This is a genomic window from Pseudophaeobacter sp. 1A16562, from assembly GCF_041008785.1.
GTDB lineage: Bacteria > Pseudomonadota > Alphaproteobacteria > Rhodobacterales > Rhodobacteraceae > Phycobacter > Phycobacter gallaeciensis_A.
Genome location: NZ_JAXGFT010000006.1, coordinates 115,343 through 171,239 on the forward strand (window position 1 = coordinate 115,343; position 55,897 = coordinate 171,239).

Sequence of the window (55,897 nt, forward strand, 5' to 3'; positions counted from 1 at the left end):
GCCGATTTCTCTGCCAAGTTCGATATCATCGCCGCAACCGAGCTGTTCTCGCAGTTGGATGCGCGCAACCAGCGTCTTCTGGCATTTTCGGCTGGCTGGCACGAGGTTCCGGCCGGGGAGATGGTTTTTTCCCACGGCGACAGCGGTGATGCAGTGTACCTGTGCCTGTCGGGCCGGGCCGATCTGACCTTCCCCGATGCGCCCGCCGGGGCGCCGCCGGTGACGGTGATCGAACCGGGGCGGCTGATCGGGGACCTGGCGGTGATTCTGGATCAGCCGCGGACCATGAACCTGCGCGCTACCGAGGATTGCCGTTTCCTGCGCATCGGTGCTGCGGAATACCGCGCGGTGATCGAAAGCGATATCAACGTCGCGCTGCGCTTGTTAGAGACGGTGGCGGGTAATCTGGCCACTGCCCGGGACAAAATGGTGTCCATTGCTCACCAAACGGGCGGTACGATTAGTGAAGACAGACCTCTGAAGGATGCGGATCCGAATGCTGAATAGACAGAATTATTCTGCCCATGAGGCGCTGGTGCGCAGCGCCCGCAGGAAACCGCAGCTGTGGCGGCTGGGGCTTGGGCTGGTTCTGATCTACCTCATCAGCTTTGCCCTGTCCTCGATAGTGCTGCCGCTGCTGGCGGCGCTGTTCCCCGGCGTCTGGCTGCAGGGGTTGCGCGATGGCAGCACCCCGGGGGCGATGCTGGTGCTTTTGGGCGGGTTCCTGTTCATCACCGTGGGCGTGGCGCTGTGCGCGCGGCTGCTGCAGGATCGGTCCTTCCTGTCGGTCGTCGGTCATCCGAGACCGCTGGTCCGGCAGTTCATCCGGGTTAGCCTGTACCTTCTGGCGCTGGGCATCGCTCTGTCGCTGCTGCCGCCCTATGACATGGGGGAACCGCTGCAGCCCAATCTGGAACCGGGGTTGTGGCTGTCGCTGTTGCCGGTGTCGCTGCTGGTGGTGCTGATCCAGACCAGTGCCGAGGAAATCGTCTTTCGTGGCTATATCCAGCAGGGGCTTGCGGCGCGCTTCAAAAGCCCGGCGGTCTGGATCCTTGGCCCGTCGGCCCTGTTCGCGTTGGGCCATTACCTGCCGGCCGAGGCCGGAGAGAATGCGCTGTTGATCACCCTCTGGGCCGGGGTGTTCAGCTGCATGATGGCGGATCTGACCGCGCGGGCGGGTACGCTGGGGCCTGCCATCGCGGTGCATTTCTTCAACAACGTCACCGCGCTTCTGGTCTTTGCCTCTCCCACCAGTCTTTACGGACTGTCGCTCTACCTGATGCCCTATGAAATGTCCGATGGCGCTGCGCTGCGCCCCTGGCTGGCGGTCGACTTTGCCATGATGCTGGTGACATGGCTCACGGCGCGGCTTGCGATACGCCGCTGATTGCATTTGTGCGCAATGAGTCTTATCTGAGGGGCCAAACAGCCCCTACAGAGGCACGATATGAACTGGATCACCAACTACGTCCGGCCGCGGATCAACTCGATCTTCTCGCGCCGCGAAGTCCCAGAGAACCTGTGGACCAAGTGCGATGAGTGCGGCACCATGCTGTTTCACCGCGAGTTGAAGGACAATCTGAACGTCTGCACCAACTGCGGCCATCACATGCACATCACCCCGCGGGACCGGTTCACGGCCCTGTTCGACGGCGGTGTGTTCAGCGAGGTCGAGGTGCCCGAGCCGCTGGCGGACCCGCTAAAGTTCCGCGACCAGAAGAAATACCCAGACCGCATGAAGGCGGCGCAGAAGAAAACCGGCGAAAAAGAGGCCATGCTGGTCGCTGCTGGTGAAATGGGCCGTACGCCCATCGTGGCGGTGGCCCAGGACTTTTCCTTCATGGGCGGCTCCATGGGCATGTATGTGGGCAATGCGATCATTGCCGCCGCCGAAGAAGCGGTAAAGCTGCACCGGCCGCTGATCCTGTTCTCTGCCGCAGGCGGTGCCCGCATGCAGGAAGGCATCCTGTCGCTGATGCAGATGCCGCGCACCACCGTGGCGGTGCAGATGCTGAAAGAGGCAGGCCTGCCCTATATCGTCGTTCTGACCCATCCCACCACCGGCGGTGTGACGGCCTCCTATGCGATGCTGGGCGATGTGCAGATCTCCGAACCCAATGCGCTGATTTGTTTTGCAGGCCCCCGGGTGATCGAGCAGACCATCCGCGAAAAACTGCCCGAAGGGTTCCAGCGCGCGGAATACCTGCTGGATCACGGCATGCTGGACCGGGTGACCCCGCGCACCGAGCTGCGTGAGGAGCTGATCACCATCGTCCGCATGTTGATGAGCATGCCACCGCAGGTGCACGGCGATCTGCCTGCGCCGGAACCGGTTGCCGAAGAGCTGCCCGCGCCAAAGGTCGAAAACGACGCGGGATCTGCCGCAGCCGCAGAGGCCGATAGCAAATAGCCCTGTCATAGAAAGAAGCGCCCGTGCTGGGTGCTTTGCCGCGCCCGTCTGCCTGATCCGGCGGGCGGGCTTTTTCATCAGATCCGGTTCGGGAGCCACCCATGACCAAAGCGAGTTCCGACGCCATCCTCGATCGCATGATGGCGCTGCACCCCAAGATCATCGACCTGACGCTGGACCGGGTCTGGCGGCTGCTGGCGGCGCTGGATAACCCGCAGGACAGGCTGCCGCCGGTGATCCATATCGCAGGCACCAATGGTAAGGGATCGACCCAGGCGATGATCCGTGCGGGTCTCGAGGGGGCCGGAAAATCGGTGCACGCCTATACCTCGCCGCATCTGGCGCGGTTTCACGAGCGGATCCGTCTGGCCGGAGAACTGATCTCGGAGCCGCATCTGACCGAGGTGCTCGACGAGTGCTATGCCAAGAATGGCGGTGAGAATATCACCTATTTCGAAATCACCACCTGCGCTGCGCTGCTGGCCTTTGCCCGCACGCCTGCGGATTACACGCTACTCGAAGTCGGACTTGGCGGGCGGCTGGATGCCACCAACGTGATTGAAAAACCCGCCCTGTCGGTGATCACGCCGGTGTCGATCGATCACGAACAGTTTCTGGGCAATACCCTGGCCGAGATCGCAGGTGAAAAGGCCGGGATCATCAAGCGCGGGGTGCCCGTCGTCGTCGGTCCGCAGGAGGATGAGGCGATGGAGGTGATCGAGGAGGTCGCCGCCCGCCATGGCGCGCCGCTGATCGCCCATGGACAGCACTGGCACGTCTATGAGGAACGCGGGCGGCTGATCTTTCAGGATGAAACCGGGCTGCTGGACCTGCCGATGCCCGCGCTGATCGGCGCGCATCAGGTGCAGAACGCGGGAATGGCTCTGGCCGCCCTGCGCCATCTGGGCGCGGATGAGGTGGCTTGTGAGGCGGCGATGGCGCGGGCTGAATGGTCTGCCCGGATGCAGCGGCTGAAGACCGGTCCTCTGGTGGAGGCTGCCGCGGGCGCCGAACTCTGGCTGGACGGCGGGCATAACGCTGCGGCGGGTCATGCGCTGGCGGATGTGCTGGCGGGGCTGCCGAAACGGCCAACGCATCTGATCTGCGGCATGCTGAACACCAAGGATGTGACCGGCTACATGGCACCGCTCGCGCCCCATGTGGAGAGCCTAACGGCCATCTCCATCCCCGGCGAAGCGGCGACGCTGAGCGCTGAGGAAACCGAGACGGCGGCGCAATCCGTCGGCATTACCGCAACCCGGGCCGAAGATGCCCTGTCGGCGCTGCAGGCAATCATCGCCAAAGATCCCTCCGCGCGGGTTCTGATCTGCGGATCGCTCTATCTGGCGGGCCATATCCTGCGCGAAAACGGCTGAGGTATTTGGCAAAGGCGGGCAGGGGCGCTCCCGCCCGTCTTCGATCTTGCGATCTCATCCCGTTGGGCGTGGCGCCGCTTGTGCGGCGCGGGGCAGGCTCAGCCGTCCTGTCCCCAATCCTTGTCTTGCATTTCCCGCAGGCGCGAAGCGGTGCGCTCGAACTCGAAGGCACCGTCGCCTTCGACGTATAGATATTCCGGCTCGGCCGCGGCGGTGCAGATCAGCCGCACCTGCGCCTCGTAGAGCGCATCGATGAGGGTGACGAAACGCTTTGCCTCGTTGAAGTTGCTGCGGGACAGGCGCGGGATATCCTCGAGCACCAGCACCTTCACCTCTTCGGCGATGGCCAGATAATCGCCCGGCCCCAGCATCTTGCCGCAAAGGTCATAAAAACTTGCCCGTGCCACGCCATTCCTGAAACCGGGCAGCACCACCTCTCGGCCTTTCACCTCAAGCGTCAGGGGTTGGGCATCACCACCCGACAGATCCTCCCAGATGGCGCGGAGCTGGGCGCGGGAGACGGCATTCACAGGCGAGAAATAGACCGGTGAGCCCTTGAGCCGGTCCTGCCGGTAATCGACCGGGCTGACCATTTCCCAGACCTGCATCTTTTCCTTGATCAGATCGATGAAGGGCAGGAAGAGCTGGCGGTTGAGGCCGTTTTTGTAAAGATCATCCGGCACCCGGTTCGAGGTGGTGACCACGGTGACGCCTGCCTCGAAGAGGGATTCAAACAGCCGCCCCACGATCATCGCATCGGTGATATCGGTGATCTGCATCTCGTCAAAGGCCAGAAGGCGCACGGAGTCGGCGACCTCCTTTGCCACCGGCGCGAGGGCATCCTGCACGCCGCTCTGGCGCGCCTCGTGCATCTTGGCGTGGATCTCCTGCATGAAAGCATGGAAGTGCACCCGCCGCGCCGGGATCTCGTCCAGACTATCGACAAAAAGATCCATCAACATGGATTTACCGCGCCCGACGCCGCCCCAGAGGTAGAGGCCCTTGACCTCTTCCCGAGTAGCCTTGCGGAAGAGGCCCCGTTTCACTGGCGGGGCCATCAGCCCTTCGGCAATACGGTCGAATTCCGGCAGAACAGCTTGCTGCGCCGGATCCGGGCGGATCTGGCCTGCTTCGCTGCGGGTCTGATAAAGCGCGCTAACCTGGGTCATGGCGCCAGCCATAGCGCGCAGGCAGGCGGTTGAAAAGCCATGCGGGCAGATGAAGCAACAAGCGCCTGGCTGGAAGGTAGTCAGGTCACATCAATTTTCCTTATGTGACTGCGCAGATTTCTTGAATTGACCCCGGGGCCGCAATGCCTACCGTCGCAGCTCTGATTTGAAAGGACCCGGCATGAGCAGCGCAGCGGCACAGAAAACACCCTTGTTCACCCCCGTTTTGATCGTGGGCTGCGTGATCATCATGGTCAGCTTTGCGGTGCGCGCCTCGTTCGGGGTGTTCCAGATCCCCATCGCCGAGGAGTTCGGCTGGCTGCGCTCGGAATTCTCGCTGGCGATTGCGATCCAGAACCTCGCCTGGGGGATCGGGCAGCCAATCTTTGGCGCGGTGGCCGAGAAGATCGGCGACAGAAAGGCAATCATCCTTGGCGCGCTGACCTATGCGGCGGGGCTGGTGCTGAGCGCAGGGGCGGTGACGCCGTTTCAGATGCAGGCCTATGAATGGCTGGTGGGCTTTGGCATCGCGGGCACCGGCTTTGGCGTGGTGCTGGCCGTCGTGGGGCGGGCGAGCTCGGATGAAAACCGCTCGATGTCGCTGGCGATTGTCACGGCGGCAGGCTCTGCGGGCCAGATCTTTGGCGCGCCCTGGGCGGAATGGATGCTGTCCTTTTTGACGTGGCAGACCGTGTTCCTGATCTTTGCAGGCGTGGTGCTGGCGCTGATCCTGACGCTGCCGCTGATGCGCGCGCCCCAGATGGCGAGCAAATCTGAGCTTGAAGAGAGCATGGGCACCATCCTGATCAAGGCCTTCAAGGATCCGTCCTATACGCTGATTTTCCTCGGATTCTTTAGCTGTGGCTATCAGCTAGCGTTCGTGACCGCGCATTTCCCGGCTTTCGTGACCGAGATGTGCGGGGCGATCATGCCGGGCGGCGCGCTCTATAGCCTCGGGATCACTTCGACCTCGGCGCTCGGGGCGGTTGCGATCTCGCTGATCGGGGCGGCCAACGTCGGCGGCACCCTGCTGGCGGGATATCTGGGCAACCGCTACTCCAAGAAATACCTGCTGGCGGCGATCTATACCGGGCGGACCATCGCGGCGGCGGCCTTTATCATGGTGCCGATCACGCCGACGTCGGTGATTGTCTTCTCCATCGTCATGGGGTCCCTGTGGTTGGCAACGGTGCCGCTGACGTCGGGCCTTGTCGCGCATATCTACGGGCTGCGCTATATGGGGACGCTTTACGGGATCGTGTTCTTCAGTCACCAACTCGGCAGTTTCCTCGGCGTCTGGCTGGGCGGGCGGATGTATGACGCCTATGGCGATTACACCTTCGTGTGGTGGATCGGTGTCGCCGTCGGTGCCTTCAGCGCCATCGTTCACCTGCCGGTAAGGGAGCGGCCGCTGGGCAGCGTGGCGGCGTGAGGTGAATGGAAACCGTCCTTGGCGAACTGATCGACTGGCTGCAGAAGTGTTTGAAACGCCGACCAGTGGTCATGTGGTCATTGGTTGCGATCATTTTTGGGGTGAGCTGCTGGCTGACCTGGCTTGAATGGGCGAGGTAAACACCAGAACCTCGCCCCGCCATGTCATTTCGGTAGCTCGGATCTATGAGCTGTCCTCAAGAAAACCTGCCACGTCCAGCTCAACGGTTGCGTTTGTCGACAAGTGTCCGAGGCCCATGTCTTCCAACATCAAGACCAGCGCATCACCTCCGCCAGATTGCTGACGGCGCTTTGCGTGAATGCCACCAACAAAGGGTGAAATGGCCTCGTTCTCAACTTTACACGTTAGCACATAGCCCTTGTTTGGCGTCATTCTGTCGATCAGGTCTGGGGGAACGTTCTCAGGCCAGATCAAGAATTGATCTGTGTGCCCATTGTGACCTTCAAGAAAGACACTTTCCCTGACCTTTAACCGCACGTCAGCCCCTGGCGCGCCATTTGTCCAGAATGTGACGGCTCGTCATCAGGTCCATATGGGCGCCGCCGCCGTTCTTGAACAGGGTGATCGCCTCCGGATCATAGGCAGGGAAGCTGTCGAGGGAATAGAAATCCGCTAGCACATCGCCGCGCTGGATGACGCCCTCGGCCAATGGGATCTTGAATTCGCCGATGTGATCCAGCGTGGTGTCGAAACTGTCGCAATAGATGCGCGCGCGGCAGAGCGCCTCGTCATCGGTTTCGCGCATGTCGGGGCGGTAGGCACCGATCAGGTTCAGGTGCTGGCCGGGTTTCAGCCATGCGCCCTTGACCACCGGGGTCGATGACATGGTGGAGGTGACGATGATATCGGCCGAGCGCACGGCGGCTTCAAGATCGGCGACGACCTCGATCTGCGGATAGCTGGCCTTCATCTCTTCGGCCTTGGACTGGGTGCGGTTCCAGACCCGGATCTGGGCGCGGGGGTAGGCGGCACCAAAGGCCTCGACCAGCGATCCGGCGACGGTACCCGCTCCGACGATCAGGATGTCGCGGCTGTCGGGGTTGGCCAGACGCATGGCGCCAAGCAGGCTGTCGCCCGCAGTCTTCCACTTGGTCACCAGGTGGAAATCCACCAGCGCGTCCAGGGTACCGTCCTGATCGGAGTAAAGACAGACCGCGCCATTGACCATCGGCTTGCCCGCCTTGGGATTGCCGGGAAAGATCGTCGCCGTCTTTACGGCCAGCCCCATGCCATCGATCCAGGCGGATCGGCTGAGCAGCGTGTCGGGATCGCGGTACAGAAAGGTATCGCCGATTTCCGCCTTGGGCAGATCATGCCCCTTGGCCAGCGCCTCGGTGAAGCCGACCCAGTCCAGCAGGGCCTCGCCCTCTTTGAAACCGATGGATGGAATGCTCATTTTGCCTCCTCTGGGGTCAACAGCCCCTCTGCCACCAGGCGCGCGGCCCAGGTGTCGGGTGTGGTGAATAGATGGGTATGCCAGCCGCGTTGCGCGGCGGCGTCAATGTTTTCGGGGCGGTCATCGGTGAACAGCAGGCGCTCCGGCGCAATGCCTGTGTCGCGTTCCAGATGCGCGTAGATCTCGGGCTCGGGCTTGATGGTGCGCAGATCGCCCGACACGAAGGCCCGATCGAATTCATCGAAAAACGGATAGGTCTGGCGCGCCACCGCAAAGGTGCCGACACCGAAATTGGTCAGGGCAAACACTGGGATGTCGCGGGCCTGTAGCGCTCGCATCAGTCGCACCGAGTGCGGGATCTCGGGAGAGGCCATCTCGATCCAGCTGTCGTGCCAGTGGCGGATTTCCTCGGACCACTCCGGGTGACGCTCGGCCAGCCCGTAGACCGAAGCGCGGAAATCATCGCCGCGGTCCACGCCCAGATTCATCCCGTGAAGGTCTACCTCGGCGAACAGCCTCTTGCGGCGCTCGGGGCCAAGGCGGGCGTCAAAGAAGGCCTCGGGGTTCCATTCGATCAGCACGCGGCCAATGTCGAAAACGACGGCGTCGATGGGCATCTGCTGCTTCCTGTTCCGTTACATTACCCGGCCGAGCGTGGGCGCGGGCGGGCCACCGGGCGGCTGCGCCGGGTTTCCCGCCAGACTGAAACAAGGCCGGCGCCGATGATCAAGGCCGAACCGGCCCAGACCGGCAGATCGGGCCATTCATCGAACACCAGAACGCCCCAGAGCACGGCCATCGGCATGGCGATATACTCAAACGGCGCGGCCAGTCCTGCTTCGTTCAGCCGGTAGGCCTGGCTGACCAGATAGCCGCCAACGGATCCGGCCAGTCCGACCCCGATGAACAGCCACCAGTCCTGAGGCGCGGGCCAGACCCAGGCGCGCAGGATGTAGTCCACCGCCGCGTTTTCGCCGGTCGCAAACCGCCCGTCACCGGTGAAAAGGCCGACCAGCGCGCTGACCACAAGAAAGCCGAAGGTGGGGTAGAACGACAGGGTCGCCGCCTTGTCGGCGCCGCCCGCCCGGCGGGTAAGCACGTGCAGCGTGGCATAGCCGCAGGCGCCCAGGAATGGCAGGATCGCGGCGGCCTGGAAACTGCCGGGGCCGGGCCGCATGATGATCAGAATGCCAAGGAACCCCACAGCCACCGCGCCCCAGCGCCAGGGACCGACGCGTTCCTTCAGCACAACGACCGACAGGGCCGTCACGATCAAGGGCGTGGCAAAGGCGATGGCGACGGCCTCGGCGATGGGCATGATGGCCAGCCCGGTGAAAAAGCAGATGTTGGCAAACAGCACCGCGCAGCAGCGCATCAGGTGCAGTTTCGGCTGCCGGGTGCGCAGGATGTTAAATCCCCCTTCGAGGGGAATAATCACCGCCGCCAGCACCAACAGCGCCACCACAGAGCGGACCATGACCACCTGGTAAAGCGGGTAATCCCCGGACAGGAATTTGAAGATCACGTCGATGACGGAGAAACTGATGGCCGATCCGGCGGCGGCCAGAAGCCCCAGAACACTGACTTTGATTTCCTGACTCATGGTCCCCCCTGCACGCTTGCCTGATCAGTGACGGAGTTGCCTCTCCGCCGCAAGGCTCTGGGTGAGACTTTGTTGCCGGAAAACTGTTTTCGTTCATGACTGCTTGGCAGCCCGGATCTCGCGCTCCAGTGCATCCAGAAACCGCGAGCGGTCCGCTTTGGTGAATCCCTTGCCGCTGCCCCCCGCGCCAAGCGGGTTGGCGGCGCGCAGGTCGGCCATCAGATCGCGCATCGCCAGCTGCTGGCCAATGTTGGCCTCGGTAAAGCGTTCGCCATTGTGGCGCAGAACCCGGGCGCCGGTTTCGATGCATTTCGCGGCGAGAGGGATATCCCCGGTCACCACCACATCGCCCGGTCCGCAGCGTTCGGCGATCCACATATCGGCCACATCGGCGCCTTCGGAGACGATCACGGTTTCCACCAGCGGATTGGCCGAGGGGCGCAAGCCGCCATTGGAGACCACGAACATCTTCAGCCCGTGACGGGTGGCGACCCGCTCGGCCTCTGCCTTGACCGGGCAGGCGTCGGCATCGATGTAAAGCGCGCTCACTCTTTCGCCTTTTTAGGCTCTGATTTCTCGGGAGCTTTGGTCGGCTGCTTCACCTTGAACTCATCTGGGATGGGCATCCGGTTGAAGGCATCCAGACCCGCGATCTTGTAGGCTTCGGCCAGGGTCGGGTAGTTGAAGGTGTTCTGGACGAAGTATTCCACCGTGCCCTGAAGGTTCAGCACCGCCTGGGCGATGTGAATAAGCTCGGTCGCGCCTTCGCCGACGATCTGCACGCCCAGCACCCGGCGGGTTTTGAGGGAGAACAGCATTTTCAGCATGCCGTGTTCCAGCCCCATGATATGCCCGCGCGAGGTTTCGCGGAACCGCGCGATTCCGACCTCATAGGGCACACCGCGTTCCTGTAGCTCTTCCTCGGACATGCCGCAGGTAGAGATTTCCGGCACTGAGTAGATGCCATAGGGGAACCAGGGGCTTTCGGGGACGGTGGGCGTCTCCAGCGCGTGACAGGCGGCGACGCGGCCCTGCTGCAGGGATGTGGAGGCGAGCGAGGGGTGCCCGATTACATCGCCGGTGGCATATACATGCGGCACCGAGGTCTGGTAGGTCTTGCGCTCGACGCTGATGCGACCTCGGTGGTCGGTCTCCAGCCCCACGGCCTTGAGGTTAAGATTGTCGGTATTGCCCATGCGTCCGGCCGCGAACAGCAGCATTTCACCGCGCACATGGCGGCCATTGGCCATGCTGACCTCGATATGGCTGCCTTCGTCCTCGATCTTCTCGATGGCTGAGCCTAACCGCAGGTCGACACCGTTTTCGCGGATCTGATGGGTGAAGTCCTCGATGATGGTGCGGTCGATGAAATCCAGGAAGGTCTCGCGCGGCTCGATCAGGGTCACACGCACATCCAGCGCCGAGAACATGGTGGCATATTCCACGCCGATGACCCCGGCGCCGACCACGATCAGCGAGCGCGGGATTTCCTCCATTTCCAGGAACTCGTCACCATCGACCACGGTCTTGCCGTTAAAGGGCACGTCATCGGGGCGATAGGTGCGGGTGCCGGTGGCGATCAGGAATTTCTCGCCGGTGACCCGAGTGGTGTCGCCGGCCTCTGTCGCCACTTCAATCTCGTTTGGACCGGTAAAGCGCGCAAGCCCTGCCAGCCAGTCCACGTGGTTGCGGTTGAACTGGTGCTCCAGCACGTCCACCTCGTGGTCCAGCGTCATATGCAGGCGCGCCTTCAGGTCCTCGGCGTCGATCTGATCCTTCACCCGGTAGGCGCGGCCGTAGAAACTGCGCTCGCGCCAGCCGGTGAGGTTCAGCACCGTTTCTCGCAGGGTTTTCGACGGCACCGTGCCGGTGTGTACCGAAACGCCCCCCAGCCGGTCCTTGCGGTCGATGACTAGCACCCGCCGCTTGAGTTTCCCGGCCTGAATGGCGGCAGTCCGGCCCGAGGGGCCAGAGCCGATGATGACAAGATCGTAGTCGTACTGGCTCATGTGGTTCGGTCCTTTTGCGGATCAGTCCCGGTACAACGCCTCGGCGTGAAACGAGACATGCTCTTCCATGAAGGTGGAGATGAAGAAATAGCTGTGGTCATAGCCCGGTTGCAGCCGCAGCGTGGCCTGCTGGCGACGTTCGGCGACAGCCTGTGCCAGGGCTTCGGGGCGCAGCAGCTCATAGAACTGGTCGGCGGTGCCTGTGTCGACAAGAACCGGTCCGTCAAAGCCGGTGTCGCGCATCATCAGGCTGGCGTCATGTTTCGCCCATGCCGCCTCATCCGCGCCCAGATAGGCAGTCAGCTGCTTGCGGCCCCAGTCGCTGGCGGTCGGGTTGCAGATCGGCGCAAAGGCCGAGACCGAGCGGAACCGTCCCGGCAGGTTCATCGCCAGCGTCAGCGCGCCATGGCCGCCCATTGAGTGGCCGGTGATCGCCTGCCGCTCCAGATCGACCGAGAAATTTGCGCCCAGAAAGGCGGGCAGTTCTTCGGCGATATAGTCCCACATCTGGTAGTGCGGCGCCCAGGGATCCTGGGTGGCGTTCACGTAGAACCCCGCGCCCTTGCCCAGGTCGTAGTTTTCATCGTCAGCCACATCGTCGCCGCGCGGCGAGGTGTCGGGGAAAACAATGGCGATGCCCTGCTCGGCGCACCAGGCCTGCGCGCCCGCCTTGGTCATGGCGTTTTCATGGGTGCAGGTCAGCCCCGACAGGAACCACAGGAGCGGCACCGGACCATCCTTTGCCTCTTCCGGCAGGAACAGGCCAAAGGTCATATCGCAGTTGGTGACCGTGCTTTTGTGCCGGTAGACGCCCTGCACGCCGCCAAAGCATTTGTTTTCCGATACGGTTTCCATGGTGAGGCTCCTTGCAAATGAGTGCCTATCAGCTACCCGCCGACGGGGGCCGGGTCCAGTGTTGCGGCGCCCTGTCGCAGCCTTTTTGCGTCAGAAGCTTTGCAAAAGACTGAATGCTGGCCGGTTGATGGAGATTAAAGTCCAGACGCCCAGGCGATAGCCAGCGGTACGGTCAGGATCGACAGCGCGGTGGAAATCAGAATCGCCGCTGAAACCCGGTGCGGCGCGACGTTGTAATGCTGCGCCAGCATGTAGACATTGCCCGCCACCGGCAGCGAGGCCGCCGCGATGGCCACTGAGGCCGGGAAACTGGCGACCGGCACCAGCCACAACACGCCAATGGCAACGCAGAGCGGATGCAGCACCAGCTTGGCAAAGCTGAGCCAGACGGCAACCTGCATGCGCTCGGCTGATTTCGAGGCCAGCGAGGCGCCGATGGCAAAAAGCGCGCCGGGAGTGGCGGCGCCGCCGAGGATCGACAGGAAATCATTGACCGGCGCCGGGATTGGTTGCGCCGAGGCAGACCAGGCCAGCCCGGCAACGATGGCCACGATCATCGGATTTCGCACTAGTCCCATTGCGACCAGTTTCAGGGTGGGCGGCCCCAGACCCGACCCGCGCCCGGCGTTGATCAGGATGACGATGAGCGAGGAGAACACCACCAGATCGACGCTCAGCACCACCATCATCGGCCCGATGGAGGCTTCGCCGAACAGGATCGCCATCATCGGCAGTCCGAGGAAGCCGACGTTGCCGATGGCGGCGCATTGCGCCTCGACCGCTGCGGTAGGCATGTCCAACCCCCTGAGGGCCGCCACCGCTGTGGCGATAAGGTATACCGCGACGGTGCCTGCCAGATATCCGAGGATCAGGTTGGGATCGAAGACCTCGGCAAAGGACAGGTTGGCGGCAAAGCGGAAAATCATCGCCGAAAGTGGGAAGAAGAAGACAAATTTCGTCAGATAGGCCGTGGCCTCTTCGGTGAAGAACCGCGTGCGCCCGGCCCAGTAGCCAAGGCCGATGATCGCAAAGAAGGGCAGGGTTCTGAAGAATATGTCAGCCATCGCTGAACTGGTAACCTGATTTTACCAAAACGAAAAGCCTGATTGCGCTCGTGGGGGAGCTGATTGGGCAGGCGGGAGGAAGAGAAGAGCGCGCGCCTCCCGCCCGTCGCCTCTGCATGAAACATGCAGGGCTCCCGTTGGGCCGCGCCGCGCTGGCGCACGGCAGGGATATGCTTTGGCTATGGTTTTTCCTGCTTCGGCCTGTGCACCGGTGGTGATGGTGCGCAACCCGCCGCGCGTCGGCGCGGCGCTACGCCCAACGGGAGGGGGCAGGCCTTGGGCCTGTTGCCGACGGGCGGGAGCATTCCGCCGCTGTAGCTCTGGACGGTCAGCCGCTGCCGATCAGGGCGCCCGCGCCCAGAACCAGTGCTCCCCCCAGAACCACCTGCAGCGTGGCGCGCCAGAACGGTGTCTCCATGTATTTGTTCTGGATCCAGGCAATCGCCCAGAGTTCCACGAACACGATGACAAAGGCGATGGTCGTCGCGGTCCAGAACTCGGGGATCAGATAGGGCAGGGCGTGGCCAAGCCCGCCGAGCGTTGTCATCACCCCCGAGGCAATGCCCCGTTTCATCGGCGAGCCGCGCCCCGACAGCTCGCCATCGTCCGAGGCCGCTTCGGTAAAGCCCATGGAAATGCCCGCCCCCACAGAGGCAGCAACGCCGACCAGGAAAGTCGTCCAGGTGTCCTGCGTGGCAAAGGCGGTGGCAAAGATCGGCGCCAGGGTGGAGACCGAACCATCCATCAGCCCGGCCAGCCCCGGCTGCACCCATGTCAGCACGAACTGCCGGTGCGCGGTGCGGTCTTCCTCAGATCGCGCATCGCCCGTGAGATGCGCCTCTTCCAGCTCGGCGGCGGTGTCGCGGTGACCTGCTTCGGCGGCCGCCAGATCACCCAGCAATTTGCGGGTGGCGGCATCTTGGGTGCGGGCTGCTGCGGCGAGGTAGAAGCGTTCGGCCTCCGCCTCCATCGCCTTGGCCTCTTCGCGGATCCGCTCAAGGCTGAGGTTCTCCATCAGCCAGATCGGGCGGCGGTTGTAATAGCCCGCCACGTGTTCCCGCCGGATCAGCGGGATCGCCGGGCCAAACCGCTGTTCATGCAAGGCGATCAGCTGGGCGCGGTGCTCATCCTCTTCGGCGGCCATGCCATCGAACATCTTCGCGGTGGCAGGAAAATCCTCCCGCAGCCGCGCGGCATAGCCGCGATAGATCCGGGCGTCGTCTTCTTCGGATGAAATGGCCAGCGCCAGGATCTCCTGGCCGGTCAGGTCCGAAAACCGTTTTCGCTGTGGAAGAAAGCGCATTTGGGCCTCATCTTTTTAGAATGGTTCTAACCATATGGGCATGAGGACAAAGCGCAAGACCCATCGGCAGAGGCGCGCTGCGGCAGAGTGCAGCATTTGTCGTTGTTGTTCGTGCTTTGACGTCGGGCGTTCCGGGTGCTGCTGGAGTGTTGATGACTGGGGAGTTGTTGAACAGCGGATGGGTAGGCTAAAGTGATCCGGTCATCCCGCCAGCGCCACGAGGACCGGTCATGAATGAGCAAGCCAGCATTGTCAGGACCGGACGCAAGTTTGACCAGGTTCTGGAAGGCGCGCGCGAGGTGTTCATGGCCGATGGCTTTGAAGGCGCCAGCGTCGACGATATCGCCCGTGCTGCGGGTGTGTCCAAGGCAACGCTCTATAGCTATTTCCCCGACAAGCGCCTGCTGTTCATGGAAGTTGCCCGCAACGAATGCGCCCGTCAGGCGGATGCGCCGATGGATCTGGCCGGGGCCTGCTGCACACCGCGTGATGTGCTTTGCGCTGCCGGGCGGCACATCCTGTCGGTCAGCCTGTCGGAATTCGGCCTGCGCATGTTCCGGATCTGCGTGGCCGAGGCAGATCGCTTCCCGGATCTTGGGCGCCAGTTCTATGAAAGTGGGCCGATGGTGGTCAGGGCCCGGCTGCGCGATTACCTGAAAGGCGCGGCTGCACGGGGGGAATTGCAGATCGAGGATTTCGACCTTGCCGCGGATCAGTTTGCCGAATTGTGCCGGGCCGATCTGGTGCCGCGTCTGATCTTCAACATCGATACCGAGTTTTCGGCCGAAGAGCGCGAGCGGGTGATCGCAGGGGCGGTGGAGCTGTTCTTGGCCCGTTATGGTAGCTGACCGGGACGAGCCTGTCCTTAGTCTGTGTCGCCTGCTCCGGCGCAGCGCAGTGCCGTTGATGGAGGCCCGCCCTCTGGGCGACCCTCCTGTGTCACGTCTCCCTCAGTGGGTGATAAAATCGTTGGGCGCATTCCGGTAGGTTTCGTGGCAGCTGAGGCAAGCCTGCACCATGCTCGGCACCGTCCGCAGCAGTCCGTTCAGGGTATATGCGTTCAGCTGTTTGGCGGCATCCTTGGCGGTCTCTGCCCGGGTTTCGAAATCATCCCATTGTTGCCAGATCAGCGGGTTGGCGTGTGAATTGGGATCCATGCGCGGTTTCTTGAACCGCTTGCGGATGTCGCCTGTTGTTTTCACCAACGTGCGCCGGGCGGCCTTGGCCTTGGAGGCGTTAAAGCTGGTGCGCCCCGCCATCATGTCAGCCAGCGTGGTAATGGCCGCTTTCTGGGTGGCCATCAGCTCGACCCGCCGCTTGACGTGCTTGTCCGCGATCGGTGCGGCTGCATCCAGTTGCGCACCTGCCAGGGCCAGACCCAGCACCAGAAGGACAGGAATACTGCGCAAGCCGCGCGGCGAGACAGAGGGCATGAGCGGATGCGTCATGAGCGCGGCTCCTGTGTGTGGGGGTGGATTGACCGAATCGAATGATTGGAACAAATGTAGAACATAGGCGGTGCCGACTGCTTGTTTTCGAAAATTTTGGACCATCAAACCGGATCGTGTCATGTCCCATCGCCGCATATTGTCGCTCTGGTTTCCGCGTCTCGGAGCAGAGCGTGTGATGCGCGCGGGGCGTGGCAGTCTTGCCGGGCCTCTGGCCATTGTGGAGGAACTTTCCAACACACAGGTTATTTCTGCGTTAAATGAGGCGGCCGAGGCCGAGGGGCTTTTTGTTGGGCAACCCTTGCGTGATGCCCATGCCATTTGCGCTACGCTCTTGACTCGTAAACGCAATATTCCGGCGGAAACGGCTTTTTTGATGGCTCTTGGGCGCTGGGCGGGCAAGTTCAGCCCTTGGGTTGCGCCGCAGGTCCCGGATGAAATCAATCTCGACATGACCGGCTGTTCACATCTTTTTGATGGCGAGGCGGCCCTGCTGACGCAGATCGATGCGGACTGCGCGGACATGGGGATCACGGTGCGGATGGGGCTGGCCGATACACTGGGCGCGGCCTGGGCGCTGGCGCGCTATGCAGGGCAGGCGGCCGGGCTGCCGGAGGACCGGTCCGGCGATGCCATCGATCAGGAGGCCCGCGCCACCCGCGCCCGCGCGGCCCGCATATCTGTACGCCCGGCGGCGCCGGGGCAAGGGGCGCCTTCGGGCAAGGCGGGGCGCAGGCACTGGACCCGGGGCGGTGCGGCACCGCAGGCGGTCGAGCTGTCGCAGCAGCCCGAACGGATCGCGCCGGTGGGGCAGGCGCACCGGGTGCTGGCGCCCCTACCAGTGGCGGCCCTGCGGCTGGAGGCATCAGCCGTGGCGCAGCTGGGCCGACTTGGCCTGCGGCAGATCGGCGATCTTCTGGATCAGCCCCGTGCCAGTCTGGCGCGGCGCTTTGGCCGGGGGCTGGTACTGCGCCTTGATCAGGCCATGGGCAGCACCCCGGAACCGGTCTCCCCGGCGGGGGTGCCTGACAGTTTTGCGGTGCGCCTGACCCTGCCCGAGCCGATCGGCCTGGTGGAGGATCTTCAGGCAGGGATCGATCGGATGCTGCCCCGGCTTTGCGCCTTGCTTGAGGAACGCGGCAAGGGCGCGCGTCTGCTGCGGCTTGAGGCGCACCGGGTCGATCAGGCGGCCCAGATCGTGACCGTCGGTCTGGCGCGACCCAGCCGGGACCCGGACCGCATCCGGCCGCTGCTGGCGATGAAGCTGGAGCAGATCGACGCGGGGTTCGGCATCGAGATGCTGCGTCTTGAGGCCATGCAGGCCGAACCCATCCATGCCCGCACCCAGGCAGGTCATCTGGAGGCTACTGCCGCCGCCAGAACCCGGCAGGCGGGCGGGCAGACCGTGGCGCTGGAAGATCTGATCGGACGTATCGGCGCGCGGGTCGGGCTGGAGGCGATCATCCGGCGCCACCCGGTCGAGACGCATATCCCGGAAAAAACCGCCAAGGTGCTGGCCGCCGCCTGGTCAGAGCCTGCGCAGGACTGGCCCGCAGCGCCCCATGCGCGCCCCTTGTTGCTGTGGCGCCCGGAACTGGTGATGGCCCCGGATGTGCCCCAGGTGCCCGAACGGTTCCGTTGGCGCGGGCGCGACTGGGAGCTGGCCACCGCCGAAGGCCCCGAGCGCATCGCCCCGGAATGGTGGTTGGAGGATCCGAACTGGCGAACCGGAGTGCGCGATTACTGGGTCGTGGTGACCACCTGCGGGGCCCGGTTGTGGGTGTTCTTTGCCCATGGGGCGGCGCTGTCTCGGGGCTGGTTCTGCCAGGGCAGCTTTGCCTGAACGTGCCCCGCCCGCGGCGCCGATCCTTCGCTCTGCGCCGAAGTCTTTGTCCTTGGGGCCGGGGGCAGCAGCGCCTAGGGTTATGACATGAACAAACCAGACCCGCATAAGCCCCCGCAGACCCCGCGCTTTGACATTCTGGGGCAGGCCATTGGCGATGCCAGCCGCACCCGGATGCTGTGTGAGCTGATGGAGGGGCGAGCCTATACCAACAAAGAGCTTGCCGCGGCCGCCGGGATCATGCCGCAGACGGCGACCGCGCATTTGCGGATGTTGCAGGAGGCCGGGCTGGTGGTGGCGGAGAAACGGGGCCGCTGTGTTTATCACCGGCTGTCCGGGGCCGAGGTTGCCCAGGCGCTGGAACAACTGGCCGCAATCGCCCCTGCCGACAGTCTGTATCTGGCGCAGCGCCGCAAGGCGGGTGGACTGGCCGAGGTGCGCAGCTGCTATGATCATCTGGCCGGGCCGCTGGCGGTGGCGATGGCGCAGGCCTTTTTGCGCCGGGGGATGCTGGCAGAACGGGACGGCGGGTTCGATACGGTCCCATCCGATCTGTGGGCGCCGCTTGGGGTTACCCTGCCGGATCCACAACGCAGCGCGCGCCAGTCCTTTGCCCGGCCCTGTCTCGACTGGACCGAACGGCGGCTGCATGTGGCGGGACCGCTGGGGCGGCAACTGCTGTCTCATGCGCTGGAGCGCGGCTGGATGCTGCGCCGTCAACACAAGCGGGGGCTGACCCTCACCGCGCCGGGCCGCAGGGCGCTGCAGCAGATCCTGGGGCTGGAGTTGTCCGGAAGCGCGACGGAACTGAGTGAGGGAGGACCCCATGTCTGAAACCAGATCTGACAGGCAGGACCAACGCTATACCGTTCAGACGGGCACCCGGCTGCTGGTGCAGGTGCCAAAGGGTGACGCCGCAAAGGTGATGGATGCGATTACCTCCTGTGATCCGCTGCGCTGGGGCGATTATGATCAGGTGGGGTTCACCACCGCGACGGGGGTGCAGCAGTTCCGCTCGCTTCCGGGCGGGGTCAACCGGGCCAGCGAAGCGGCGGTAGAGGTGCCTTGCGTCGAAGTGCAGGTCTTTGTGCCGCAAACTGGCGCTGATCTCGATCCGCTGCTGCGGGCGATCTATGACGTTCATCCCTATGAAGAGCCGGTGATCCAGCTGCTTGCGGCCAGCCGCACCCTGCATATCCGCGGACAGGACGAAGGCAATCCCAACCGGTTCTGGAACCGGGCGGATGCGGATTGGGTGCCCGATGTGCATCGCAGCGATGGGGGTGTGCGCGCCGAAACCGCTTGATTCCCGCCCGGATTGACGCGAACCTGAGATCATGAGCTTTCAAAACACGGCGTCATTCCCCGGGGCAGGCATCCCAGAGCAGGTTTCATTCGACCGCAAAGAACTGTCGGTGATCCTGTCCCTTTACGGTCGCATGGTCGCTGCGGGGGAGTGGCGGGACTACGGGATTTCCTCGCTGCGGGAATGCGCCGTCTTTTCGGTGTTCCGGCGCACCGCTGAACACCCGCTTTACCGGATCGAAAAACGCCCCAAGCTGCGCAACCGTCAAGGGCAGTATTCGGTGGTGGGCATCGACGGCCAGATCCTGAAGCGCGGGCACGATCTGAAAACCGTGCTGCGGGTGCTGGAGCGCAAGCTGATCCGCGCCGTCGACTGAGCCTTTTACCGGGCCCCCAAACCAGGAGGCTCCTTTTCAGGATAAACGTTTGTGCGCAGTGACGGGGCCATCGCCCTGTTCGGCGATCCGGGTGATCGCGGCCTGCAGGGGTTCGATCGCCACGGCCATGTCATGGGCATTGGCGTGGATGATGCTCTCGCCGTCGCGCACCAGGGCAACATGGCCTTTCCAGAACAACAGATCCCCGCGCATATAGGCGCTGCCTTCGGGCAGGGCGCGGCCCAGATCCCGCTCTTGCGGGCCGCTGTCGCCGGGGCAGGCAATGCCACAGGCCAGCAGCGCGGCCTGCACCAGCCCGGAACAGTCGATGCCAAAGCGGCTGTCGCCCCCCCAGAGATAGGGCGTGCCAAGGAACCCTTCGGCCACGGTGACCGGATCCTGCATCAGGCTGCCGATGGGCGTCAGATGCGTGGCGGGGACATGCCCCAGTTCAGTTGCCGCGAAACGCCCGGAGGTTTCGCTGACCCGCAGCAGGCTGCCAAAGCTGAGACTGCATTGGTCCGCCGATTTGAAATCGGGTTTCGCATAGGCATGGGTCGCCGGGGCGCTGACCCAATGGGTTGCTTCCAGCGGCGCGGTCAGGGCCGCCACCGGGACATAGCCGGTATATCCATCCTTCTCGGCCCGGATCTGCGCCCAGCCATCCTGTGAGCTGAGAACCAAGACCGGCGCCCCATAAAGAAACTGCCGGTCGCGCGGGCCATCGGGACGTCGCAGAACATCGACAACCGGAAGGGCGATTCGCGCGCGCTCCTGCGCAGAGCTCTCCATCACGGGGCCGCTCATAGGTTCAACATCTCCGGCAGCGCGGCAAAGATCGCCCGCGCGCCCTGACCGACACCGCCCTTGGGGCGGGCAGGGGCAGCGCTGGGCGTCCAGCCATAGATGTCGAAATGCATGTAGCGGCTGTTGCCCGCAAAGCGGCGCAGGAAAAGGGCGGCGGTGATCGACCCGGCAAAGCCGCCCGCAGGCGCGTTGTCGAGATCGGCAATGCCGGGTTCGATCATCGTCTCATAAGGGTCGTGGAAAGGCATGCGCCAGACTGGATCAGCCATCTGCCCCGCCGTGCCTGCAATGGCAGCGGCATCCGCATCGTCGCTGGCGTAAAAGGGCGCCAGATCCGGCCCCACAGCCACCCGCGCGGCGCCGGTCAGCGTCGCCATGGAGATCAGCAGGTCAGGCGTATCCTCATCTGCCAGTGTCAGGGCATCGGCCAGCACCAGACGGCCCTCGGCGTCGGTGTTGTTGATCTCGACCGTCAGCCCCTTGCGGGAGGTCAGTACATCGCCGGGCCGGAAGGCATTGCCGGAAACCGCATTTTCAACCGTGGGAATCAGCACGCGCAGCTGCACTGGCAGCCCTGCGGCCATGATCATCCGCGCCAGCCCCAGCACGGTGGCAGAGCCGCCCATGTCCTTCTTCATCAACCCCATGCTGCTGCCGGGTTTGAGGTTGAGCCCGCCGGTATCGAAACAGACGCCTTTACCCACCAGAGTCAGCTTTGGTCCGCTGTCGCCCCAGCGCAGGTCAATGAGGCGGGGGCGCGCCGTGGCGGCCCGGCCAACCGCGTGAATCATTGGCAGGTTCTGTTCCAGAAGGTCCTGATCCAGCGTCACCTGTGCCGTGGCGCCGAATTCGCGGGCCAGGTCCTCGGCTGCGGCTTGCAACTGGTCAGGGCCCATATCGGCGGCGGGTGTATTGATCAGATCGCGGGTCAGGCATTCGGCGGCCACCAGCGATTCGACGGCTTTCGCATCGACGCCTTCTGGTGCCACCAGAGCAGCGCCGGGCGCCTTGGCCTCCTTGTAGCGATCAAAGCGATACTGCGTCATCAGCCAGCCGAAACATTCCTGTTCCAGAGCAGTCTCGGGAATTGCGTTGCCGCCATCGCCCCCGCTTGCAAGTGTATAGACCCCTTCGGGCAGCTTTTCGGCTGCCGCCGCCAGCGTAAACCGCTGACGCGCACGCTGTGCTGCGTTGCCGTATCCGGCCAGCGCCATTGCCGGGCCGTTTCCATCGGAGGCCGGAACCAGAAGCACCTGACCGATCGCTCCCTTGAACCCATTTGCCCGCGCCCATCCTGCGACCTGATCTGGCTGGGTTTGCAGCCAGGTTTCGCAGGACGCCTGATCAATAACATAAAGCACAATAGCATTATCGCAGGGTGCGGCAAAAACGGGGGTCATCGGGATACTCCGGTCATGGGGGCTTATTCAGCCGTCAGAGTATCCGTCACCGCGTTGCCTGCAAGCCCTGCTTGAATACAGCCTGTGGGTCGGATTTTGGATTTGGGTTCTGGTCGTGTCGGGTTCAGATAGAGAGGTCCTGCTGTTCCCAGACTGCGGTCAGGGATCTTTCGCCAACGCGCAGCAGGCGGAACACCGTTGCCGCAATGGCCGGCGAATCCTTGCTGTCGACGGCGTCGGTCACATCGCCGGCGATGGCCGCCATCGCGGTCATGCCGATCTGATCCGAAATCGCGATCAGTGAGCGCGCGTTCTTGCGCAGATTTTCCATATCATTCTGACGCCACAAGCGTTCGCAATGCGAAAGGCGGACCGCCAGTTCTTCAATTGCACGGCAAACGACGTCTTCGGCTCCGGTTTCGCCCAGCTGTGAATACAGCTCGGACAGCTTTCCCGGATCCAGACGCACGTTTTCCTTATGCATGACAGTGAGTATATTGGTCACCACATTCACCCCAGTTCACTATGCCCCCACGGCACGATGACCAATTTGACCCTCAAGAGTTGTCAAAAGGTTTCCAGGCTGATGCTGGAATCTCTCGAATTTGCTGACAATGCAGGCTATCACCCCTGTCAGGGTTCAAATCAGGGAATGCACCATATGCAATACGCCAAGCCTCTGCCGAGCTATCTCGTGACGCGTTACCACGGCTGGAAAGCGACGGCTTATCAGGAAAACCAGGGCTGGTACCGGCGTCTGGCTTCCGAAGGGCAGCGCCCGCGCGCGATGGTGATTTCCTGCTGCGACAGCCGCGTTCACGTTACCTCGATCTTTGGCGCGGACCAGGGTGAGTTCTTTATTCATCGCAATATCGCGAATCTGGTGCCGCCCTATGCACCCGATGGCGACCACCACGGCACCAGTGCCACGATCGAATACGCGGTTACGGTACTGAAGGTGGCGCATCTGATCGTGCTGGGTCATTCCCAATGCGGAGGCGTGCAAGGCTGTATCGATATGTGTAAGGGCCACGCGCCCGGGTTGGAGGCGAAGGAAAGTTTCGTCGGTCGCTGGATGGACATCCTGAAGCCGAAGTTCACTTTGGTCGAAGACATCGACGATGCAGAGAAACAGGCGCGCCAGTTCGAGCGTCAGGCGGTTGTCGCATCGCTTGAGAATCTGATGACCTTTCCCTTCATCGAAGACGCGGTCTCCGAAGGCTCGCTCAGCCTTCATGGTCTGTGGACGGACATCGGTGAAGGTGGTCTGGAATGCTATGATCCCAAAACTGGAGCATTCCAACAGGTCTGAACGGGACTCACATGGGGGGTAAGCTCAGGCCAGAGCCGGTTCAGGACTGGGTCCGGCGCTGCAGGTCAGCGGCGGCTTGGGTGTAGCCGCCCGAAGCCCCATCGACGAAATGCACATGATCATCCCGCATGGCAGAGGGCACGATACAGGTCACCATGGCTGCGTCCTGTTCGTGCAGGCCGAAGCGAATCTGCCCGGCCTGTTGTGTTCTCTCCAACAGGTCCAGGACCCGGTCCCGCACGGCAGGGCTACAATCGACGGTCATCTTCAGCCCGTCATCGAATTTTCGGAAGTCAGAGTTGGCGCTGAGCACGGACAGATAGTGATCGGGATCAAAACTGCCGGTTGGTTTGCCACGCCCAAACAGAAACCTTGCAATGGCGGACCCTGCGGTCAGCCACAGGGCGCGCAGAGACAGCGGGATATAGCCCCGCGAAAGACGCGCTTCGATCATCAGCCCGGGCGGCGGAAACTTCAGAGCGGGGCCGCTGACCGGGACCGGGTGTCCGCTGCGGTCCAGTTGTGCCGTCAGCTCCAGTAGTTCGGAGGCAATCTGTGAAAACTGATGCGGGCCGGTGCCTGCAACGGGCAGGACAACCAGCGACATGATCAGCCCGTTGCGGGCGGGCGTATTGCTCCAGCGGCAAGAGAGACCGGTCAGGTCCGGAGGCTCTTCCGTCTCTGCCGCGCCGATACTGTAGGCGCCCGCCTTCATCTGCTGTTCGGCCCAGGCCAGCCCCCCGCCCGAGAACATCGCGTAATCGGCATCCTCGGACACTGCATAGCGGGCAACGGTCACATTCAGCCCTTCGGCGCGGATCCGTTCGATCGGCATCTGCGCGGCGCGCAGGGTGATGCCGAATTCATCTCGCACCCAATCCCGCAGCCGCGCCAGAGTTTCGCGGGCGGTGCCCGCATGCTCAGGAGCGACCGCAAAGGATGCCCCGTCGCCGCCAAAACTATAAGGAAAGGCGGTATCGGTGAGTGTGTTCATCATGGCGGCAATGACCGAGGCGCCCACCATGTTGACGGTCTTGTATTCCCCGGCGGCAATCAGTTCGGTAGAGGCCACAATGTCAGTGCAGCATACCACCCAGTGCTGCGGTAGCGGGACAAAGACCTCTGGACGGGCCAGGGCCGAGAAGGCTCCGTGTTTGGGGAGCTGTTCATAAAACCTGTCCTGCCGTGTCATCGCATCCTTGGCCGTTCCAATCGTTCCGAGGGATATCGGTCTCCAAAGGAATTGTAGTGATCTGGCAAACATGCAAGTTACACCAGCGTGATTTAATGCTCCTCTTGCGACGGGAATGATCCGCGCAACAGAAGCATCGGGGGGATATGAATGCAGGCGGGATTGATTCTGCTGTGCCTGGCCTATGTGCTGAGCCAGTTTTTCCGAGCTTTTCTGGCGGTTCTCACAGGAGTACTGGGCACTGATCTTGGGGTGAAACCGGACGATCTCGCCTTTGCATCGGGGATGTGGTTCCTGGCCTTTGCGGCGATGCAGTTGCCCGTCGGCTGGGCGCTGGACCATATCGGCCCCAGACGTAGCGCGGCGGTTTTGCTGTTGCTGGGCGGCGGCGGCGGGGCGCTGGTCTTTGCCTTGGCCAGCGGGCCGTTTCACATTGCGGTCGCGATGTTCCTGATCGGGATCGGCTGTTCGCCGGTTCTGATGGCGTCTTATTTCATCTTTGCCCAGACCTATCCGCCGGTGCGGTTTGCGACTCTGGCGGCGCTGATGTTGGGTGTCGGGTCGGTCGGCAATCTGGTGGCCTCTTATCCCACGGCGCTGGCGGTGGATCTGGTTGGCTGGCGCGCCACGCTGGTCGGTCTTGCCGTCGTTTCCGCCAGCGTGGCGGCAGGGATCTGGCTGACGGTCAAAGATCCGAAAAAGCCGCCGACACAGCAGAAAGGGTCTGTGCTGGACCTGCTAAAGATGCCCGTCCTCTGGGCCATTTTTCCCATCATGCTGGTCAGTTACGCGCCTGTTGCGGCGATCCGGGGGCTGTGGATCGGTCCCTATTTCTCCGATGTCTACGGGCTGGACACCGGCCAGATCGGGCTGGTGACCCTGGTCATGGGCGTGGCGATGATCCTCGGCACCTTTGTCTACGGGCCATTGGACCGGATGCTGAGCACGCGCAAATGGGTGATCTGGGGCGGCAGCATGGCGGTGGTTCTTGGCCTTGTGGCCCTGATTGTGCTGACCGGCGCGCCGGTCTGGGTGCCAGTCGCACTGATGGCGGGGATCGGCTTCTTCGGCGCCTCCTTCCCGGTGGTGATCGCCCATGGCCGGGCCTTCGTGCCTGCGCATCTGGTGGGGCGCGGAGTCACGCTCTTGAACTTTTTCGGCATCGGCGGCGTTGGGCTGATGCAATTTGCCAGTGGCCGCATTCACGCAGAGATGGCGCAAGGGAGCGATCCTGCTGCGCCGTACATTGCCCTGTTTGGGTTTTTCGCGGCCTCCCTGCTCCTTGGCTGTGTGATCTATCTGTTCAGCCGTGATAGCCTGGATTGATGGTGATGGTGTGATGGTGGCCCTTTAAATTCTGGCGCAATCCCTATATGACACCGCAGCCGGCCACGAGGCCGGGCAAAACTGGAGAAACTAATATGGGTTATCGCGTCGTTATCGCGGGCGCCACGGGTAACGTGGGCCGCGAAATGCTGAACATTCTGGCCGAGCGCCAGTTTCCGGTGGATGAGGTTGCTGTTCTGGCAAGCCGCAAATCCCTGGGAACCGAAGTGACATTTGGCGACAAGACCCTCACTACCCAGGATCTGGACACCTTCGATTTCACCGGCTGGGACATGGCGCTGTTCGCCATCGGCTCGGACGCGACCAAGAAGTATGCGCCCAAGGCGGCGGCTTCCGGTTGCGTGGTGATCGATAACTCCTCGTTGTACCGTTACGATCCGGACATCCCGCTGATCGTGCCCGAGGTGAATCCCGAGGCGGTGCACGGCTATTCCAAGAAAAACATCATCGCCAACCCGAACTGTTCGACCGCGCAGATGGTCGTCGCGCTGAAGCCGCTGCACGACCGCGCCAAGATCAAGCGCGTGATCGTCAGCACCTATCAGTCGGTGTCCGGTTCGGGCAAGGAAGCGATTGATGAGCTGTGGGACCAGACCAAGGCCGTCTACAATCCGACTCAGGATGTGCCGCCCAAGGTCTACCCCAAGCAGATCGCCTTTAACGTCATTCCGCATATCGACGTCTTCATGGAAGACGGGTCGACCAAGGAAGAGTGGAAGATGGTCGCCGAGACCAAGAAGATCGTCGATCCCGCCATCAAGGTCACCGCGACCTGTGTGCGTGTGCCGGTCTTTGTTGGGCACTCCGAAGCGCTGAACGTCGAGTTCGAAGACCATCTGGACGAAGACGAAGCGCGCGACATCCTGCGCGAAGCGCCGGGCATCATGGTGATCGACAAGCGCGAAGACGGTGGCTACGTGACCCCGGTCGAATGTGTTGGCGACTATGCCACCTTCATCAGCCGGATCCGTCAGGACAGCACCATCGACAATGGTCTGAACCTGTGGTGCGTCAGTGACAACCTGCGCAAAGGCGCAGCGCTGAACGCGGTGCAGATTGCCGAACTCCTGGGCCGTGAGGTTCTGAAAAAGGGCTGAGTTGCAGCGCAACTTGCTCTAAAAACCAAATAAAACTGGGGCCATTTCGCAAGAAGTGGCCCCATTTGCATCCGGCAGCCGCCCCATTGTGGTCACAAACAAGACCATGCTGGTAAGGGCCAGAGAAAACGAGGAACGCTGCCATGTACTCCCATGATTTTGAACGTGAAACCGTGACGACCGGCGATGCAGCCATGGCCCAGACAGCTTGGTCCAGCGCTTGCGATCAAAGCCGCCTGGACACCGAGATGATGATCCAGCTGCGTATATCGCTGTGTCCGATTTTCGATGATGCGACCAGCTGGTCTGAGCTGCGCAGCGCCTTGCAGGCCAAAGGTTTCTACATGAAACGCGCCAAGGGCCACATGCATCTTTATGATGGTCACAGCCACGTGCAGATCTGCACCTGCAGCTTCCTCGGCTACCCTGCCGAAGAGCTGGAGCAGCGGTTCAAGAAAACCGCCCCGACCCGCGCAGTACGCAAACTGCCGGTGCGCAACTAGCGCATTCTGAGCGGCGCCGAGAGAGAGCGGCTGTCCGGAGGGGGTGCTTCCTGTGGTGGCTGTGGTGAGAGGCGGGTCGGCCCGCAACGTATCAGCCCCCAGCCCCCGGTCCACAGCGCGTTGCCGCGTACCAGCAGCAACATCTATCCTTTTGGCTAGGTTAACGCAAAAATGGCCCGGCTGTTTGCCCCTTCGGGCAGATAGGCGCAGCCTCCGAAATACGGTAAGGTTTACCTATTCCCGCGGGGTCTTGAGATCCTGCACTGTCCCTGACGTCGCTGACAACCAGTCCCGTCCGGCCCGCCATCCTGCCCCCCCTTTGGCAGAGGTCGGACATTGCATCCCTACCTTGGGATTGGTGGTTGGCGGCGTTGACGGTGACGGGCTGATATTTGCGCAGTTTTTTGAACAGGGTGCCGCTCTCTCTCGGCGCCCTGTTTGTCTGTCTAGCCCCTAATGTCTCGATAGCGGTGCCTGAGGTCAGGCGGGCGAGCCGTGGGCTCCCGCCCACCATCGCCGGATCGAAGATCCGTCTCTGTTGGTTGGGCCTGGCGCCGCTTGCGCGGCGCAGGGATTTGCTGAGAGGCGCCTTGAGGGGCCATTCTGCCTCTCAAGACGCCAGATCGATTATTGGGTATGTATCCGCGTCAAGGGTGAACCGCACCTGTGGTGCGGCGGCTGCGCCGCCCTTGACCCGGGGACCCTATCCGCTGTTGCGCAGGCGGCCTACGATACCGGTCGGGAAGAAATAGACGCTGAGGATGAACAGGACGCCCAGCCACAACAGCCAGCGGTCCGCATTAAGCAGGTCCGGTAGCAGAGGCAGGGCGCTGGTCAGCTCGGACGCGGCGCCCATCAGGTTTTGCAGATAGTTCTGCGCCAGCACGAAGAGCGTTGCGCCAACGACTGCGCCATACATGGTTCCCATGCCGCCGATCACTACCATCAGCAGGATATCGATCATGATCTCCATCGACAGTGAGGTGTCCGGCCCAACGTAGCGCAGCCAGACGGCGTAGAGCGCGCCAGCGAGGGCAGCTGCCGCTGCCGAGAGGCAGGTGGCCGCTACCCGGTAGTAAACCACCTTGTAGCCGATTGCCTCGGCCCGGAAATCGTTTTCGCGGATTGCCTGCAGGACACGGCCAAAGGGCGAGTTCACCACCCGCAGCAGCCCGAGGAACAGCACCAGCGCGCCAATGAAAACGAAGTAATAGGCCAGGAGCTTGCCGTTCAGTTTCACCCCGAACAGCTGGCCGTCAAAGGCTTCCTTGCCGAATTTGAAGGCCGGGCCAAGTTCGCGCGGGGTCTTGAAGGTCAGACCGTCCTCGCCGCCGGTCAGGCCTGAAAGCTGGCTGACCAGCACCGCGACAGCCGAAGCCACCGCCAGCGTGATCATGGCAAAGAAGATCGCCCGCACCCGCAGGGAGAACAGGCCGATCACCAGCGCCAGAAGCGCTGCAACGCCTGCTCCGGCGATGGCGCCGATGGCGATGGAGTCAAAGCCGCGCCCGAGATGGGTCGAGGCCAGCGCTACCCCGTAGGCGCCGATACCAAAGAACATCGTATGGGCGAAGCTGACGATACCGCCATAGCCAAGCAGCAGATCATAGCTGGCGACCAGCACGATGAAGATGCAGATGCGTGCTGCCGTATCCACCGTGCGCACGCCGGGAAAGAGGAAGGGCGCCAGCGCCAGGCAGACAAGGATCACACCAAGAATCAGCGCCAGCGGCACGGAGCGGGGCATATCGCCCGAAAGAAGGGTACGTATCATTTTGCTTTTACCACCGGGATCATGCCCATCGGGCGCCACATCAGGATGGTGACCATCAGGGCGATATTGGAAATCAGCGCCGCCTTGGGTTCGATGAAGGCGATGTAATTCTGCAAAAGCCCGACCAGCAGGGCGCCGATGAAACAACCCTCGACCGAGCCAAGCCCACCGATGATCACCACGATGAAGATCAGGATCATCGCCTGATTGCCCATATGGGCGGTGACGACCTCTTGATAGAGGCCCCACATCACACCGCCCAGACCCGCGAGCGCGGACCCGGCGATGAAAACACCGACAAAGACCAGCCGCAGCCGATAGCCGAGCGCCTGTACCATCTCACCGTTCTCAACCCCGGCCCGCACGATCAGGCCGATCTTTGTCCGTCGGAGCACCCAGCGCATGGCGAGGAAGACCGCAAGGCCGACGCCAACTGCCACCAGACGGTATTTCTCGATCGCGGCCCCGGCAAAGGTGATCGCGCCTTTCAGCGCCTCGGGACGCAGGATGTAGATTTCCTCGGGGCCCCAGAGCACGACGATCAGCTGTTCCACAACGATCAACCCGCCCATGGTCACCAGGATCTGCTTCAGGTGGTGGCCATAGACCGGCTCCACGATCACCTTTTCAAAGGCCCAGCCCATGATGCCAGTGGCAATCATGGCGCCCAGCACCGCCACCAGCAGCGCCGCAAGGTTCAATAGCAGCGAGGGCGCCTCGGTCATATGCCCAAGGAGCAGCAGCACCGAAATGCCGACAAAGGCCCCGACCGAGACAAAGGCACCATGGCCGAAATTGATCACATCCATCAGGCCAAAGACCAGCGTCAGGCCCGAGGCCATGATGAAAATCATCATCCCCATGGCCAGGCCCGACACCGTCAGTGTCAGCCAGCTTGAGGGGTTCTGGATGGCGAGGAACCCGGCGATGGCGATCAGCGGCACCAGCAGGACTGGCATATGCGGTGCGATACGGTCGCGCAGTGAAACGTCGGCCATCTTGGGGGCGTGTTCAGGTGCGGCGCTCATGGCTGGCCTCCCAATAGGTTTATCTGCTGTTCAGGGCGAATTGGCGTCAGGACAGTCATCAATGTGCCTCCAGACTGAGGCCCATCAGGCGTTCCTGCAGGGCCGCATCGGTTGCCAGCTCCTGCATTTCTCCGGACCAGATCATCCGCCCGTCGTCCATCACATTGGCACTGTCTCCCAGCGCCTTGGCGACGGCAAAGTTCTGTTCCACCAACAGCACCGAGGCGCCTTGATCTTTGAGATCCTTCAGGGCGCGTGCCATGGTCGAGATGATGGCGGGCGCCAGACCCTTGGTCGGCTCGTCGATGAGGTAAAGCTTGCGTTCCTCGACCATGGCGCGGGCAATCGACAGCATCTGTTTTTGCCCGCCCGACAGGTTCCCGGCCTCGGATTTCCAGAAGGTCTTGAGCGGCGGGAAGGCGGCAAAGATCCAGTCGAGCCGGGCCGAGTTGATCGGGCCGGAGACGGCGGCCAGCACCATGTTTTCCTCGACCGTGAGATCAGCGAAGATTCCCATGTCCTCAGGCACGAAGCCCAGCCCCAAGCGGGCAATCGCCGGGGTGGGCAGTTTGGTGATGTCCTCGCCATCGAACAGGATGCGGCCCTTATGGGCGCGCCAGTGGCCGATGATGGTGCGCAGGGTGGTGGTCTTACCGACCCCGTTGCGGCCCAGAAGCATGGTTACGGCTGCGCGCGGCACCTGCAGATCCACCCCTTGCAGGATGTGATATTGCGCGATGTTGGTATAGACGCCTTCGAGTTTCAGGATAGGATCAGACATCGGCCAGTACTCCTTCGAGGCCCCGGCCCATATAGGCCTCCTGCACCACATCCGAGGCCATGACCTCGGCCGGGGGACCATCAGCGGCGAGGGCGCCGTTGTGCAAAACGATGATGCGGTCGGCGAGGGTGCGGATCACGTCCATCTTATGCTCCACCAGAAGGATCGTGCGGTTCCGTTGGTCTTTCAGTTCCTCGATCAGGTCCAGCACCACCGGAGCCTCATCAACGCTCATGCCTGCGGTGGGCTCATCGAACATATAGACAGCGGGATCGAGCGCGATCAGCAGGGCGACTTCGAGTTTACGCTGATTGCCGTGGGACAGCTCTGACACCACCTGTTCGCGCTGCTCCAGCAGGCGCACGCGCTGCAGGATGGCTTCGGCCTCGGCGGTCAGATCGCCGTGGCGCGAGACCATGGACCAGAGGTTGAAGCTGCGGCCCGATTTGGCCTGCACCACCAGACGCACGTTTTCCAGAACCGACAGGTTGGGAAACAGGTTGGTCAGCTGAAAGGCCCGGCCGATCCCGGCGCGGGTGCGGGCAGAGACCGACTGGCCGCTGATATCGCGGTCATGCAGAAAGACGCGCCCGGCGCTGGCGGAGATCTGGCCTGAAATCAGGTTGAAATAGGTCGTCTTGCCCGCGCCGTTGGGGCCGACAATCGCAGTCAGCTGCCCGGGATGAAAATCGCAGGTCACCGCATCGACAGCGACGTGGCCGCCAAATCGGACCGTCAGGTCACGGGTACTCAGTATGGGAGAGGAAGTCATGTCAGTCTCTGGTCTGCCCGCGCCGGCGGCCTGAAACAACGGGCGCCGGGGCTGCGGAAATGGGCCATGCGATGGCCAGGCCGGACAAAGGGCGGTCCGGGGCATGGCGCCCCGGACCGCTGGTTCTGAAGGGTTACTGGTTGCGGATTGGGATCGGCAGCTCGTCGATACCCAGCTCGCGCACCAGTTCCGGGACTGCCCATTCAACGCCGTCTTCGACCTTGATCTTGAAGTGATACATGGGCTGCAGAGCCTGGTGATCTTCGGCGCGGAACATCATGGTGCCCTTGGGGGTTTCCCATTCCATGCCTTCCATCGCGGTGATCAGCTCTTCGGTGTCGGTCGAACCGGCCTTCTTGATGGCCTCGACTGCGGCGATACCAGCGGTCATGCCACCTGCGGTGAAGAAATCCGGCGGCGCGCCAAAGCGGGCTTCGTGCTCTTTCACCAGCCAGTCGTTCACCGGGTTCTGCGGGATTTCATAGTAGTAGTAGGTGGCGCCTTCCATGCCGGGGAATTCCTTGTAGCCCTTCATCGCCGCCAGGATGTTGCCGCCCGTTGCCATTTCAATGCCGAACCGGCTGGGGTCCATGGCGTTGATCTTGCTCATCGGGTTGCCGCCACCGGCCCAGATCACGAACAGCTTCTTCTTGCCGTCCAGATCCTTCATCGCGTTGAAGATCCGCTCGGCGGCTGCAGTGAAGTCGGTGGTGTCGGTGGGCACGTATTCTTCGTGCGCAACGTCGCTGCCGACGCTTTCCAGCGCTTCCTTGAAGGCGGCGATGCCATCGCGGCCAAAGGCATAGTCCTGCGCCAGCGTGGCGATATGGGTGTCTTCACCGGCCAGTGCGATGGCGTTGGAGACCGCGTCCTGCGACGAGTTGCGCCCGGTGCGGAAGATATAGCGGTTCCAGTTGGCGCCAGTGATGCTGTCGGCCACGGCAGGTTCCACGATCAACAGCTTTTCGTATTCCTCGGCAACCGGCAGCATGGCCAATGCCACGCCCGAGCTGACCGGACCGATGGCCAGATCGACTTCGTCATCGCCATAGGCCTCTTCCAGGAGGGCCTTGCCGTTTTCCGGCTTCAGCTGGGTGTCCTTCTCGATCACGACGATCTTTTCGCCGTTGATCTCCATGGTGCCGCCGGTGGCATATTCCAGCCCCAGCATCAGCCCGTCATGGGACTGTTTGGCGTAGGCCTCATAGGGGCCGGTTTTGCCGTAGATATGGGCGATCTTGATGTCTGCTGCTGCGGCCGAAGCCAAGGCAAGCGCCGACACCATACCCGCAAGAATAGCGCGTTTCATAGTTGTCCTCCCTGATGTCGCGCCGGTCTCTTTCGGGGTGCTCCCTTGGTCCTGGCGCGCTCTCGCTCCTGTGATTGCAGGCTACTGGCGGAAGGTAAAACCGGTCAATTGCAGGGAAATACGTAGCAGGCCCGCAGCGGGGAAACCACTGCGGGCCTGCGAATGAAGAACCTCTGCGCCAATGGGGCTGACAGGGAGGCAATTGAGGCTTAACGCGCCTTCCAGTCGGCGGCCAGCTTGCGGGCGTTCTGGGCCAGGATCAACACATCCAGACCCACCGCAAGGAACTGCGCGCCCATGTCGAAATAGGCCTGTGTCGCCTCTTCGGTGACGCCAAGGATGCCGGGCGCCTTGCCTGCAGCACGGATATGTTCCAGCGCGCCCGCGATCACCGCGCGCACTTCGGGGTGGGCGGCATTGCCCTGGTGGCCCATGTCGGTCGACAGATCTGCCGGGCCGATAAAGACGCCGTCGATGCCTTCGACCTGCAGGATGTCATCCAGCGCGGCGATCCCGGCGCGGTTTTCCACCTGCACCAGCAGGCAGATCTCCTGATCTGCGGTCTGGATGTATTCGCTGACCGATCCGAACCGGCTGGCCCGCGCCCCTGCAGCGCCGACACCGCGTGTGCCATGGGGCGGGTACTTGCAAGCGCGCACCAATTCCTCGGCCTGTTCGGCGCTTTCGACGATGGGCACCAGAACGGTTTGGGCGCCCGCATCCAACACCTGCTTGATAATCCAGGTCTCGCCAATCGGGACGCGCACTACCGGATGGCTGTCTGAGGCTTCAAGCGCCATCAGCTGGTCCCGGATTGAGCGGATGTCGTTGGGCGCGTGTTCGCCATCCACCACCAGCCAGTCAAAGCCGCAGGTGCCCATGATCTCGGCCACGGAGGGTTCGGCAAAGCTCATCCAGCAGCCGATCTGGCGTTTGCCCTCGGTGAGGGCCTGTTTGAAACTGTTCTTGGGTGCGGGCATGGAAAACCTCTTTGGTCAAATTGGGGCGGTCAGGTAGGGGCGGTCAGGCGAATGAAATGGCGACTTGGCCAAAGGGGCCAAAATCGGCGGTGATCTCGCTGCCCGGAGGGCATTCGATGGGCCGGATGAACGAACCCGAGAGGACGATATCCCCGGCTTCGATCTGTTGTCCATATTCCGCCATGCGGCGCGCCAGCCACAGGACCGAGGTGACGGGATCGTTCAGCACCCCGGCACCCAGACCGGTTTCCTCGACGGTACCGTCGCGGGCGACGATGGCACCGACCCAGCGCAGATCATACGCGTCGATGGTGTGGCGCTGGTTGCCCAGCACGACACCCGCATTGGCGGCATTGTCGCTGATGGTGTCGGTGATGATGCGGGTCTGCCCGGTGGCGGGATCGACGCGCAGGATGCGCGTGTCGAGGATCTCAAGCGAGGGCGTCACATAGTTGGTGGCGGCAATCACGTCATCGCGGGTGCAGTCGGCACCTGCAAGGGGTGCCTTCATCACAAAGGCGATCTCGGCCTCGACGCGGGACTGGATGAAGCGCCCGGCGGGCACGGTGCCGCCGCTGTCAAAGGCCATGTCATCCAGCAGCACGCCGCTGTCGGGGGTGGTGATGTTCAGCGCCTGCTGCATGGCGCGGCTGGTGAGGCCGATCTTCCAGCCGATTTTCCTGCGCCCCTTGGCCAGCTTTTGCGCCACCAGTGCCTTTTGTACCGCATAGGCATCTTCCAGCGTCATGCGGGGATAGGCGAGGGACAGTAGCCCGCATTGCTGGCCGGTTTCTTCGGCTGTCAGCAGGCGCGCGGCGGCCTCATTGTGCTGATCCGGGGTCATGCTTCGTCCTCGACCGTATTGGTGAGCGTGCCGATACCTTCGGCCTCCACCTCGATCACGTCACCGGGTTTGAGGAACCGGGGCGGATCGTACCGCGCGCCCGCGCCGGTGGGGGTGCCGGTCACGATCACATCGCCGGGCACCAGCGTGGTGAAGGTCGAGATATATTCGATCTGGCGGCGGATCGGGAACAGCATCCGGCTGGTACGGTCGTCCTGGCGCAGCTCTCCATTCACATGAGTTGTGAGACGTACATCATCCAGCTGCGCGGCCGAGGTGAAAGGCACCAGCCACGGCCCCATGGCGCCGGAATTGTCCCAGTTCTTGCCTTGGGTCACGTTGAATTTCGCATGGCGCACCCAGTCGCGCAGGGTGCCTTCGTTACAAAGGGTGACGGCGGCGATATGGTCATAGGCGTCTTCGGCCTTGATGCGGCGGCCCCCCTTGCCGATGACAATCGCGATCTCGCCCTCGTAATCCAGCTGCGGCGTTTCCGGCGGACGGATCAGCGGCTGGCCTTGCCCGCTGAATGAGCGCGGGAAGCGGATGAACAGCGACATGTTGGGCGGCGCTTCCTGGCCGTCCTTGTATTCGGCATTGCGGTCAGGGAAGTTCACCCCGACGCAAATGATTTTCTCCGGGTTGGGCACGGGGATCTGGTAGGTGAATGTGCCATTCGGGTGGGTCACCGGGTGACCTTTGGCAGCCACTGCCAGATCATGCAGCCCATCGGCAGCGATCACATCGCGCAGGGTCGGCCAATGGGGAAAGCCGGGCGACAGGGCGGCCATGCCCTCGTCCGTGACGGCGCCGTAATAAGTCTCGCCATTGGCGCTATAGGTGGCAAATCGCATCAATCGGCTCCTCTCATCAGGCTGGCGGCGATTTCGGTGATGACATCATGGGCCATCATCACGTCGCCTTCCGTGGTTTCAAACTGACCCGCCTGGAAGCGGATCACCAGATCGCCATCGACGCGGGTCTGCGTCAGGTAAATTCGCCCGTCATCGTTGATGGCATTGACCAGCGCCAGGTTCAGCGCATCCAGATCCGTGGCGCCTTCGGGCGCATAGCGGAAGGTCCAGAGCGACCACATGGGCGGGGTCACGATCTCGAAATCCGGGGTCGCGGCGAGCTTGTCATGCAGTTGCACCGACCAGTTGACGTGGTTGCGCAGGCGGTTGCGCAGCCCTTCCAACCCATAGGTGCGGATCAGGAACCAGATCTTCAGCGCCCGGAAGCGGCGGCCCAGTGGTACCGACCATTCGGAATAGTTGATGATACCGTCCTTGCCGTGGGTCTTCAGATACTCGGGGCTGATTGCCAGCGTCTGCACCAGATCGTCGGGGTTCTTCAGGAAATGGGCCGAGCAGTCGAACTGCGCCCCGAGCCATTTGTGCGGGTTGAAGACGATGCTGTCGGCGCGATCAATGCCGGGCCAGTAGTGGCGGTACTCGGGGCAGATCATCGCCGAGCCGGCCCAGGCTGCGTCCACATGGGTGTAAAGGCCGTATTTCTCGGCCACATCCATCACCTTGTCCACGGGATCGGTGGCGCCGGTGCCGGTGCCGCCCACGCAGAGGATCACCCCTGCGGGCTGCAAACCAGCTGCGATATCAGCCTCGATTGCCGCCTCCAGCGCTGCGGGATCCATGCCGCGCCAATCACCCTTGATGGGGATACGCACCAGGTTCTGCTGGCCGATACCGGCAACCCAGATGGCGCGGTCGATCGAGGTATGCACCTCGGAAGAGCAATAGACGCGCAGCGGTTTCTGGCTGAACAGACCTTCCTGATTGCCTTTCCAATTCAGCGCCTTTTCCCGCATGGTCAGCACCGCCGCCAGAGTGGCAGAGGAGGCGCTGTCCTGAATGACGCCTTGAAACGGCTCTGGCAGGTCCAGTGCCTGACGCAGCCAATCCATCATCCGGGTTTCCAGCTCGGTCGCCGCCGGAGAGGTCTGCCAGAGCATGCATTGCGGTGCCATGGCCGAGACCAAGAATTCCGCCAGTACCGAGGGCGCCGCGGCATTCGAGGTGAAATAGGCAAAGAAGCGCGGGTGTTGCCAATGGGTGATGCCGGGCATCACGATCTCTTCGAAGTCGGCAAAGATTTTTTCCATGCCGATCCCAGCCTCGGGCGGGTGGCTGGGCAGAGCGTTCAGCACTTCGCCCGGCTCGGTGCGGGCGCGCACGGGTTTCTCGCCCACGGTCAGGTGGTAATCCTGCGCCCAGTCGGCGACCTTGCGGCCCCAGTCTGAGAATTCATCCCATTTCATAAGTTAAGCTCCAATGTACGGGCCTTGGCCCGGACAGCGTCTGACCTTGGGAAGGCGCTTCTCGCCTCCTCAAGGTTCAGTCGCTGTCCTGATGTTGTGTCACGGTGCAATGATCGGCTGCGCGGTCAGGGCGCTGGGCTGTGGCTCGACCCCTTCAAAACTTGACCCTTCCTCGAACCAGCTGCGCGGCGCTGGCGCCCCCCAAAGGGTCTGGCGCTGCGGATCGGTGAGCGACCATTTGATCGGCTCAAGGTCGGGATCGCAAGTCTGGTAATCCGAGCAATAGATCTCGATCCGGTGCCCGTCCGGGTCGCGCACATAAAGGAAAAACGCATTGGAGATCCCGTGCCGTCCGGGGCCACGCTCGATATTGTCCACGTAACCGGTGGTCGCCATCAGGTCGAGTAGGTCGATGATGGCCAGCGGGTTCGGCACCCAAAAGGCGGTGTGGTGCAGGCGCGGGCCAAGACCATTGGTAAAGGCCACGTCATGCACGCCACCCTTGCGGTGCATCCAGGCGGCCCAGACTTTGCCGCTGTCGTCATCTTCGGTGTATTCGGTGACGCGGAATCCGATTTCGTTATAGAAGGCGACGCTGGCATCCACGTCCGCCGAGAACATGTTGAAATGGTCGATGCGGAGCGGTTTTACCCCGTTATAGAGCCTGTATTTCTGGTGGATCGGCTCCAGCCGGTCCATCTTGACGTAGAACTCCAGCGGGATGCCCCAGGGATCGCGGGTGCGCAACGTGCGGCCCATATGCGGGCGTTCCACCCATTCGACTGGCAGCCCCTTGGCGGCAAAAAAATCGGCGGCCTTGTCGAGATCGGGCTCGTCAAACAGCTTGAACCCCAGAACCGCCACCGACGGCGCGTCCGCCTGCACCAGAACGATGCAGTGGTGGCCGCGTTCCTCCATCGCGCGCAGGTAGATGCGGGCGTCATCCTCATGCGTCACCTGAAGGCCCAGCGTGTCCACGTAAAAGGCGCGGCTGGCGGCCAGATCCGTCACCGCATATTCCACATGGCTGAGGCGGACAATGTTGAAGGGCGGATAGAGTACGGGGGCGGGAACGGGCATCTGTGCCTCCTTGTTGATCCGGCGTTCAGACCGGGAAAATCACGTTTGTCTGGCCGGTGCCGGAGCTGGGGAAATAGGGCGTCACCACCTCGCATTTGCCATCATAGGCATCCCATCCCAGCGCGCCATAGAGCATCGCCGTGTCATGCATCGAGCCTTCGCCGCAGCAGAATTGCGCATATTCGCTCAGCATTTTCAGGAAGGTCGCGTGATCGCCATTCTTCCACATCTCCAGCACATGCAGATCCATCTGGCGGTTGAACTCCGAACTGATGGTGAAGGTGCCATTGTTGGCGGCGTAGTCCTTATTGGCCCAGATCTTGTGGGACAAAGACCCGGAGGCAACCAACAGCACCTTACTGTTTGAGGCTTCAACGGCGGCGCGGATGGCTTCGCCCACGATACGGCTTTCGTCATGGCCATGTACCGTGGCCCAGGCCGCGACGGAGACGACCTTCATGTCGTGCTCGCGGCTCATGAAACGCATCGGCACCAGGGTTCCGTATTCCAGCTCCAGACTGTCCAGATGATGCGCCAGCGTATAGGCGCCCCGGTCCGAGGCTTCCTTGGCGATGGCGTCGCCCAGCTCCGGGTTGCCATCATAGCCATAAGGCAGATCCTGAATGAACTGTGGGAACTCGTTCGAGGTAAAAAGCCCCTCGAAACGTGCGTTGGCGTTGATGTGAAAGCCCGCATTGATCACCCAATGGGTGTCGCAGATCACCACCGTATCAGCGCCAAGCGCCTTGGCCCGGCGGGCGATCTCACGGTGCCCGTCGATGGCGGGCTGGCGGGTGCCTTTGATGGGGCCCTCCTGCTCGGACATGAGCATGGTGGGCACGTGGGTCATCTTGGCGGCAAGAACGATCTCTCCCATGGGTCTCCTCCCGAAAGGTTGCGCGCGTTTCCGAAAGGGTGATTAGGCGCCGAGGCGCGCGATCTTGTGCTGGCCGGTGGCGAAACCGATGTGTTTCTGCTCCATATAGAACTCAAAGCTCCAGTCGCCGCCGTCGCGGCCAATGCCCGATGCCTTGACCCCGCCAAAGGGGGTGGGCAGGTGGCGGACGTTTTCGCTGTTCACCCAGATCATCCCAGCTTCGAGCCGGTCGGTAAAACGCAGCGCGCGGGTGAGATCGTTGGTCCAGACATAGCCGGTCAGCCCGTAGGGCGTGTCATTGGCGATCTCGAGCCCCTCTTCCTCGGTGCTGAAAGGGATTGAGGTCAGCACCGGGCCAAAGATCTCCTCGCGCGCGATGCGCATCTGGTTGTCGGCGCCGGTGAACAGGGTGGGGCGCACGAAATAGCCCTCGTCACCCACCGTCTCACCACCGGCGGCGACGGTTGCGCCATCTGCGCGAGCGATGTCGAAATAGGAGGTCACCTTGTCGAAATGCTCCTTGCTGATCAGCGGGCCGATTTCGGTTGTGGGATCGAGCGGATGGCCGACCTTGATGCGATTGACGCGCTCCACCAGCTTGGCCTCGAATTCGGCGCGGATGCTGTCCTGCACCAACAGGCGCGAGGAAGAGGTGCAGCGTTCGCCGTTGATCGAATAGATCATGAAGATCACCGCATCCAGCGCGCGGTCCAGATCGGCGTCGTCAAAGACGATGACCGGGTTCTTGCCGCCCAGCTCCAGATGCACCCGCTTCAGCGTGTCGGCACCCTGTTTGGTGATGAGGCTCCCGGTGCGGCTTTCGCCAACAAAGGCGATGGCCTTGATGTCGGGATGTTCGGTCAGCCGCTTGCCCGCGTCTTCGCCATAGCCGTTGACGGTGTTGAGGACACCCGGCGGCAGGCCTGCCTCCTCGGCGATCTCGACCAGAAGGCGCGCGGTGAGCGGCGAATCCTCGGCCGGTTTGTGGACCACGGTGCAGCCCGCCGCCAAGGCAGGCGCGATCTTCCAGGTGGACAGCATGAAGGGCGTGTTCCATGGCGTGATCACCCCCACCGGGCCAATCGGCACACGGGTGGTGATATTCATCAGGGTGGGTGATTTCAGGTGCTGGCCATCGCGGGCCTGCACCACCTGATCGGCGAAATAGCGAAAGTTCTCGGCGCCGCGCAGGGCGGCCTTGGACATGAACCGCAGGGCCTGGCCGGTGTCCCAGCATTCGCAGAGCGCAATTTCCTCGGCGCGGGCCTCGATTGCATCGGCAATGCGCAAGAGGATCTCGCGCCGCTCGGTGGCGGGCGTGTCGCGCCAGGCGGGGAAAGCCGCCTTGGCAGCGGCAGCGGCTTGGTCAACGTCGGCCTCAGAGCCGCGCGCCACATCGCAGATCACGCTCTTGTCCACCGGGGAGGTCGACTGGAACACACCGCCGGATCCGGCGATATCCTGCCCGGCAATGCGGTTCTGGATGCCGGTGTCCTTGAATCGCGCCAGAAAGCCGCTGAGTTTCTCGATATTGCTGGCCAGATCGCTCATCACTGCTTTGCCTTCTTCATATGGTCGCGGATGGTGCCGCATTTGGGGGAAAGATCGGGGTCGATGTCGCGCATCTCGAACGACAGCGCGAGAGAGTGGGCCTGCATCGCGGGCTCCAGATAGTGCCGTGCAGCCTCGAAGATTTCAGCCGTGGCGCGTTTACGGGTGTCCAGATCGCGGCCGCCGCGCAGGCGGACTGCAATGTCCACATACCCGTGCTGCGGATCGCCATCGGCAATCGAGACATGGGTCGCGGCAAAGGCGCGTACCCGGATCCCGGCCAGGGGCAGCACACCGGTGTCCGCCGCCGCAAGGCGCAGCCGGTTGCACAGACCGGCAATATCCGCATAGCCTGCGACATTCGGGGAATAGTCCACCGTGATATGGGGCATTGATCCGTGCTCCTCCCTAGATCATTAACATGTGTAACAAAATCCGCGCCTGTGGTCAACTGTGCGGGATATCGTCCATTCCAATTGCGTTTTGCCTGATTTTGAGGTGATAAACGCACATGACAAAAGCACTGCCATCCACCGACCGTTCGCTGCCGATTGCCTTGTTGCGGGCGCGTGAGCGGGTCATGGGCCCGATTCGAGCGCTCCTGAGCGACGTGAACCTCACTGAACAGCAGTGGCGGGTGCTGCGCGTGGTGCAGGAAAGCGGGCCTACAGACCCGACCCAGATTTCGGAAGAGGCCTGCCTGCTGCTGCCTAGCCTGACCCGCATTCTGCAAAAGCTTGAGGAAAAACAGCTGATCAGCCGCAGCCGCGACGAGAGCGACCGGCGCCGTCAGGTGATCACGATCACCGCAGCAGGAGAGCAGATCATCGATGACAATATCGGTGCCAGCATGGAACTGGCCGCCCGGACCCGGAACAAGATGGGTGAGGAGCGTTATGAGGCACTGCTCGACCTGCTGAACGATCTGGACAAGATCGACCTCTAGGGCGTCGTTAGGCCTTTGGGCCGAGGCTTAATCGGGCAGGCGCAGGAAGACCTGGACATCGGCGACATTGGTGCCGGTGCCGCCGGTCATCAGCAATGCATCTGCGGATTTGAGCGCGGCGTAGCTGTCGTTATTGGCCAGAAGCGCCTCGGGGTCCTGCCCGGCGTCCCGGATGGCCTGCCAGGTGCCGGGGCCGACAAGGCCGCCTGCTGCATCGGTCGGTCCATCGCGCCCATCGGTGCCGCCCGAGAGGAACAGCCAGTTGCCAGTGAGCTGCGCGGCGCCCAACTGCGCCACCCGTAGCGCGAGTTCTTGGTTGCGCCCGCCCAAGCCGTCACCGGCCAGCCGCACTGTGGTTTCCCCGCCAAAGATCAGCGCGACGGGCAGGTCAGTTGCGGCGTTGCGCGCGGCCGCGATAACGGTTTCGGCGGCTTCCGCCACATCTCCGGTCAGATGATCGCTGACGATCTCTGCCTGCCACCCTTCTGCCGCCTGTTTCATGGCAGCTAGGCTATGCCGGTTCGATCCGATCAGGATATTCTCAGCCTCTGGCAGGTCGGCAGGCGTTTCGGGAGCAGACAGATGCGCCTGTACCGCTGCAGGGCAATCCGTCCAGATGCCCGCCCGTTCCAGCACCGCGCGAGCGTCGCTCCGGGTGCCGATGGGGGACACAGTCGGACCGGATGCAATGGCGCGCAGATCATCGCCGATCACATCAGACAGCAGATAGGCCGTGACCAAGGCTGGGGCCGCATGGCGCAATAGCCCGCCGCCCTTCAGGTCTGACAGCTGCTGGCGGACCAGGTTCATCTCGTTGATCTCAAGCCCCGAGGCAAGCAGTAGGCGCCCCACCTCTGCCTTGTCCGCGAGGGTCAGCCCGGGTGCAGGCGCCACCATCAGGGCGGAGCCGCCGCCCGACATGAGGGCAATCACCCGATCCTGTGGGGTGGTGCCTGCAAGAAAGTCGATCACCGCGCGGCCCGCTGCGGCGCTGGCCTCATCCGGGACGGGATGGCTGCCCGCCAGCACGCGCGCCCCGGGCAGATCGCAGATGTTTTCCGGGTTGGTCACCACAAGGGCCGACCGGGGCTGCGGAATATGCTCCAGCGCCTCGTGCATCATCGGGATAGCGGCCTTGCCCACGGCGAGGATCAGGGTGCGCCCGCCCTCGGGGCAGGGCGGCAGCGGATGCGCGGTAATCTGACGGCGTAGGGCGAGCGCTGGATCGGCGCGTTCCACGGCGGCAGAGAACAGTTCCAGGGCGGTGTCACGGAGGTCGGTCATGGGCATCATCCCTGTCAGATCGCGGCATCCGGGCGGCACCGGGATGTTATCGCTAAATTCGCAAAATCTTCTGCCCGATAGATGCGGGCAGCGTCAACCGCCGGGGCGCTGACGCCGGTGCGCGCGCGGCCCGTTGGTGGTGATCTCGTGCAGCGACAACGTGTGGTCGGCGTTTCTCATCCGGTGGCGCAGCATGGTGCGGGTCAGCCGCGCCAGATCTGCCTGTAGGGCGGGATCCCCGGCGACATTTTCCATTTCCCCTGCGCCCTGGTGATCAAACAGGATGGGCGGCAGGTCGGCTGCGAACTCGACCAGGGTGAACCGCTCATCGCGCAGGATCGCGAGAGAGGCCTCCGATGGCCGGATGCCAAAGGCGCCTGCGCCGGTGGTGGCGGGGTCTGCGAAGTCCAGTTCGGAATAGGAATAGCGGCGCCAGTCCGTGGGTGCCTCACCCCGCAGCAGCGGCAACAGGGAGGTGCCGTCCATCGCATTCTGGATCTCCTGTCCGACCCAGTCCAGAATGGTGGGGGTCAGGTCGATCGACTCGGTGATCTCCTGCACCCTGCTCCCAGCGCGCGCGCCATTGCCCGGTAGGCGCACGATCAGCGGTGTCTGGTAGGCTGCGTCATAGACCGAGAACTTGCCCCAACTGTGGCGGTCGCCCAGCATCTCGCCATGGTCGGCGCTTATGATGACAAGGGTGTTGTCCTCCTGGCCTCTGTCCTTCAGGAACTGCAGGACCCGTCCGATATGGGCGTCCACCTCGCTTGCCAGTCCCAGGTAGATCGCGCGCAGTGTCTGTACCACGTCGTCATCGGCGCCCAGATCGGGAAAGCCCAGCACGGTGGAGGCGGGCGTCACCGCATCGATGGCAGGGCCGATAAACGGATGCAAGGCGCGCTCGGCCTCTGCATCGGCCAGCCGACTGGGCAGGGGCAGCGCGGCGGGATCGTACATATCGTTATAGGGCGCAGGCGCCACCAGCGGAGGGTGCGGACGGATATAGGTCAGATGCGCGAACCAGCTTTGATCGCCATAGGCGGGCATGGTGGCCAGAAACCGGTCGGTTAGAAAGGCAGTGTCGCTGTCTTCGGCCTGGTAGGGGGCCGGATCGTTGAGGCGGGGCGCGCCGCCAGTGGGCGAAATCGTTTTGTAGAGATCCCAGTAGTCCTCAAAGGTGTAGCCTTTGTTCATCAGGTGGGAGCGCCACGGGTAGGACATTTCGAGCCGCATCTCCAACATCTCGTGGAAATCGGCCATGTGGTATTCATAGGTCTGTACCGCCGGGTCGTTCGGGTGATGCACCCGAGGATCGCGGGAGGTGTCGGTATAGCCGAACAGCATCGGCAGATAGCCTGCCTTGCGCATTTCTCCGGCCAGCGTCGGCGCATCATGGCGCAGCGGCGTGCCATTGCGGACCGAGCGGTGGTTCATCGCGTATTGCCCGGTCAGGATCGAGGCACGCGAAGGGCCGCAGGGGTTCACCACCGTGTAATTGCGCTCGAAGGTGACGGCGGTTTCCATGAAGGCGCGCAGGTTCGGCAGTTCCACATGATCGGCCAGGGCGCCGGTCAGGCAATCAGCCCGCAGCTGGTCGATGAGGATGAACAGAACATTCTTCCGGGGGTGATCCGGTTGGGCCATGGCGCGTCTCTTCTCAGGCTGTCTTTTGTCAGATAATCCCGCCCTTCGGGGTTTGGAAAGCCTTTTCTGCACCACACAATTTTGTGATTATTGACCGGTATTTGTGGATTTGTGTGGATTTAGCTTGTAGTTTTGGCCATTTTGAGGTCTAAAACGCGCTCCATCTTGGGTATTGAGGCCGACCAGCATGCCGACTGCTCCGACTTTATCACGCCGCGAAGCCGAACTGATGGACGCCCTGCGCCATCTGGGCGGATCGGGGCGTAACGCTGAACTGGCGCGGGTGCTGGATGTGTCGGAAGAAACCGTGCGTCGCACGATCAAGACGCTGGCCAAGGCGGGGTTGATCGGACGGGTGCATGGCGGGGCGCATCTGACAGGCGCGCAGGCAGGCGCCAGTTTTTTTCGCCGCATCGGTGAAAATCCGGAGGAAAAGCTCCGCATCGCCGAGGCCGCGGCTGCGGAGATCGGTGATGGCATGACGGTGTTTCTGGATGTCGGATCCACCACTGCCTTCGTGGCGGAGGCGTTGCGGCAGAAGGTGGGGCTGACCGTGGTGACCAATTCCATCGGCGTGGCGCAGGTCCTGTCGAACCACAATGGCAACCGGGTGCATGTTCTGGGCGGCGAAATGCAGGGCGATGAACGGGGCACCTTCGGACCGGTGACAGAGCAGCAGGCCGGTCGGTTCGCGTTTGATGTGGCGGTTCTGTCGGCGGATGCGCTATCGGCAAAACACGGAGTTCTGTACCAGAACGCCCCCGAGGCACGGCTGGTTCAGGTGGCCGCAGAGGGTGCTGAGCGGGTGATCGTGGTGCTGGCGCATCCCAAATTCGGCAAGACGGCCCCCCATCGCGGCCCTGCGCCGGAGGAACTGGACCTTCTCGTGACCGACCTGCCGCCGGGGAAGAAACTGACAAAGGCGCTGGCGGACTGGGGGATCAGCGCCGTCATCGCTGAGCAGGCAGATAATGAAAAAGAAGACTGAGGTACGAAGACAGACATGGCGATACTGACCTTTCTGATCAGCCTGGCCGGGGCGACGATGCTGCTGTTGTTTGCCGTGCGCATGGTGCGCACCGGCATCGAGCGCAGCTATGGCGCTTCTTTTCAGCGGCTGCTGACCGGCGCCGACAGTCAGGTGCAGGCCGGGCTGTCCGGGATCGGTTTGGCGCTGGTGCTGCAAAGCTCGGCTGCGGTGGCGCTCCTCGTGACGGGATTTGCCGCCAGTGGTTATCTCGCCTTTCCGGCGGGTCTGGCCATCGTGTTGGGCGGCGATCTCGGTTCGGCGCTGATCATTCAGATCCTGTCGTTCCGGCTGGATTGGCTGGTGCCGGTGCTGCTGGCCATCGGTGGCTACCTGTTCGTGAAGACTGAAGCCAAGAAACCCCGCCAGTTGGGGCGGATCCTGCTGGGGGTTGCCTTTATCTTGATCTCTCTGCGTTTCCTGCGCGAGGCGATGGATCCGATCCGCGATAGCGCCTTTCTGCCTGCCATCGCGGGCTATCTGGCGCGCGATTACATCACTGCCTTCCTTGTGGGCGGGGCGCTGGCCTTTGTGATGCATTCCTCGGTCGCAGCCATCCTGATGTGCGTCACGCTGGTGCAGATCGGAGCGCTGCCCTTTGCTGCCGGTCTGTCGCTGGTGCTGGGGGCGAATTTCGGCTCGGCCTTCATTCCGATCTGGCTGAGCCGGGGCATGGCGATCAAGGCCCGGCGGATCCCCTTTGCCAATCTCGGGCTGCGCGGCAGCTGGGCGGTGATCTGCCTTGTGGCCGCCAACGAAGCCCTGCGCGAGGGGCTGTTGGGCGATCTGCAGGGCGGGCAGACGCTGGTATATGCGCATCTCGCCTTCAACGCATCACTCCTCTGCGTGGCCTTGCCGCTGTGCCGTCCCATGCAGGGCTTGATGATCCGGCTGCTGCCCGAACCTGCCGCGCCCGAGGACGTGGTGCCGGGCCGTCCGGTCAGCGCCTTGGTGCCGGGCGATTATGCTTCCCCGGCACAGGCGGTGGCCGACCTCAAGCGCGAGTTGCTGCGCATGTCTGGCCTGATCGAGGCGATGTTCCGCCCGCTGCCCGACCTGTATCGCAGTGGTGACGCTGCGCAGATCAAGGCGGTTCAGGCGCTCGATCATGAGGTCAACGCCTGCCTGTCCGGGATCCGTTCTTATGTGGCGGGCATCCCCGAGGACAGTTTTGACCGGGCCGAGCTGAAAACCGCGCGGGAGATGGTCGAATACGCGATCCGTCTGGAAACAGCCGGGGATGTTGCTGCCGCGCGGCTGGCAGCGCTGGCCGGGGATCTGAACCGTAAGGGCCTACGGTTCTCCAGCGACGGTTGGAGCGAAATCACCCGCATGCATGAAGCCATCATGGCCAATCTGCGGCTGGCCTCGAACGTGCTGATCTCGGACGATCTGGAAAGTGCGCGACTGCTCAACCTGGAAAAAACCGAGGTCAAGCGGATGGAGCGCGACAGCCGCAAACGGCACCTGAAGCGCCTGCAACGCGGAGTGGCGGACAGTTTTGAATCCTCGGACATCCATCTGGAGACGCTGCGGGCGCTGCGGGAGTTCAACAGTCATATCGCGGCGGTGTCCTATCCGGTGCTTTATCGCAACGGGCAGCTGCTGGAGACGCGTCTGATCGAGGACATGACACCGGAACCGGCGGGCTGACCGTGATCGCCGCCGGAAATGCCCTGAATTCCCCTGTCATGAAAGGTGCCCTGCGGCCGTGACCCTATTCGTCGTATCTATCATCCTGTCTGCCGCCATGCTGCACGCGGTCTGGAACGCAATTGTAAAAACCGCCGCCGACCGTACCACAATGCTCGGGCTTGTGGCGTTGGGTCATGTGATCCCCGGCGCGGCGATGGTGGTGCTTCTGCCCTTGCCCGCGCCGGAAAGCATGCCCTACGTGCTGGCCTCCACGCTGATACATTTTGGCTATTTCTACATGCTTGGGCGGGCCTATGCCCATGGTGATCTGAGCGTCGTCTATCCCATCGCCCGGGGCATTGTTCCGGCGCTGGTGGCGCTTTGGGCGATGATCTTTGCTGGGGAGGTGCTGCCGCTGCAGGCCTGGGGCGGTATTGCGCTGATCGCCCTGGGCATCCAGCTCAGCAGCTGGCAGGCGCTGCGCTCGGGTGTCGAAAGCGGCGTGGGGAGGGCGGCGCTTGGCTATGCCGTTGGTACCGGGTTTTGCATTTCTGCCTATTCGCTGACCGATGGTCTGGGGGTTCGCCTGTCTGGCAATACGCTCAGCTACTGGGCCTGGGGCGCCTTTCTGCATCTCTTCGTTGCCGGTTTCATCGGGCTGCGCAAGCGGAACACTCTGGCAGCCCTGCGCCCGCGCACCTGGATCATCGGGATCGGCGGCGGTCTGGTGTCGATGACAGCCTATGGTCTGGTTCTTTATGCCAAGAATTTTGCCCCCCTCGGGGCGGTCTCGGCGCTGCGTGAAACCTCGGTCATCTTTGCCGCGCTGATCGGATTCGTTTTCCTGAAAGAGGGCAACTGGATCCGCCGTCTGGGAGCGGCTGTTCTGATGGCGGGGGGCGTTGCACTGATCGGAACGTCTTTGTGATGGGCATCAAGCCGCGCCGACTGCTCAATCTTCGGGCATGGGCGTTGACGCAACGCCGGGCGGCGCGCAAAGTGTTAGCGGCCACATTTCCAATGCGGCGCATTAAGATCAAGATAAACAGGGGCTTTGGGGCGAATCTGGACCCATTTGGGCGTCGCGCTGCGACATTCTGGCCTTATCAATTTTTGAAACTGTCACTGTCGACTGAGACAGGCCAACCGCAAGCTTTTGTTACTTGAGACAACGAAAATAAAAACACGACCAATAATCCAATAGGGAGTATCCAAACAATGACTGCAAAACACACCGTCACCCGGCGTTCCGTGCTGAAGACAGCAGGCGCAGCCGCGCTGGCCGCACCGCTTTATTCCAAGAGCGCGCTGGCCTCTTCGGGTGAAGTAAACATTCTGATGTGGTCGGATTATCTGCCGCCTTCCTTCCTCGAAGCCTTTGAGGCGGAAACCGGTATCAAGGTGAATTACACCGGTATCGGTTCGAACGAAGAAATCATCAACAAGATGAAGGCGACCAAGGGGCAGGGCTTTGATATCGTCTCGCCCACCAACAACCGCTCGCTGCAGTGGGGCCCGCTGGAGCTGCTGCAACCTTTTGACATGAGCAAGGTGAACATCGACGCGGTGAACCCGGCGATGGCCAAGATCGGCACCGACGCCTGGAACTTTGGCGGCAAGGGCTCGCACTGGCTGCCGCATATCTGGGGCACCGAAGGTATCGCTTACCGTACCGACAAATGGCTGCCTGCGGGCGATGCGCCCTCCTATGGCGATGTCTGGAGCGAAGAGAACGCCGGCAAGACCATGGGCCGCGCGCATTCGATGATGCTGGGCGCCGGTCTGTACATGGAAGCTTCGGGTGAGATGGAGCCGGGTTCTGTCTGGGCCGCCTACGAAGATGAAGAGACCATGCGCAAGGTCTGGGGCCAGATCACCGACTGGTGTGTGGCGCGCAAGGACCGGATCAAACTGATCTGGAATGATGCCGATACCCAGAAGAACGGTCTGCTGAACGAAGGCGTCGTGGTTGGTCAGACCTGGGATGGCCCGCCGCTGGCGCTGAAATCTGCGGGCGAACCGGTGCATTACCAGGCGCCGGTCGAAGGTGCGATGGCATGGGTCGATGGCATGTCGATGCCGGTTGGCGCGCAGAACATCGAACAGATCTATGCCTTCATCGAGTTCGCCTACCGCAAGGAGCCCGCAGGCGTGGCCATCGACAGCCACGGCTACAACTCGCCGGTTCTGGGCGCTGATGCATACTCGGGCGACACCTACAAGAAGAACTTCGCCGAAGCCTATCCCGGCGACAGCCTGGCCAATCTGAACCCCTGGCCGGCCGAGGCGCCCTGGTACGCCGACGTGCGCACCGAGTTCGTCAACAAGTTCAAGAGCGCCTGATCCGCGCCTGATAAAACTGGCCTTCCGGTGCATCCGGGGGGCCAGCCGCGCGCCAGATGGCGCAAGACGCAATGACAATTGAACGGGTGCATCCTGCGCCGACCGGTGGTCTGCCACCGGACCGGAGGGGTGCAATCTGAGGAGAGGCCATATGAGTGCTGGGGTCGGTGTAGATCTTGAGAACCTCTGGATCCGATTTGGGGATTTCGTCGCGGTGCGCGACGCGAATGTGAACATCAACGGGGGCGATTTCTTCTCCTTCCTCGGACCGTCGGGATGCGGCAAGACCACCATTCTGCGGGCGGTCTCGGGCTTCTTGGAGCCCAGCGATGGCCGGGTGCTGATCGGTGGCAAGGACATGAAGGGGATCGGCCCCAACAAACGCCCCACCGCGCTGATCTTTCAGAATCTGGCGCTTTTTCCGCTGATGAAGGTCTGGGAAAACATCACCTTCTCCATGGAGATTAAGGGCGCCTCCGCCCGCGAGCGTCGCAAGCGCGCCGATGAATTATTGGACATGATCGCGCTGCCGGGGCAGGGGGATAAGCTGCCCTCGGAACTGTCCGGCGGTCAGCGCCAGCGGGTCGCCATTGCCCGCGCGCTCTGTGCGGAACCGGACGTGCTGCTGCTCGATGAACCGCTGTCGGCGCTGGACCTGAAACTGCGCCAGCACATGCGCACCGAGCTGCGCGAGATCCAGAAGCGGGTCGGCATCACCTTCATCTACATCACCCACGATCAGGGCGAGGCCCTGACCATGTCCGACAATATCGCGGTGATGCGCGCTGGCGTTATCGACCAGATCGGCGATGGGAAATCGGTTTACAACGACCCCGCCACTGCCTTTGCCGCCTCCTTTGTCGGGGAAAACAATGTCTTTCGCGGCAAGGTGAAACAGGTCTCGGGCGAGACGGCCCTGATCGGCACCAACCGCTCCGGCGATCTGCTGGCCCGCATCTCCACCGCCAATCACGGCAAGATGCAGCCGGGTGACGATGCCATGCTGTTCATCCGCCCCGAAGCCTTTGCCCTCGCGCCTGCGGGCGCCTCTGGCGATCACTTTGTCACCGCCACCGTCACCAACGAGGAATTCGAAGGCAACGTCTTCAACATCTTCATGGAAGGCGACGGCGGCAAGGAGTTGAAGGTCTCCCTGCCCAACCTTGGCCAGTCCTTTGACAGCCACAAGGGCGAGGCAATGACCCTGCAATATGATGTCCAGAACGCCGTGGCTTTGCCTGCTGGCGAACTGGCCACGGAATAGGAGGCGATCGTGATGCCTCGTTTTCTGAGGGAATTCTTCAACCGAAACGGCGTCGGCATGGGGTCTTTGATGCTGGGTCTGGTCCTGTTCTGGACCGTGGGCCTCATCATCCTGCCGCAGCTGTCGATGCTCGACTTCTCGTTCCGGCCCAACCTGCCACCGCCGGAAATCGGCGGACCTAAGGATGTCTATACTGTCGAGAACTACAAATACCTGATCTACGGCCCCGAGGGCGGCAGTCAGGACTATAACGCCGTCGATCTGCGGGTGTTCTACCGGACCCTGATTGCAGCCGTATTCGTGACCCTGTTCAACCTGATCCTGTGCTATCCGATTGCCTATTATTTGGCGCAGACCAAGGGCAACCACATCCGCATCTTTGCGCTGATGCTGATCATTCCCTACTGGATCAATGAGATCCTGCGCGCCTTTGCCCTGCGCATCATCTTTGGCGAAACCGGGGTGCTGAACAACGCTTTGGTGGGGCTGGGAATTTTCGACACACCCTTTGATTTCATTCGCAACGATATCGCGCTCTATGCCGGGCTTGGCTATGCATACATCCTGTTGATGATCTTTCCGATCTACAACGTGATCGAAAGCCTTGACCGCAACCAGATCGAGGCGGCGCGGGACATGGGGGCCAGCTGGCCGATGATCCACCGCCGCGTGGTCATCCCCTATGCCAAACCGGGCATTTCCTCGGGCTGCACCATGGTCTTTATGCTGTCGGCAGGGGCGCTGGCGGCGCCGCAAATCCTGGGTGGCCCATCGTCGCTCTGGTTTACGCAGCTGATCTATCAACAGTTCAATGACAACAGTGACTGGCCACAGGGCGCGGCCTATGCGGTGGTGCTGCTGGTGACCTGTATCCTGCTGGTGTTGGCGATCATGCGCCTGTTCAAGGTCAACATGGGGGATATCGGCAAATGAAGTCCTTCTCCTTGATGCGCGCCAGCCTCTGGATCTATCTGGCGATCTTCTTTGCCTATCTGCTGGGCCCCTTGGTGATCATGTCGGTCACCGCCTTCAACAGCCCCGAATTCCCGCGGGCCACGCCCTGGGAATGCCTGACCTTCGAGTGGTTCTCCGCCCTGTTTCAGGACGAGCGTATCCTCAACGGGATCAAGAATTCGATCCTGGTGGGGGCGGGCACGGTGGTACTGTCGGTGGCGATGGGGCTCGCCGGGGCACTGATGCTGACCCAGATCTGGCCCAAGCTGCGCGCCACATACTACACCATCATCATCGCGCCGATCCTGATCCCTGGCGTTGTCATCGGTATTTCGACGCTGGTGTTCTGGGACCGCATCAACCGCATGGTGGGTCTTGGCGCAGACAGCTTCCTGTCAAACGGGCTGTTCCTGACGGTGATCGGTCAGTCCACCTTTATCGCCAGCTATTGCATGCTGGTGCTGGTGGCGCGGCTGCAACGCTATGACACGGCCCTGACAGAGGCGGCGCTGGACCTTGGCGCCACCCATGCGCAGGCGTTCCGCAAGGTGCTGCTCCCGTTCATGAAACCGGCGATTGCCTCGGCTGCGGTTCTGGCCTATCTCGCCAGTTTCGAGAACTACAACACCACCACCTTCACCTTTGGCGAATATCCGACGCTGACCATCGAACTGGCCCAGAAGGTGCGCTATGGCATTACGCCTGCGATCTCGGCCCTGGCCTTTATCATCGTGGTGCTGACCGTCTTTGCCGCGCTGTTCAACGAGGCGAACATCCGCCGCAAGGAACTGGTGGCCACGGCCCGCAAGGACGCTACGGTGGAAGAGCTGGAAAGCGGCAAGTTCCGCGTTCCGGGCTTCCTCAGCTCGAACTGGGCGGCGGTGGTCCTGGTGGTTCTGGCCTGCGCTACGGTTGTCGTTGTCGGCACCGCCACGGTCTACAGCCCCGCGCAATGTATTGCCGATGTGCAGGAGCAAAAGCGCATCGAGACCGAACTGCGCATCCAGGAACTGCGCCAGCGCCGCGCCGAAGAAGCGGCCCGCAAGGCGGCGGAAGAGGCCGAAACCGCGCCGAAACCTCAGGCAGCGCCCTCTGGCAACAACTCCGGCTTTGGCGGGGTCTTCAGCCCCAACACCCTGACCGGGGATGGCGAGACCGAGGAGGAAGAAAGCAAGGCGCCCGCGGCGGACGACAGCAACAACTCCGGCTTTGGCAATGTCTTTGCTCCGAGCACGCTGAGCGGCGAGGGCAGTGGCGACTGACCTTGGTCTGAAGCGAAAATGAAAAGGCGGCTCTAAGGGGCCGCCTTTTTCTATGGTTGTGCGGAAGGCAGGCATGCCTTGCGGGTGTTGGCAGACATTTGATGGCAGGATAGGGATGCAGCGAAACGGGTGTCACACTGGGAAAGCGCGATATGGCTACGCAGAACGGCGACAACACAAAGCGCCTTGAAAGCCGTTCGCTGGGCGTGGCCATGTGGGGCAACCTGTTCATGGCCGCAGCAGGGTTGGTGGCGGGTGTGCTATCGAACTCCAACGCGATTATGATGGACGGTCTGTTCTCCCTGATCGGATTCGGTTCCGCGCTTCTTGGACGGCGGATCAGCCGCCGCATTGATGCAGGCCCCGACAAGGCGCGCCCCTATGGCTATGCTGCGGACGAGGCGATCTTCTCCACCTTCCGGTCGCTGTCCCTTCTGGGACTGGTCCTGTTCGCCATCACGAATGCGATCAAGAACGTTTACAACTACCTCAGTGGCATGACGCCTGAGCCGCTGAATTTTGCCCCCATGATCATCTACTTTGCAGGGACCGGGCTGGTCTGCGCGATCCTGTGGGGGTTCCATCATTTTACCTGGCGCCGAACGGGGAAGCGCAGCGCGATCCTGCGGCTTGAGGCGAAGGCTGCGATGTTTGACGGGCTGATCACGGCTGCTGCGGGTGCCGGTCTGGGCGCCATCTATCTGTTCCGGGATGGCCCGCTGGCGCCGGTCGCGCCGGTTGGAGACTCAGTGATTGTACTCTTGCTTTGTCTGCTGGCCATCGGTTCCTATGTGCGTGAATTCCGGGGTGGTCTGGGCGAATTGGCCGGCGCGAGCGCGCGGCCGGAGTATGTCGCGAGCGCCCGGCGCAGCCTGCGGTCCGCGATCGCCGAGGATGGCGGCGAATTGCAGGACATGTCGGTGACCAAACTGGGCCGTACGTTTCTGGTGACTGTCTATTACGATCCTCGCCGTCCTATGTCAGCATCAGACATCGACAAGCTGAACCTGCGCATGATCGAGGATGCGCGCAAGACGCTGACGGGGGCGGACGTGCTGCTGTTGATCACCGAACACCCCCGGCGCTGGCCCGATGCTCTGAACCCGTTCTGAAGCCTGTGCTCCCGGTAAAACGGCCCTGCATGTTCGCCGGGATGCCTCTCAGGCTTGTCTTTGTCCGTTTTGCTCAGCCAGTCCGGCTGTGACCCGTCCCGCTGGCCAGCGTCATGGGCGGGCCGGACCAATCGACGTTCTCGGGCAGGCGGTCGGTGATGAAATGATCCATCGCATCGAACCCCGCAACGCGGTGGGCGGCAGAGCGGCTCCATTTCGTATGGTCGGCCACCAGCAGCATCCGCCGCGCGCTGGCGCGGATCGCGTTGCTGACCTCGGCGTCGAAGTGTTTGAAATCGAGGATACCGTATTCGGGATCCAGCGCCCCGGCGCCGATCACGCCGAAATCCGCGACGAACTTCCGGTAGCCTTCCAACGCCTGCGCTCCTACCAGATCGCGGTCCTCAGGGCGCAGCTGCCCGGCTACCACATGCACATCGCAGGAGGGCGCGTTGCACATCAGCCGGGCGACTTCCAGATTGTTGGTGACGATGGTGATGTCGGGGGTCTGGGTCAGCGCCTCGGCGACGTATTGAACCGTGGTGCCAATGCCTAGAAGAACGGTCGAGCCTTCGGGGATCAGCGCCGCCGCCGCATTGGCGATGGCGCGTTTGCGGTCCTCGTTCAGCGTGGCGCGGGCGTGAAAGTTGAGGTTCAGCGGATTGGACGGCGGCGCCACGCCGCCATGCACCCGCCGCGCCAGCCCCTGATCGCACAGATCGTTGATATCGCGGCGGATGGTCTGGGTGGCGACACCGAATTCAGCAGCCAGCTCATTGATGGATTGCTGCCCCGAAGCGCGCAGCTGTTCCATGATCTGACGTTGACGGTCGTTGAGGTCGCTCATCCGGGCTTCCGTTCCTGTTGCCGCCGTCCGAGGTCTTCCACTGTTGGATCAGATCGACGGCGCGATCCAGTCCGGGACAATTCCGCTGCGCTCGATGTAGCCGGTGACATCGTGACCGGCGAACAGCCCGTGCGCTGTGATCAGGGCGGTGTTCCAGCCCTGCGCCTGCGCCCCTAACACATCGGTGTGCAGGGTGTCGCCAACCATGGTGATCCTCTGCGGCGCTATGTCACCAAGCCGGGCCTGCGCTGCGGCATAGACCGACGGGAAAGGCTTGCCATGAAATACCGGCGAAATGCCCAGCTGATCGCGCAGGGCGACGGCGTAGAACCCCGGCTCCAGCGTCAGCCCGGTTTCGCGCGGGGCGACCAGATCCGGGTTTGCCACCACAAGCGGGCGGGGATTGCGCGCCAGGCTGTCGTGCAGCATGCCCTGTTGCGCCTCGGTCCAGTCCGAGGTGCTGAGCAGCAGGAAGGCATCTGCGGCATCGTATGTGTCGGACGTATTCCCCAGCGCCACGGCGGCCACCGGCAGCTCGGAAGCTTCAAACCCGGCTGGCGCCATCACGCCCCAGGTGCCGTCCGGGGCGATGTCGGTCAGGCAGGTCTCGCAGACCTCGCGGCTTGAGATGATCTCCTCCGCGGCAAAGTCAAAGCCGAGGCGGGCAAATTTCTCTTCGGTCTGGGCACGGGTAAAGCTGGCTGCATTGGTCAGAACCAAGAGCGCCTTGCCCGCATCGCGCAGCTGCTGCACGCGTTCGTGCGCGCCGGGGATTGGGCTGTCGCCAACGTTGAGCACCCCATAGGCATCAAAGACGAAGGCGTCGGTCTGATCCATCACCTGGTCAATGCCCGATACCGGCAGCGCCTTTCCCTTGTGATTGCTGACGGGCAGATGGGCGCGGATTTCCTCGTATCTGGCAAAGGCGGCTTCGGGGGTCATGCTGTCGTGGCCTCTGCTGGAAGGAGTTCGTCGCGCAGCCGCACAGCCAGCGCGGGATCATCGGTTATCACCCCGTCCACATCCGCCAACAGAC

55 protein-coding genes (2 of these 55 cut by a window edge) are annotated in these 55,897 nt (G+C 62.6%); 23 read left to right on the forward strand and 32 right to left on the reverse strand.

Translation table 11 applies throughout. The annotated features are described in order from the left end of the window. The 4 genes from SM764_RS10310 to SM764_RS10325 all read left to right on the forward strand — a co-directional run. Positions 1-507: the 3' portion of an ABC transporter transmembrane domain-containing protein gene (locus SM764_RS10310; RefSeq protein WP_369001800.1), read on the forward strand. 2,640 nt of this gene lie to the left of the window's left edge; only the last 507 of its 3,147 coding nucleotides appear in the window; the start codon falls outside the window, past its left edge; its stop codon occupies positions 505-507. Further along, positions 497-1,387, forward strand: coding sequence for a CPBP family intramembrane glutamic endopeptidase (locus tag SM764_RS10315; RefSeq protein ID WP_369001729.1), 891 nt, complete (start codon positions 497-499; stop codon positions 1,385-1,387). The genes SM764_RS10310 and SM764_RS10315 overlap by 11 nt, the downstream gene beginning before the upstream one ends. A gap of 60 nt (positions 1,388-1,447) precedes the next feature. Further along, on the forward strand, positions 1,448-2,410 hold the full coding sequence (gene accD, locus SM764_RS10320) for an acetyl-CoA carboxylase, carboxyltransferase subunit beta (protein ID WP_274833271.1): 963 nt from the start codon (positions 1,448-1,450) through the stop codon (positions 2,408-2,410). Between the two features lie 101 nt (positions 2,411-2,511). After that, the gene (locus SM764_RS10325; protein WP_369001730.1) at positions 2,512-3,786 is read left to right on the forward strand and encodes a bifunctional folylpolyglutamate synthase/dihydrofolate synthase; all 1,275 of its coding nucleotides are present in this window, start codon (positions 2,512-2,514) and stop codon (positions 3,784-3,786) included. A gap of 98 nt (positions 3,787-3,884) precedes the next feature. Here the strand turns inward: SM764_RS10325 and zapE are convergent, their stop codons facing one another. Next, complete coding sequence (zapE, locus tag SM764_RS10330) at positions 3,885-4,955, reverse strand: cell division protein ZapE (RefSeq protein WP_369001731.1); 1,071 nt, start codon at positions 4,953-4,955, stop codon at positions 3,885-3,887. 181 nt (positions 4,956-5,136) lie between these two features. Between zapE and SM764_RS10335 the strand changes: the two genes are divergently transcribed. Continuing rightward, on the forward strand, positions 5,137-6,387 hold the full coding sequence (locus SM764_RS10335) for an MFS transporter (protein WP_369001732.1): 1,251 nt from the start codon (positions 5,137-5,139) through the stop codon (positions 6,385-6,387). A gap of 499 nt (positions 6,388-6,886) precedes the next feature. On the opposite strand, the gene SM764_RS10340 is transcribed toward SM764_RS10335, so the two are convergent. From SM764_RS10340 to mbfA, 8 genes are all read right to left on the reverse strand, one after another. Beyond that, on the reverse strand, positions 6,887-7,804 hold the full coding sequence (locus tag SM764_RS10340) for an ornithine cyclodeaminase family protein (protein WP_369001733.1): 918 nt from the start codon (positions 7,802-7,804) through the stop codon (positions 6,887-6,889). Continuing rightward, the gene (locus SM764_RS10345; protein WP_065271637.1) at positions 7,801-8,421 is read right to left on the reverse strand and encodes an HAD family hydrolase; all 621 of its coding nucleotides are present in this window, start codon (positions 8,419-8,421) and stop codon (positions 7,801-7,803) included. Before SM764_RS10345 ends, SM764_RS10340 begins: the two co-directional genes overlap by 4 nt. 23 nt (positions 8,422-8,444) lie before the next feature. Then, positions 8,445-9,407, reverse strand: coding sequence for a DMT family transporter (locus SM764_RS10350; RefSeq protein WP_274868356.1), 963 nt, complete (start codon positions 9,405-9,407; stop codon positions 8,445-8,447). A 93-nt stretch (positions 9,408-9,500) separates the two neighbouring features. Next, positions 9,501-9,956: a YaiI/YqxD family protein gene (locus SM764_RS10355; protein ID WP_274833278.1), complete on the reverse strand. Its 456-nt coding sequence runs from the start codon at positions 9,954-9,956 to the stop codon at positions 9,501-9,503. Then, positions 9,953-11,416 (reverse strand): Si-specific NAD(P)(+) transhydrogenase, encoded by a 1,464-nt coding sequence (gene sthA, locus SM764_RS10360; protein ID WP_274838213.1) that lies wholly within the window; start codon positions 11,414-11,416, stop codon positions 9,953-9,955. Before sthA ends, SM764_RS10355 begins: the two co-directional genes overlap by 4 nt. A gap of 21 nt (positions 11,417-11,437) precedes the next feature. Next, complete coding sequence (fghA, locus tag SM764_RS10365) at positions 11,438-12,271, reverse strand: S-formylglutathione hydrolase (RefSeq protein ID WP_369001734.1); 834 nt, start codon at positions 12,269-12,271, stop codon at positions 11,438-11,440. 134 nt (positions 12,272-12,405) lie between these two features. Continuing rightward, positions 12,406-13,335 (reverse strand): AEC family transporter, encoded by a 930-nt coding sequence (locus SM764_RS10370; protein WP_369001735.1) that lies wholly within the window; start codon positions 13,333-13,335, stop codon positions 12,406-12,408. Between the two features lie 328 nt (positions 13,336-13,663). Next, the gene (gene mbfA, locus SM764_RS10375; protein WP_369001736.1) at positions 13,664-14,638 is read right to left on the reverse strand and encodes an iron exporter MbfA; all 975 of its coding nucleotides are present in this window, start codon (positions 14,636-14,638) and stop codon (positions 13,664-13,666) included. 230 nt (positions 14,639-14,868) lie between these two features. Between mbfA and SM764_RS10380 the strand changes: the two genes are divergently transcribed. Then, complete coding sequence (locus SM764_RS10380; protein ID WP_368948444.1) at positions 14,869-15,486, forward strand: TetR/AcrR family transcriptional regulator; 618 nt, start codon at positions 14,869-14,871, stop codon at positions 15,484-15,486. Between the two features lie 102 nt (positions 15,487-15,588). Here SM764_RS10380 and SM764_RS10385 read toward each other — a convergent pair whose 3' ends face one another. Continuing rightward, the gene (locus SM764_RS10385) at positions 15,589-16,086 is read right to left on the reverse strand and encodes a c-type cytochrome (protein WP_237028443.1); all 498 of its coding nucleotides are present in this window, start codon (positions 16,084-16,086) and stop codon (positions 15,589-15,591) included. Between the two features lie 121 nt (positions 16,087-16,207). Here SM764_RS10385 and SM764_RS10390 point away from each other — a divergent pair, with 121 nt between their 5' ends. From SM764_RS10390 to SM764_RS10405, 4 genes are all read left to right on the forward strand, one after another. Next, entirely contained in the window at positions 16,208-17,929 is a 1,722-nt protein-coding gene (locus tag SM764_RS10390; protein ID WP_369001737.1) for a Y-family DNA polymerase, read from the forward strand. 87 nt (positions 17,930-18,016) lie between these two features. After that, positions 18,017-18,763 carry an ArsR/SmtB family transcription factor gene (locus tag SM764_RS10395; protein WP_369001738.1) on the forward strand — a complete coding sequence of 249 codons (747 nt, stop codon included), beginning with the start codon at positions 18,017-18,019 and terminating at the stop codon, positions 18,761-18,763. Beyond that, the gene (locus tag SM764_RS10400; protein WP_369001739.1) at positions 18,756-19,235 is read left to right on the forward strand and encodes a YqfO family protein; all 480 of its coding nucleotides are present in this window, start codon (positions 18,756-18,758) and stop codon (positions 19,233-19,235) included. The genes SM764_RS10395 and SM764_RS10400 overlap by 8 nt, the downstream gene beginning before the upstream one ends. Before the next feature lie 31 nt (positions 19,236-19,266). After that, a complete protein-coding gene (locus tag SM764_RS10405) occupies positions 19,267-19,611 on the forward strand; it encodes a DUF2794 domain-containing protein (RefSeq protein ID WP_065271626.1) in 345 nt (114 codons plus the stop codon). A 36-nt stretch (positions 19,612-19,647) separates the two neighbouring features. Here SM764_RS10405 and SM764_RS10410 read toward each other — a convergent pair whose 3' ends face one another. The 3 genes from SM764_RS10410 to SM764_RS10420 all read right to left on the reverse strand — a co-directional run bounded on the left by SM764_RS10410 (position 19,648) and on the right by SM764_RS10420 (position 22,302). Beyond that, on the reverse strand, positions 19,648-20,418 hold the full coding sequence (locus SM764_RS10410) for a C40 family peptidase (RefSeq protein WP_369001740.1): 771 nt from the start codon (positions 20,416-20,418) through the stop codon (positions 19,648-19,650). Beyond that, on the reverse strand, positions 20,415-21,818 hold the full coding sequence (locus SM764_RS10415) for a leucyl aminopeptidase family protein (protein WP_369001741.1): 1,404 nt from the start codon (positions 21,816-21,818) through the stop codon (positions 20,415-20,417). The genes SM764_RS10410 and SM764_RS10415 overlap by 4 nt, the downstream gene beginning before the upstream one ends. A 124-nt stretch (positions 21,819-21,942) precedes the next feature. Further along, a complete protein-coding gene (locus SM764_RS10420) occupies positions 21,943-22,302 on the reverse strand; it encodes a hypothetical protein (RefSeq protein WP_065271624.1) in 360 nt (119 codons plus the stop codon). 177 nt (positions 22,303-22,479) lie between these two features. Here SM764_RS10420 and SM764_RS10425 point away from each other — a divergent pair, with 177 nt between their 5' ends. Beyond that, positions 22,480-23,130: a carbonic anhydrase gene (locus SM764_RS10425; protein ID WP_274835559.1), complete on the forward strand. Its 651-nt coding sequence runs from the start codon at positions 22,480-22,482 to the stop codon at positions 23,128-23,130. 40 nt (positions 23,131-23,170) lie between these two features. Here SM764_RS10425 and SM764_RS10430 read toward each other — a convergent pair whose 3' ends face one another. After that, positions 23,171-24,322, reverse strand: coding sequence for a DUF3095 domain-containing protein (locus tag SM764_RS10430; protein WP_369001742.1), 1,152 nt, complete (start codon positions 24,320-24,322; stop codon positions 23,171-23,173). Between the two features lie 150 nt (positions 24,323-24,472). On the opposite strand from SM764_RS10430, the gene SM764_RS10435 reads away from it, so the two are divergent. The 3 genes from SM764_RS10435 (at position 24,473) to SM764_RS10445 (ending at position 27,269) form a co-directional block, all read left to right on the forward strand. Beyond that, a complete protein-coding gene (locus SM764_RS10435; protein ID WP_369001743.1) occupies positions 24,473-25,648 on the forward strand; it encodes an MFS transporter in 1,176 nt (391 codons plus the stop codon). A 95-nt stretch (positions 25,649-25,743) separates the two neighbouring features. After that, entirely contained in the window at positions 25,744-26,766 is a 1,023-nt protein-coding gene (locus tag SM764_RS10440; protein ID WP_274830360.1) for an aspartate-semialdehyde dehydrogenase, read from the forward strand. Between the two features lie 143 nt (positions 26,767-26,909). Continuing rightward, positions 26,910-27,269: an aspartate-semialdehyde dehydrogenase gene (locus tag SM764_RS10445; RefSeq protein ID WP_274830359.1), complete on the forward strand. Its 360-nt coding sequence runs from the start codon at positions 26,910-26,912 to the stop codon at positions 27,267-27,269. Positions 27,270-27,972: 703 nt separating this feature from the next. Here SM764_RS10445 and SM764_RS10450 read toward each other — a convergent pair. From SM764_RS10450 to SM764_RS10510, 13 genes are all read right to left on the reverse strand, one after another. Then, positions 27,973-29,043 carry a branched-chain amino acid ABC transporter permease gene (locus SM764_RS10450; RefSeq protein WP_065271619.1) on the reverse strand — a complete coding sequence of 357 codons (1,071 nt, stop codon included), beginning with the start codon at positions 29,041-29,043 and terminating at the stop codon, positions 27,973-27,975. Then, the gene (locus SM764_RS10455) at positions 29,040-30,071 is read right to left on the reverse strand and encodes a branched-chain amino acid ABC transporter permease (RefSeq protein WP_274868382.1); all 1,032 of its coding nucleotides are present in this window, start codon (positions 30,069-30,071) and stop codon (positions 29,040-29,042) included. Before SM764_RS10455 ends, SM764_RS10450 begins: the two co-directional genes overlap by 4 nt. Positions 30,072-30,129: 58 nt before the next feature. Further along, positions 30,130-30,852 (reverse strand): ABC transporter ATP-binding protein, encoded by a 723-nt coding sequence (locus SM764_RS10460; RefSeq protein ID WP_274838223.1) that lies wholly within the window; start codon positions 30,850-30,852, stop codon positions 30,130-30,132. Further along, entirely contained in the window at positions 30,845-31,624 is a 780-nt protein-coding gene (locus tag SM764_RS10465) for an ABC transporter ATP-binding protein (RefSeq protein ID WP_369001744.1), read from the reverse strand. The genes SM764_RS10460 and SM764_RS10465 overlap by 8 nt, the downstream gene beginning before the upstream one ends. 133 nt (positions 31,625-31,757) lie before the next feature. Then, the gene (locus SM764_RS10470; protein ID WP_369001745.1) at positions 31,758-32,933 is read right to left on the reverse strand and encodes a substrate-binding domain-containing protein; all 1,176 of its coding nucleotides are present in this window, start codon (positions 32,931-32,933) and stop codon (positions 31,758-31,760) included. A gap of 209 nt (positions 32,934-33,142) precedes the next feature. Continuing rightward, the gene (locus SM764_RS10475; protein ID WP_369001746.1) at positions 33,143-33,913 is read right to left on the reverse strand and encodes an HpcH/HpaI aldolase family protein; all 771 of its coding nucleotides are present in this window, start codon (positions 33,911-33,913) and stop codon (positions 33,143-33,145) included. Positions 33,914-33,956: 43 nt separating this feature from the next. Further along, positions 33,957-34,757, reverse strand: a complete 801-nt coding sequence (gene hpaH, locus SM764_RS10480; protein WP_369001747.1) for a 2-oxo-hept-4-ene-1,7-dioate hydratase — start codon at positions 34,755-34,757, stop codon at positions 33,957-33,959. Next, positions 34,754-35,611 (reverse strand): fumarylacetoacetate hydrolase family protein, encoded by an 858-nt coding sequence (locus SM764_RS10485; protein WP_369001748.1) that lies wholly within the window; start codon positions 35,609-35,611, stop codon positions 34,754-34,756. Before SM764_RS10485 ends, hpaH begins: the two co-directional genes overlap by 4 nt. Then, the gene (locus SM764_RS10490) at positions 35,611-37,035 is read right to left on the reverse strand and encodes a pyridoxal phosphate-dependent decarboxylase family protein (RefSeq protein ID WP_369001750.1); all 1,425 of its coding nucleotides are present in this window, start codon (positions 37,033-37,035) and stop codon (positions 35,611-35,613) included. The genes SM764_RS10485 and SM764_RS10490 overlap by 1 nt, the downstream gene beginning before the upstream one ends. A 99-nt stretch (positions 37,036-37,134) precedes the next feature. Continuing rightward, positions 37,135-38,115, reverse strand: a complete 981-nt coding sequence (gene hpaD / locus SM764_RS10495) for a 3,4-dihydroxyphenylacetate 2,3-dioxygenase (RefSeq protein WP_368948431.1) — start codon at positions 38,113-38,115, stop codon at positions 37,135-37,137. 25 nt (positions 38,116-38,140) lie between these two features. Next, positions 38,141-38,992, reverse strand: coding sequence for a 3,4-dihydroxyphenylacetate 2,3-dioxygenase (gene hpaD / locus SM764_RS10500; protein ID WP_347508948.1), 852 nt, complete (start codon positions 38,990-38,992; stop codon positions 38,141-38,143). A gap of 42 nt (positions 38,993-39,034) precedes the next feature. Next, on the reverse strand, positions 39,035-40,543 hold the full coding sequence (hpaE, locus tag SM764_RS10505) for a 5-carboxymethyl-2-hydroxymuconate semialdehyde dehydrogenase (RefSeq protein ID WP_369001751.1): 1,509 nt from the start codon (positions 40,541-40,543) through the stop codon (positions 39,035-39,037). Next, entirely contained in the window at positions 40,543-40,935 is a 393-nt protein-coding gene (locus SM764_RS10510; protein ID WP_274835542.1) for a 5-carboxymethyl-2-hydroxymuconate isomerase, read from the reverse strand. Before SM764_RS10510 ends, hpaE begins: the two co-directional genes overlap by 1 nt. 119 nt (positions 40,936-41,054) lie before the next feature. Here SM764_RS10510 and hpaR point away from each other — a divergent pair, with 119 nt between their 5' ends. Continuing rightward, positions 41,055-41,489 carry a homoprotocatechuate degradation operon regulator HpaR gene (hpaR, locus tag SM764_RS10515; protein WP_065271606.1) on the forward strand — a complete coding sequence of 145 codons (435 nt, stop codon included), beginning with the start codon at positions 41,055-41,057 and terminating at the stop codon, positions 41,487-41,489. A gap of 27 nt (positions 41,490-41,516) precedes the next feature. Here hpaR and SM764_RS10520 read toward each other — a convergent pair whose 3' ends face one another. Together SM764_RS10520 and SM764_RS10525 are read right to left on the reverse strand one after the other, a co-directional pair. Continuing rightward, entirely contained in the window at positions 41,517-42,773 is a 1,257-nt protein-coding gene (locus tag SM764_RS10520; RefSeq protein ID WP_369001752.1) for a glycerate kinase type-2 family protein, read from the reverse strand. Between the two features lie 93 nt (positions 42,774-42,866). After that, on the reverse strand, positions 42,867-44,417 hold the full coding sequence (locus SM764_RS10525; protein ID WP_369001753.1) for a sulfatase-like hydrolase/transferase: 1,551 nt from the start codon (positions 44,415-44,417) through the stop codon (positions 42,867-42,869). Positions 44,418-44,604: 187 nt separating this feature from the next. Here SM764_RS10525 and SM764_RS10530 point away from each other — a divergent pair, with 187 nt between their 5' ends. The 8 genes from SM764_RS10530 to SM764_RS10565 all read left to right on the forward strand — a co-directional run bounded on the left by SM764_RS10530 (position 44,605) and on the right by SM764_RS10565 (position 54,014). Continuing rightward, entirely contained in the window at positions 44,605-45,405 is an 801-nt protein-coding gene (locus tag SM764_RS10530; RefSeq protein ID WP_368998140.1) for a DeoR/GlpR family DNA-binding transcription regulator, read from the forward strand. A gap of 15 nt (positions 45,406-45,420) precedes the next feature. After that, positions 45,421-47,097 (forward strand): Na/Pi cotransporter family protein, encoded by a 1,677-nt coding sequence (locus SM764_RS10535; RefSeq protein WP_369001754.1) that lies wholly within the window; start codon positions 45,421-45,423, stop codon positions 47,095-47,097. A gap of 58 nt (positions 47,098-47,155) precedes the next feature. Further along, a complete protein-coding gene (locus SM764_RS10540) occupies positions 47,156-48,007 on the forward strand; it encodes a DMT family transporter (RefSeq protein ID WP_065271602.1) in 852 nt (283 codons plus the stop codon). Between the two features lie 290 nt (positions 48,008-48,297). Continuing rightward, positions 48,298-49,422, forward strand: a complete 1,125-nt coding sequence (locus SM764_RS10545; protein ID WP_065271601.1) for an extracellular solute-binding protein — start codon at positions 48,298-48,300, stop codon at positions 49,420-49,422. A 151-nt stretch (positions 49,423-49,573) separates the two neighbouring features. Then, entirely contained in the window at positions 49,574-50,686 is a 1,113-nt protein-coding gene (locus SM764_RS10550; RefSeq protein ID WP_369001755.1) for an ABC transporter ATP-binding protein, read from the forward strand. A gap of 12 nt (positions 50,687-50,698) precedes the next feature. After that, positions 50,699-51,619 carry an ABC transporter permease gene (locus SM764_RS10555; RefSeq protein ID WP_065271599.1) on the forward strand — a complete coding sequence of 307 codons (921 nt, stop codon included), beginning with the start codon at positions 50,699-50,701 and terminating at the stop codon, positions 51,617-51,619. Continuing rightward, positions 51,616-52,902 (forward strand): ABC transporter permease, encoded by a 1,287-nt coding sequence (locus tag SM764_RS10560; protein ID WP_369001756.1) that lies wholly within the window; start codon positions 51,616-51,618, stop codon positions 52,900-52,902. The genes SM764_RS10555 and SM764_RS10560 overlap by 4 nt, the downstream gene beginning before the upstream one ends. Positions 52,903-53,054: 152 nt before the next feature. Then, positions 53,055-54,014, forward strand: coding sequence for a cation efflux transmembrane domain-containing protein (locus SM764_RS10565; RefSeq protein WP_369001757.1), 960 nt, complete (start codon positions 53,055-53,057; stop codon positions 54,012-54,014). Between the two features lie 73 nt (positions 54,015-54,087). Here the strand turns inward: SM764_RS10565 and SM764_RS10570 are convergent, their stop codons facing one another. The 3 genes in view from SM764_RS10570 to SM764_RS10580 are tightly spaced (at most 48 nt apart) and all read right to left on the reverse strand, a layout consistent with a single transcriptional unit that may run on beyond the window. Then, a complete protein-coding gene (locus SM764_RS10570; RefSeq protein ID WP_369001759.1) occupies positions 54,088-54,861 on the reverse strand; it encodes a DeoR/GlpR family DNA-binding transcription regulator in 774 nt (257 codons plus the stop codon). 48 nt (positions 54,862-54,909) lie between these two features. Then, positions 54,910-55,803, reverse strand: coding sequence for an HAD-IIA family hydrolase (locus SM764_RS10575; protein WP_274838234.1), 894 nt, complete (start codon positions 55,801-55,803; stop codon positions 54,910-54,912). Beyond that, positions 55,800-55,897, reverse strand: the final stretch of a protein-coding gene (locus tag SM764_RS10580; protein WP_369001760.1) for a glycerophosphodiester phosphodiesterase family protein. Its footprint extends 805 nt past the window's final position; the window shows 98 of its 903 coding nt (coding positions 806-903); its start codon lies beyond the right edge, outside the window; it ends in the stop codon at positions 55,800-55,802. The genes SM764_RS10575 and SM764_RS10580 overlap by 4 nt, the downstream gene beginning before the upstream one ends.

Excerpts from the sequence above, each read along its gene's own strand:
- SM764_RS10315 (WP_369001729.1), top strand. The coding sequence starts at position 497 with ATGCTGAATAGACAGAATTATTCTGCCCATGAGGCGCTGGTGCGCAGC.
- accD (WP_274833271.1), top strand. The coding sequence starts at position 1,448 with ATGAACTGGATCACCAACTACGTCCGGCCGCGGATCAACTCGATCTTC.
- SM764_RS10325 (WP_369001730.1), top strand. The coding sequence starts at position 2,512 with ATGACCAAAGCGAGTTCCGACGCCATCCTCGATCGCATGATGGCGCTG.
- zapE (WP_369001731.1), bottom strand. The coding sequence starts at position 4,955 with ATGACCCAGGTTAGCGCGCTTTATCAGACCCGCAGCGAAGCAGGCCAG.
- SM764_RS10335 (WP_369001732.1), top strand. The coding sequence starts at position 5,137 with ATGAGCAGCGCAGCGGCACAGAAAACACCCTTGTTCACCCCCGTTTTG.
- SM764_RS10340 (WP_369001733.1), bottom strand. The coding sequence starts at position 7,804 with ATGAGCATTCCATCCATCGGTTTCAAAGAGGGCGAGGCCCTGCTGGAC.
- SM764_RS10345 (WP_065271637.1), bottom strand. The coding sequence starts at position 8,421 with ATGCCCATCGACGCCGTCGTTTTCGACATTGGCCGCGTGCTGATCGAA.
- SM764_RS10350 (WP_274868356.1), bottom strand. The coding sequence starts at position 9,407 with ATGAGTCAGGAAATCAAAGTCAGTGTTCTGGGGCTTCTGGCCGCCGCC.
- sthA (WP_274838213.1), bottom strand. The coding sequence starts at position 11,416 with ATGAGCCAGTACGACTACGATCTTGTCATCATCGGCTCTGGCCCCTCG.
- fghA (WP_369001734.1), bottom strand. The coding sequence starts at position 12,271 with ATGGAAACCGTATCGGAAAACAAATGCTTTGGCGGCGTGCAGGGCGTC.
- SM764_RS10370 (WP_369001735.1), bottom strand. The coding sequence starts at position 13,335 with ATGGCTGACATATTCTTCAGAACCCTGCCCTTCTTTGCGATCATCGGC.
- mbfA (WP_369001736.1), bottom strand. The coding sequence starts at position 14,638 with ATGCGCTTTCTTCCACAGCGAAAACGGTTTTCGGACCTGACCGGCCAG.
- SM764_RS10380 (WP_368948444.1), top strand. The coding sequence starts at position 14,869 with ATGAATGAGCAAGCCAGCATTGTCAGGACCGGACGCAAGTTTGACCAG.
- SM764_RS10385 (WP_237028443.1), bottom strand. The coding sequence starts at position 16,086 with ATGACGCATCCGCTCATGCCCTCTGTCTCGCCGCGCGGCTTGCGCAGT.
- SM764_RS10390 (WP_369001737.1), top strand. The coding sequence starts at position 16,208 with ATGTCCCATCGCCGCATATTGTCGCTCTGGTTTCCGCGTCTCGGAGCA.
- SM764_RS10395 (WP_369001738.1), top strand. The coding sequence starts at position 18,017 with ATGAACAAACCAGACCCGCATAAGCCCCCGCAGACCCCGCGCTTTGAC.
- SM764_RS10400 (WP_369001739.1), top strand. The coding sequence starts at position 18,756 with ATGTCTGAAACCAGATCTGACAGGCAGGACCAACGCTATACCGTTCAG.
- SM764_RS10405 (WP_065271626.1), top strand. The coding sequence starts at position 19,267 with ATGAGCTTTCAAAACACGGCGTCATTCCCCGGGGCAGGCATCCCAGAG.
- SM764_RS10410 (WP_369001740.1), bottom strand. The coding sequence starts at position 20,418 with ATGAGCGGCCCCGTGATGGAGAGCTCTGCGCAGGAGCGCGCGCGAATC.
- SM764_RS10415 (WP_369001741.1), bottom strand. The coding sequence starts at position 21,818 with ATGACCCCCGTTTTTGCCGCACCCTGCGATAATGCTATTGTGCTTTAT.
- SM764_RS10420 (WP_065271624.1), bottom strand. The coding sequence starts at position 22,302 with ATGCATAAGGAAAACGTGCGTCTGGATCCGGGAAAGCTGTCCGAGCTG.
- SM764_RS10425 (WP_274835559.1), top strand. The coding sequence starts at position 22,480 with ATGCAATACGCCAAGCCTCTGCCGAGCTATCTCGTGACGCGTTACCAC.
- SM764_RS10430 (WP_369001742.1), bottom strand. The coding sequence starts at position 24,322 with ATGACACGGCAGGACAGGTTTTATGAACAGCTCCCCAAACACGGAGCC.
- SM764_RS10435 (WP_369001743.1), top strand. The coding sequence starts at position 24,473 with ATGCAGGCGGGATTGATTCTGCTGTGCCTGGCCTATGTGCTGAGCCAG.
- SM764_RS10440 (WP_274830360.1), top strand. The coding sequence starts at position 25,744 with ATGGGTTATCGCGTCGTTATCGCGGGCGCCACGGGTAACGTGGGCCGC.
- SM764_RS10445 (WP_274830359.1), top strand. The coding sequence starts at position 26,910 with ATGTACTCCCATGATTTTGAACGTGAAACCGTGACGACCGGCGATGCA.
- SM764_RS10450 (WP_065271619.1), bottom strand. The coding sequence starts at position 29,043 with ATGATACGTACCCTTCTTTCGGGCGATATGCCCCGCTCCGTGCCGCTG.
- SM764_RS10455 (WP_274868382.1), bottom strand. The coding sequence starts at position 30,071 with ATGAGCGCCGCACCTGAACACGCCCCCAAGATGGCCGACGTTTCACTG.
- SM764_RS10460 (WP_274838223.1), bottom strand. The coding sequence starts at position 30,852 with ATGTCTGATCCTATCCTGAAACTCGAAGGCGTCTATACCAACATCGCG.
- SM764_RS10465 (WP_369001744.1), bottom strand. The coding sequence starts at position 31,624 with ATGACTTCCTCTCCCATACTGAGTACCCGTGACCTGACGGTCCGATTT.
- SM764_RS10470 (WP_369001745.1), bottom strand. The coding sequence starts at position 32,933 with ATGAAACGCGCTATTCTTGCGGGTATGGTGTCGGCGCTTGCCTTGGCT.
- SM764_RS10475 (WP_369001746.1), bottom strand. The coding sequence starts at position 33,913 with ATGCCCGCACCCAAGAACAGTTTCAAACAGGCCCTCACCGAGGGCAAA.
- hpaH (WP_369001747.1), bottom strand. The coding sequence starts at position 34,757 with ATGACCCCGGATCAGCACAATGAGGCCGCCGCGCGCCTGCTGACAGCC.
- SM764_RS10485 (WP_369001748.1), bottom strand. The coding sequence starts at position 35,611 with ATGCGATTTGCCACCTATAGCGCCAATGGCGAGACTTATTACGGCGCC.
- SM764_RS10490 (WP_369001750.1), bottom strand. The coding sequence starts at position 37,035 with ATGAAATGGGATGAATTCTCAGACTGGGGCCGCAAGGTCGCCGACTGG.
- hpaD (WP_368948431.1), bottom strand. The coding sequence starts at position 38,115 with ATGCCCGTTCCCGCCCCCGTACTCTATCCGCCCTTCAACATTGTCCGC.
- hpaD (WP_347508948.1), bottom strand. The coding sequence starts at position 38,992 with ATGGGAGAGATCGTTCTTGCCGCCAAGATGACCCACGTGCCCACCATG.
- hpaE (WP_369001751.1), bottom strand. The coding sequence starts at position 40,543 with ATGAGCGATCTGGCCAGCAATATCGAGAAACTCAGCGGCTTTCTGGCG.
- SM764_RS10510 (WP_274835542.1), bottom strand. The coding sequence starts at position 40,935 with ATGCCCCATATCACGGTGGACTATTCCCCGAATGTCGCAGGCTATGCG.
- hpaR (WP_065271606.1), top strand. The coding sequence starts at position 41,055 with ATGACAAAAGCACTGCCATCCACCGACCGTTCGCTGCCGATTGCCTTG.
- SM764_RS10520 (WP_369001752.1), bottom strand. The coding sequence starts at position 42,773 with ATGACCGACCTCCGTGACACCGCCCTGGAACTGTTCTCTGCCGCCGTG.
- SM764_RS10525 (WP_369001753.1), bottom strand. The coding sequence starts at position 44,417 with ATGGCCCAACCGGATCACCCCCGGAAGAATGTTCTGTTCATCCTCATC.
- SM764_RS10530 (WP_368998140.1), top strand. The coding sequence starts at position 44,605 with ATGCCGACTGCTCCGACTTTATCACGCCGCGAAGCCGAACTGATGGAC.
- SM764_RS10535 (WP_369001754.1), top strand. The coding sequence starts at position 45,421 with ATGGCGATACTGACCTTTCTGATCAGCCTGGCCGGGGCGACGATGCTG.
- SM764_RS10545 (WP_065271601.1), top strand. The coding sequence starts at position 48,298 with ATGACTGCAAAACACACCGTCACCCGGCGTTCCGTGCTGAAGACAGCA.
- SM764_RS10550 (WP_369001755.1), top strand. The coding sequence starts at position 49,574 with ATGAGTGCTGGGGTCGGTGTAGATCTTGAGAACCTCTGGATCCGATTT.
- SM764_RS10555 (WP_065271599.1), top strand. The coding sequence starts at position 50,699 with ATGCCTCGTTTTCTGAGGGAATTCTTCAACCGAAACGGCGTCGGCATG.
- SM764_RS10560 (WP_369001756.1), top strand. The coding sequence starts at position 51,616 with ATGAAGTCCTTCTCCTTGATGCGCGCCAGCCTCTGGATCTATCTGGCG.
- SM764_RS10565 (WP_369001757.1), top strand. The coding sequence starts at position 53,055 with ATGGCTACGCAGAACGGCGACAACACAAAGCGCCTTGAAAGCCGTTCG.
- SM764_RS10570 (WP_369001759.1), bottom strand. The coding sequence starts at position 54,861 with ATGAGCGACCTCAACGACCGTCAACGTCAGATCATGGAACAGCTGCGC.
- SM764_RS10575 (WP_274838234.1), bottom strand. The coding sequence starts at position 55,803 with ATGACCCCCGAAGCCGCCTTTGCCAGATACGAGGAAATCCGCGCCCAT.